48 protein-coding genes (1 of these 48 running past the window's edge) are annotated in these 57671 nt (G+C 37.1%); 3 read left to right on the top strand and 45 right to left on the bottom strand.

What is annotated here, in order from left to right; translation table 11 throughout:
• Window positions 1–436 precede the first annotated feature (436 nt).
• The 7 genes from HHU12_RS00740 to HHU12_RS00770 form a co-directional block, all read right to left on the bottom strand.
• Window positions 437–685 carry a DUF4177 domain-containing protein gene (locus HHU12_RS00740; RefSeq protein ID WP_062615579.1) on the bottom strand — a complete coding sequence of 83 codons (249 nt, stop codon included), beginning with the start codon at window positions 683–685 and terminating at the stop codon, window positions 437–439.
• 10 nt (window positions 686–695) lie between these two features.
• On the bottom strand, window positions 696–1880 hold the full coding sequence (locus HHU12_RS00745; protein ID WP_169654230.1) for a THUMP-like domain-containing protein: 1185 nt from the start codon (window positions 1878–1880) through the stop codon (window positions 696–698).
• A 3-nt stretch (window positions 1881–1883) separates the two neighbouring features.
• The gene (buk, locus tag HHU12_RS00750; RefSeq protein ID WP_169654231.1) at window positions 1884–2963 is read right to left on the bottom strand and encodes a butyrate kinase; all 1080 of its coding nucleotides are present in this window, start codon (window positions 2961–2963) and stop codon (window positions 1884–1886) included.
• Window positions 2964–2966: 3 nt separating this feature from the next.
• Window positions 2967–3875 (bottom strand): bifunctional enoyl-CoA hydratase/phosphate acetyltransferase, encoded by a 909-nt coding sequence (locus HHU12_RS00755; RefSeq protein ID WP_169654232.1) that lies wholly within the window; start codon window positions 3873–3875, stop codon window positions 2967–2969.
• A gap of 167 nt (window positions 3876–4042) precedes the next feature.
• The gene (locus HHU12_RS00760; RefSeq protein WP_169654233.1) at window positions 4043–4411 is read right to left on the bottom strand and encodes a hypothetical protein; all 369 of its coding nucleotides are present in this window, start codon (window positions 4409–4411) and stop codon (window positions 4043–4045) included.
• A 566-nt stretch (window positions 4412–4977) separates the two neighbouring features.
• Entirely contained in the window at window positions 4978–11163 is a 6186-nt protein-coding gene (locus HHU12_RS00765; RefSeq protein WP_169654234.1) for a fibronectin type III domain-containing protein, read from the bottom strand.
• Between the two features lie 361 nt (window positions 11164–11524).
• Window positions 11525–11833 carry a hypothetical protein gene (locus HHU12_RS00770; protein WP_169654235.1) on the bottom strand — a complete coding sequence of 103 codons (309 nt, stop codon included), beginning with the start codon at window positions 11831–11833 and terminating at the stop codon, window positions 11525–11527.
• Between the two features lie 690 nt (window positions 11834–12523).
• Here HHU12_RS00770 and HHU12_RS00775 point away from each other — a divergent pair.
• Both HHU12_RS00775 and HHU12_RS00780 read left to right on the top strand, forming a co-directional pair.
• Entirely contained in the window at window positions 12524–13114 is a 591-nt protein-coding gene (locus HHU12_RS00775; RefSeq protein WP_169654236.1) for a DsbA family protein, read from the top strand.
• Window positions 13101–13670, top strand: coding sequence for a hypothetical protein (locus tag HHU12_RS00780; RefSeq protein ID WP_169654237.1), 570 nt, complete (start codon window positions 13101–13103; stop codon window positions 13668–13670). Before HHU12_RS00775 ends, HHU12_RS00780 begins: the two co-directional genes overlap by 14 nt.
• A gap of 302 nt (window positions 13671–13972) precedes the next feature.
• On the opposite strand, the gene HHU12_RS35775 is transcribed toward HHU12_RS00780, so the two are convergent.
• From HHU12_RS35775 to HHU12_RS00815, 7 genes are all read right to left on the bottom strand, one after another.
• Entirely contained in the window at window positions 13973–15070 is a 1098-nt protein-coding gene (locus HHU12_RS35775) for a redoxin domain-containing protein (RefSeq protein ID WP_169654238.1), read from the bottom strand.
• A gap of 322 nt (window positions 15071–15392) precedes the next feature.
• On the bottom strand, window positions 15393–16070 hold the full coding sequence (locus tag HHU12_RS00790; RefSeq protein WP_169654239.1) for a DUF4369 domain-containing protein: 678 nt from the start codon (window positions 16068–16070) through the stop codon (window positions 15393–15395).
• Window positions 16071–16736: 666 nt separating this feature from the next.
• Complete coding sequence (gene gatB, locus HHU12_RS00795) at window positions 16737–18194, bottom strand: Asp-tRNA(Asn)/Glu-tRNA(Gln) amidotransferase subunit GatB (RefSeq protein WP_169654240.1); 1458 nt, start codon at window positions 18192–18194, stop codon at window positions 16737–16739.
• Window positions 18195–18423: 229 nt separating this feature from the next.
• Window positions 18424–19341, bottom strand: coding sequence for a rhomboid family intramembrane serine protease (locus HHU12_RS00800; RefSeq protein WP_169654241.1), 918 nt, complete (start codon window positions 19339–19341; stop codon window positions 18424–18426).
• A 345-nt stretch (window positions 19342–19686) separates the two neighbouring features.
• Window positions 19687–20565 carry a rhomboid family intramembrane serine protease gene (locus tag HHU12_RS00805; RefSeq protein ID WP_169654242.1) on the bottom strand — a complete coding sequence of 293 codons (879 nt, stop codon included), beginning with the start codon at window positions 20563–20565 and terminating at the stop codon, window positions 19687–19689.
• A gap of 395 nt (window positions 20566–20960) precedes the next feature.
• Window positions 20961–22658: a single-stranded-DNA-specific exonuclease RecJ gene (recJ, locus tag HHU12_RS00810; RefSeq protein ID WP_169654243.1), complete on the bottom strand. Its 1698-nt coding sequence runs from the start codon at window positions 22656–22658 to the stop codon at window positions 20961–20963.
• A 51-nt stretch (window positions 22659–22709) separates the two neighbouring features.
• Entirely contained in the window at window positions 22710–23078 is a 369-nt protein-coding gene (locus HHU12_RS00815; protein ID WP_062615592.1) for a DUF423 domain-containing protein, read from the bottom strand.
• Between the two features lie 830 nt (window positions 23079–23908).
• Between HHU12_RS00815 and HHU12_RS00820 the strand changes: the two genes are divergently transcribed.
• On the top strand, window positions 23909–24388 hold the full coding sequence (locus tag HHU12_RS00820) for a hypothetical protein (RefSeq protein WP_169654244.1): 480 nt from the start codon (window positions 23909–23911) through the stop codon (window positions 24386–24388).
• Window positions 24389–24615: 227 nt separating this feature from the next.
• Here HHU12_RS00820 and HHU12_RS00825 read toward each other — a convergent pair whose 3' ends face one another.
• The 31 genes from HHU12_RS00825 to HHU12_RS00970 all read right to left on the bottom strand — a co-directional run.
• Window positions 24616–26070, bottom strand: coding sequence for a TolC family protein (locus HHU12_RS00825; protein WP_205959738.1), 1455 nt, complete (start codon window positions 26068–26070; stop codon window positions 24616–24618).
• A complete protein-coding gene (locus HHU12_RS00830; RefSeq protein ID WP_169654246.1) occupies window positions 26000–29155 on the bottom strand; it encodes an efflux RND transporter permease subunit in 3156 nt (1051 codons plus the stop codon). Before HHU12_RS00830 ends, HHU12_RS00825 begins: the two co-directional genes overlap by 71 nt.
• Before the next feature lie 16 nt (window positions 29156–29171).
• Entirely contained in the window at window positions 29172–30281 is a 1110-nt protein-coding gene (locus tag HHU12_RS00835; protein ID WP_169654247.1) for an efflux RND transporter periplasmic adaptor subunit, read from the bottom strand.
• A gap of 425 nt (window positions 30282–30706) precedes the next feature.
• Window positions 30707–31690 (bottom strand): hypothetical protein, encoded by a 984-nt coding sequence (locus HHU12_RS00840; protein WP_169654248.1) that lies wholly within the window; start codon window positions 31688–31690, stop codon window positions 30707–30709.
• Window positions 31691–31828: 138 nt separating this feature from the next.
• Window positions 31829–32272 (bottom strand): hypothetical protein, encoded by a 444-nt coding sequence (locus HHU12_RS00845; protein WP_169654249.1) that lies wholly within the window; start codon window positions 32270–32272, stop codon window positions 31829–31831.
• A gap of 232 nt (window positions 32273–32504) precedes the next feature.
• On the bottom strand, window positions 32505–33062 hold the full coding sequence (locus HHU12_RS00850; protein WP_169654250.1) for a hypothetical protein: 558 nt from the start codon (window positions 33060–33062) through the stop codon (window positions 32505–32507).
• A complete protein-coding gene (locus HHU12_RS00855) occupies window positions 33059–33820 on the bottom strand; it encodes an adenylate/guanylate cyclase domain-containing protein (protein WP_169654251.1) in 762 nt (253 codons plus the stop codon). Before HHU12_RS00855 ends, HHU12_RS00850 begins: the two co-directional genes overlap by 4 nt.
• A 502-nt stretch (window positions 33821–34322) precedes the next feature.
• Window positions 34323–34874 carry a Pycsar system effector family protein gene (locus HHU12_RS00860; protein ID WP_169654252.1) on the bottom strand — a complete coding sequence of 184 codons (552 nt, stop codon included), beginning with the start codon at window positions 34872–34874 and terminating at the stop codon, window positions 34323–34325.
• Entirely contained in the window at window positions 34871–35860 is a 990-nt protein-coding gene (locus HHU12_RS00865; protein ID WP_169654253.1) for an adenylate/guanylate cyclase domain-containing protein, read from the bottom strand. Before HHU12_RS00865 ends, HHU12_RS00860 begins: the two co-directional genes overlap by 4 nt.
• Window positions 35861–36278: 418 nt before the next feature.
• Window positions 36279–36935: a helix-turn-helix domain-containing protein gene (locus tag HHU12_RS00870; protein ID WP_169654254.1), complete on the bottom strand. Its 657-nt coding sequence runs from the start codon at window positions 36933–36935 to the stop codon at window positions 36279–36281.
• A gap of 244 nt (window positions 36936–37179) precedes the next feature.
• The gene (locus HHU12_RS00875; RefSeq protein WP_169654255.1) at window positions 37180–38160 is read right to left on the bottom strand and encodes a hypothetical protein; all 981 of its coding nucleotides are present in this window, start codon (window positions 38158–38160) and stop codon (window positions 37180–37182) included.
• Window positions 38161–38584: 424 nt separating this feature from the next.
• Window positions 38585–38800 carry a hypothetical protein gene (locus HHU12_RS00880; RefSeq protein WP_169654256.1) on the bottom strand — a complete coding sequence of 72 codons (216 nt, stop codon included), beginning with the start codon at window positions 38798–38800 and terminating at the stop codon, window positions 38585–38587.
• 64 nt (window positions 38801–38864) lie between these two features.
• Entirely contained in the window at window positions 38865–40151 is a 1287-nt protein-coding gene (locus HHU12_RS00885) for a phenylacetate--CoA ligase family protein (RefSeq protein WP_169654257.1), read from the bottom strand.
• A 6-nt stretch (window positions 40152–40157) separates the two neighbouring features.
• Complete coding sequence (locus HHU12_RS00890; protein ID WP_169654258.1) at window positions 40158–41807, bottom strand: C45 family autoproteolytic acyltransferase/hydolase; 1650 nt, start codon at window positions 41805–41807, stop codon at window positions 40158–40160.
• On the bottom strand, window positions 41808–43340 hold the full coding sequence (locus HHU12_RS00895; RefSeq protein ID WP_169654259.1) for a phytoene desaturase family protein: 1533 nt from the start codon (window positions 43338–43340) through the stop codon (window positions 41808–41810).
• On the bottom strand, window positions 43316–47125 hold the full coding sequence (locus tag HHU12_RS00900; protein WP_169654260.1) for a trifunctional MMPL family transporter/lysophospholipid acyltransferase/class I SAM-dependent methyltransferase: 3810 nt from the start codon (window positions 47123–47125) through the stop codon (window positions 43316–43318). The genes HHU12_RS00895 and HHU12_RS00900 overlap by 25 nt, the downstream gene beginning before the upstream one ends.
• Before the next feature lie 214 nt (window positions 47126–47339).
• On the bottom strand, window positions 47340–47678 hold the full coding sequence (locus tag HHU12_RS34960) for a DUF2062 domain-containing protein (protein ID WP_205959742.1): 339 nt from the start codon (window positions 47676–47678) through the stop codon (window positions 47340–47342).
• Between the two features lie 68 nt (window positions 47679–47746).
• Window positions 47747–48544, bottom strand: a complete 798-nt coding sequence (locus HHU12_RS34965) for a glycosyltransferase family 2 protein (RefSeq protein ID WP_205959739.1) — start codon at window positions 48542–48544, stop codon at window positions 47747–47749.
• Between the two features lies 1 nt (window position 48545).
• A complete protein-coding gene (locus HHU12_RS00910) occupies window positions 48546–48920 on the bottom strand; it encodes a hotdog family protein (protein ID WP_062615609.1) in 375 nt (124 codons plus the stop codon).
• On the bottom strand, window positions 48920–49564 hold the full coding sequence (locus HHU12_RS00915) for a hypothetical protein (RefSeq protein WP_169654261.1): 645 nt from the start codon (window positions 49562–49564) through the stop codon (window positions 48920–48922). The genes HHU12_RS00910 and HHU12_RS00915 overlap by 1 nt, the downstream gene beginning before the upstream one ends.
• On the bottom strand, window positions 49542–50174 hold the full coding sequence (locus HHU12_RS00920; RefSeq protein WP_169654262.1) for a LolA family protein: 633 nt from the start codon (window positions 50172–50174) through the stop codon (window positions 49542–49544). Before HHU12_RS00920 ends, HHU12_RS00915 begins: the two co-directional genes overlap by 23 nt.
• Window positions 50175–50186: 12 nt before the next feature.
• Window positions 50187–50942: a polysaccharide deacetylase family protein gene (locus HHU12_RS00925; protein WP_169654263.1), complete on the bottom strand. Its 756-nt coding sequence runs from the start codon at window positions 50940–50942 to the stop codon at window positions 50187–50189.
• Complete coding sequence (locus HHU12_RS00930; protein WP_169654264.1) at window positions 50935–51921, bottom strand: beta-ketoacyl synthase N-terminal-like domain-containing protein; 987 nt, start codon at window positions 51919–51921, stop codon at window positions 50935–50937. Before HHU12_RS00930 ends, HHU12_RS00925 begins: the two co-directional genes overlap by 8 nt.
• Window positions 51922–51924: 3 nt before the next feature.
• Complete coding sequence (locus tag HHU12_RS00935; RefSeq protein ID WP_169654265.1) at window positions 51925–53124, bottom strand: beta-ketoacyl-[acyl-carrier-protein] synthase family protein; 1200 nt, start codon at window positions 53122–53124, stop codon at window positions 51925–51927.
• A 26-nt stretch (window positions 53125–53150) separates the two neighbouring features.
• Window positions 53151–53414, bottom strand: coding sequence for a phosphopantetheine-binding protein (locus HHU12_RS00940; RefSeq protein WP_169654266.1), 264 nt, complete (start codon window positions 53412–53414; stop codon window positions 53151–53153).
• A gap of 13 nt (window positions 53415–53427) precedes the next feature.
• Window positions 53428–54042, bottom strand: a complete 615-nt coding sequence (locus HHU12_RS00945) for a hypothetical protein (protein WP_062615616.1) — start codon at window positions 54040–54042, stop codon at window positions 53428–53430.
• Window position 54043: 1 nt separating this feature from the next.
• Complete coding sequence (locus HHU12_RS00950) at window positions 54044–55180, bottom strand: beta-ketoacyl synthase N-terminal-like domain-containing protein (RefSeq protein ID WP_169654267.1); 1137 nt, start codon at window positions 55178–55180, stop codon at window positions 54044–54046.
• 6 nt (window positions 55181–55186) lie between these two features.
• Window positions 55187–55633, bottom strand: coding sequence for an acyl-CoA thioesterase (locus HHU12_RS00955; protein WP_169654268.1), 447 nt, complete (start codon window positions 55631–55633; stop codon window positions 55187–55189).
• On the bottom strand, window positions 55623–56069 hold the full coding sequence (locus HHU12_RS00960) for a 3-hydroxyacyl-ACP dehydratase (RefSeq protein WP_169654269.1): 447 nt from the start codon (window positions 56067–56069) through the stop codon (window positions 55623–55625). The genes HHU12_RS00955 and HHU12_RS00960 overlap by 11 nt, the downstream gene beginning before the upstream one ends.
• The gene (locus tag HHU12_RS00965; RefSeq protein WP_169654270.1) at window positions 56048–57424 is read right to left on the bottom strand and encodes a lipid biosynthesis B12-binding/radical SAM protein; all 1377 of its coding nucleotides are present in this window, start codon (window positions 57422–57424) and stop codon (window positions 56048–56050) included. The genes HHU12_RS00960 and HHU12_RS00965 overlap by 22 nt, the downstream gene beginning before the upstream one ends.
• On the bottom strand, window positions 57424–57671 hold the final stretch of the coding sequence (locus tag HHU12_RS00970) for an LpxL/LpxP family acyltransferase (RefSeq protein WP_169654271.1). Its footprint extends 616 nt past the window's final position; the window shows 248 of its 864 coding nt (coding positions 617–864); the start codon falls outside the window, past its right edge; the stop codon is at window positions 57424–57426. The genes HHU12_RS00965 and HHU12_RS00970 overlap by 1 nt, the downstream gene beginning before the upstream one ends.

Consider the following 57671-nt stretch of genomic DNA (forward strand, 5'->3'; position numbering starts at 1 on the left):
TTTACCCTAGTTTTAAAAAGCAATTTACCATCTTAGATAAATACAACACTATAAATCTAAGGTTTTGTCTTGAAACAAAAACGAAGCAAAAAATTCAAGGCTTAGAAGTCAAAAGCTAAATTCCATTCCTTTCGCCTAAATGATTTTAAACTCGCTAAAGCTCAAACAACAAAATCATTTTTAACGGCTCATTCCATGAAATTCTTAACGCTTTTCTCTTCAAGGCCGGAGAAGTAGTAACAAAAAAAGAAAAGCTTAAAATCATCAAAATTGATTCTAAGCTTTTCCAAAAAAAGTTGAATAGAAAATATCTGGATTTATATCACTTTGGTGAATGATACAATTTAATAGCGATGTTGATTTTCTATTTTACATTAATTCCATACTATCATTAATGCTAAAAATCAGATACAGAATGAATAGATGTTGTTTTTGGTTACTTTTCAAAGACAATAACTAAACCTTCAGTGTAGCTGAAACCCCAGCCACCTGTACCAACATTACTTGAGCTTGCAGAAACCAATGGCGTAATGCTTACTAACTTAAAACCTTCAGCAGCATGTGCCTGAATGCATTCGTCTACAGAAGCAGATGTTTCCTCACCGCTTACTTTCACTGAACGCAATCTATCAGAGGTTGTTCTTCTTGACTCTTTTTTTGTTTTTAAATGAACAGTCTTGTACATAATTATAGGTTTATTTATTAATTCGTTCGCACAATAATAACACTTTTTCGTCACTCATTACAGTGGTTGCAAATATGTAATCATTTCCTCCCTCTTTCAATTTAAGTTTTTTCCTCAATTGATCCACAGTTTGAGGGAAATTTCTTACAGTTAAATTTGCTTTCATTCCGGGAAGTAATTTTTGTAAGGCTTTCTTCTGTACTTGAGATTTGGCTTTAATTTCAAATTTACGTCCTGGGAAATCTTCCACTAATTTTTGTGATGTGTAAAGGTGGGAATTCGTCCCCAACTTTTTTAATTCATACTGCTGTGCTATACTCTTAAAACCTCCTCCTTTCATCACTGCAGCATTCGGTTCATATAAAAACTGCTCTAATGCGGTTGCTAGTTCTACTTCCTGATATTCCTCTTCTTCCAGTTGAAATAGGAATTCAGTTTTGGATTGGTTTTTAGGAAAGTCTACACAATGAATCAAAGTATTATCATCATAATTCTTATTTATCAAGAACAGTACCTCCTTGCACTCATTTTCAACTGAAATCACAAAAACATGCGAAACTGCCCCCAATTCTCTCACTCCTTGCTTGATATCGATCATTGGAGACAGTTTCACTAGTATTTTATCTGCTTTTTCAAAAAGCAATTCTTTTAATGCTATAACGTCAGGCTCACAGTCAGAAATACCGACCATTTTATTATTCTGTGCATCTCTTCGAGCGGGGTCAAGGTAAATTGCCGTCAATTTTGAGGCGTGAGTACGCAACCACTCCACACTATCTCCTGCATTCACTTCAATATTATTTTTGTCCAATGCAGTGAAATTGAGCTTCGCAATCTCCGCTAAGTCCTCTTGACGTTCACAGTAATATACTTTTTGAAATACATCCGAAAAAGCCCAGTCATCAATACCCATTCCACCTGTAAGGTCTGCTAAAATTTCACCTTGTAAAATACCGGCTTTAAACTTTGCAGTTTGTTCAGATGAACTTTGCTCTAATGGAATTTTATTGGGGTAGACAATATTTTCATTGGCATACCAAGTCGGCAGCTTTTTCTTTGCTTTTTGTCTTGATGTAATTTGATGCGCTGCAATTTTACCATCTACTCCTTCTAAAGACGCTGCTTTGAAAATCACTTTTGATGGATCTTCATTTTCATGCTCCAGAATAAATTGTTTTGTAGCCTGATTGATCATATATTAGAATATTGTCTCTCCGTATAACTTTGGTGTTGTTGCTCCATTCAAAACTCTCAGCCCATTCATAGCAAGGGCTTTCATCTCATCTTCTCCTGGATAAACATGAACAGAGGCAATATAATCAACTTTATTTTTAATTTTATCAGTCAACCATTTACCGTAGGCCAATCCACCTGTTAATAAAATCCCATCCACTTTATTTTCTAATGGTATTACCATAGAAGCAATTTCTTTTGAGATCTGATAGATCATCGCTTCCATTACTTCTCTTTCTTTGGAAGGTTTTTCGATGGCTAATTCTTCTACCTTTTTAGCATCAATAGTCCCTAAATAGGCAAACATTCCACCTTTACCTACCAGCATTTCCATCATTTGCTGTTGGGTATAAGCACCGCTGAATGCCGCTCTGATAATATCGCCTACAGGCAATGAACCACTTCTTTCAGGTGAGAAAGGACCAGATCCATCCAAAGCCTGATTCACATCGATGACTTGTCCTTTGGCATGTGCTGCTACAGAAATTCCTCCACCAAGGTGAGCAATGATCAGATTAAGATCTTCATAATTTGCTCCTTCTCTTGATGCATGTTCCCTGCCAATTGCCTTTTGGTTTAAAGCATGAAATACAGAAGATTTAGGAAATTTGGGATGCCCAGACATACGTGCTATATCTGATAATTCATCTACTACCACAGGATCTGCAATACATGCTTTTATTTTTAAAGGAGAAGCAATATCAAAGGCAATTTTAGCCGCAAAATTACTTGCATGCTTTTTCGGCGTCTCCTTTAAATCATGCAGCAGATTATCATCCACTAGGTAAACACCGGATGGAATAGGCTTGCTTAAGCCTCCTCTAGCCATAGCGATATCCAAAGATTCTAAAGCAATACCTTCCTCCTTTAAGAAGCCAAGAACTTTTTCTTTGCGGAAATTGAGCTGTGCTTCTTCCTCTTGATAGGCTGATAACTCGTCAGATGAATGTCTTAAAGTTTTCTCAACTATTTCTATGTCCCCTTCAAAAACAGCTACTTTTGTAGATGTAGATCCGGGGTTTATTACTAAGATTCTGTTATTCATAGATTAAAATTCAATTGATGCGGCCGCCAAACGAATACTGTTCAATTTCGTTTCCATTGAATCCGCTCTTGAAGTCAATACGATTGGTGCTTTTGCTCCTAAAATAATGGAAGCCACTTTTGCACTGGCAAAGAACACGAAAGCCTTGTACAATACATTACCTGCTTCAATGTCTGGCACCAATAACAAGTCTGCATCACCTGCCACGGCTCCTTTGATGCCTTTATGCGAAGATGATTCCTGACTAATGGCATTATCAAAAGCCAATGGTCCGTCAATCTCACAGTTTCTGATCTGACCTCTGTTGGCCATGATAGTCAGTAAAGCAGCATCTAATGTAGCTGGCATTTTTTCATTTACCATTTCCACAGCGGCAAGTGCAGCTACTTTCGGTTTTTTGATTCCTATTTTCTGAAGGAAATCAATGGCATTGTTCAAGATCCCGATTTTTGTATCTAGATCAGGCGCAATATTCATGGCCACATCTGTCAATGCCAAAGGTTTGTGATAAGCTGGTAGATCAAATAAAGCAAGGTGAGAAATGACTCTACTTTTCTTTAATCCCCATTCTTTGTTCAATACACCTCTCATCAACTCTGCTGTTGCAAGATGCCCTTTCATTAAGAAATCGGCTTTTCCGTCATGAATCAAAGAAACAGCAATTTTCACCATCTCTTTTACCTCTATAGCATGAAAAACTTGCACTTCGTCTCCGAAGGAAATATCCAGATCCTTACAGACCTTTTTGATATCGTGTTTGTTGCCTACCAATACAGGTTCAATGATATTGGCTTTATAAGCTCTATGTACTGCATCTAGGGCGTTATCATCTGCCGCAGCACACAAAACTAATCTACGTTTGGCCGTTTGAGCATTTAAAATATCAACTAGTTCAGAAATACTCTTAAGCATAATAAATAATGGTTAGTATGTATATATGTATAGTGAATCAAACCTCAAGTCTTAATAATGAGCACTAGGCTAGAAGAGTTACTTTCCTTCTTTCCATGTATTCAGACAGTAGTGAAAAGGGTTTGATAGTATATGGTTCCGTAAATTTACGATTTTTAATGATCTGCCTACAAAGGTATTACTTCTAAAATAGAATATGATTTTTCGAATTCAGAGACCTTCACTTGAACATGCTCTCCTACCTGACAAGGTATTTCTCCTCTGAAACGGGCCGATAATTTCGCTCCTACTTTAGGATATCTCGTTACTCCAGGTCCACATCCGTCTAATGATTTTACAAAAAATATAACGCCTCCTCCTTCAATCATCAACACCTCTCCATAAAAAACACAGGTGCCCGGTGTAACATGCAGGCCGTTGTCGTCTGCCACTACCTGACCATGACTATCTCCTCCTATAATCTGTACTTGCTGTGATTTACATCCAAAAGCAAAGAAGAAGAATACAGTTATTAAAATATAATTCAGTGTTTTCATTTGGTTGAATTTTATGCTGTAAAATAAATCAATTTGTATTGGTAATGTAGATTCCGGAGCGAAGTTAAGCGACTATGTTATAATAACGATAGATTTTACTTTTATTAAGACAAGTACACTGTAAACTAAATTGTCTTCAACTATCTATCGACATTTCTGCAAGCTTTTTATGTTCTACTTCCAAGCTTCCTTCTTCTTCATTTTTCCATTGATGAAAAACGAAGCAAAAAATCTAGGCTTTGAAGTCAAAAGCTAAATTCCATTCCTCTCGCCTAAATGATTTTAAACTCGCTAAAGCTCAAACAAGAAAATCATTTTAAACGGCTCAATACATGAAATTCTTAACGCTTTTCCCTTCAAGGCCGGAAAAGCACTATCAAATTAAAATTGCAGAAAGCCCACTAGCGCGAATGTTAAGCGTAAGCATCATTCGTACTCTGTAGATCATCAAAAATCTCCTGATTTCTAAAACCAAAATATCTGAAAGATTAGGTTACAGTTTACTAAAGTACTTGAAAAAAGAAAGGGGATCAGATTTCTAGAACCTGACCCCCGATCACCACTTACTATCTTTTTATAATTGACTTCCGTATACTCTTGTCTCCATCTGCAAACTGCACTATGTATTGCCCTGCATAGAGATGAGCGATGTTCAATTGAATGTGATTACTATTATATCTTCCTTGGTAGACTTTTCTACCGCTTGTGCTGAATACACTTACTTCAACACCATTCTGCCAATTCTCATCCAAGTCCACTGCAAAGATGCCATTACTTGGATTAGGGTAAACTTTAGCTTCCAATGGAGTGACAAAATTATCCAGTACTGTAGTCGATTCATGTGTATACTCAAATTTTATTTCCTCACTTTCTGAAGTCGACGAGAAAGCCCTGAGATAATAAACGTGAGTTCCTTCAGCAAATGACCTTCTATCTCTGAAAACATTTGTATTTTTTTCAGTTGTACCTAGCAATACTTTTTTATGAGATGAAGAATCATAATAGCAGACATGGAAACCTTCTTCATTTAGAGAATTATCTTTCCATGAAATTCTCAAATAATCATCAAGCATCGTTGCTTCTATTTCCGAAGGTGCTTTTACAATAACACTATCTTCTTCTGATGTATTATCCTCATCATCAGTTGATGGGTCTTCTTCATTATCTTCTTCTTCATCAGTTGATCCTTCATCCTCTGTTGATGGATCTTCTTCTGTATCGTCCTCTTCATCAGTTGATCCTTCATCCTCCGTTGTTGGATCCTCTTCTGTATCGCCCTCTTCATCAGTTGATCCTCCATCCTCTGTTGTTGGATCCTCTTCTGTATCGCCCTCTTCGTCAGTTGATCCTTCGTCCTCTGTTGTTGGATCTTCTTCTGTATCGCCCTCTTCGTCAGTTGATCCTTCGTCCTCTGTTGTTGGATCTTCTTCTGTATCGCCCTCTTCGTCAGTTGATCCTTCGTCCTCTGTTGTTGGATCTTCTTCTGTATCGCCCTCTTCGTCAGTTGTAGGGTCCTCACCTTCCGTTGAAGATTTTGGCATTTCTTTTCCTACATAATTGATTGTCGCATGTGGAGAATATCCCTCTTCATTAAAACCGGCAATACTGTAGATATAATCTTTATACTTATCAAAATCAGTATCTACAACTTGAAATTTATCTGGTGAAAGTGATGCAATCAAACTTGATGTAGTATCATTTTTCAGCTTTCTGTAAACCTCATAGCCTTTCACAACTTCTGATGAATCACTCCATGACAATGAAATTGTATTGTCTAATGAGTCATAAATTAAGTCTAATTGATACGGTTGAGATGGGACTGGGATAACTCTTTCTAAAGTAGTAGCCTGTAGCTCCAAGTTATCACTATACACCTCAAAAATGTAAGACTGTATATAATAAGTATAAGTTGTGTTTTCGGCTAGAAGTGAATCTTTAAACGCTCTTGCATCAGCGTTCACAGAGGCGATCAGTTGCGGTTCTGTATCACTTCCTGATTTTCTAAAGATCTTATAACCGTGCTCATCTGATTTTGTATCATCCCATGTTAGAGATAAGGTATGTTGTGTTGCTGTATCTAAAGCAAAACCGGTTAATCCTACTGGAACTGGAGGTACGGTAGAGATTGACTTACATTCTGAATCGTAATAAAATCCATTTTTCTCTGAAGCTACTTTATAAGTATATTCAGTATTCAGCTGGTACAAAGAATCTGTATAACTTGTAACTGATGAATCCAGAACAGCCAACATCTCAAAATCCATTGTTTTTTCCTGACGGTATACAACATAGTGTTCCTCACGATCCGAAAGATCATTCCATATAATTTGATGTCCTGATTCTACTTTCTCTAAACTCATTATCACAGGTGCATTGATTGGAACTTGAGCGGAAACAGAGGTACTGATTGAACTACCTAAAGAATTATAACTCTTAATTACATATTCATACATTTCCCCTTTCTCCACTTCCAAATCCACAAACGTACTATCATTATATTCTAATGAAGCTGACAATGTGTATTCTTCCTCACCTACTTTTCTTCTCAGCACTTCAAAACCAAGCTCATTTTCAATATTGTCTTTCCATGCTAGAGAAATCGCATTTTCGGAAGCATTGATATTGATTTCTTCCACAGCATCAGGCTTCGAACTATTACTCATGGTGTGGACAAACAGCTGGAATAAACTATTCAATTTCCCTTCTAAAAGACCGTTTATAGCTCTAATTCTAAAGTAATAAGTAAAGCCTTTTGTCAACCCTTCAATCAAGAAAGATTCCTCATCCACATCTGTTACAAAAGAATGCGGGAATGTTTTCCCATAGTCAGTAGAATACTCAATCAAGAAACCTGTTTCCAAAGCAGATGCATCTTCCCAAGTGAATAGTAACGAGGAAGGTGTCACTTCTTCATAAATCACATTTCCAGGAGCTTCCAATCGAGTGAAGATGGACGAAGTAACCGGTGTTGATCGACCACTTCCATTAAATGCAGTAACTCTTATATAATAACTTATAGATCCCAATGTATTATTCGTGAATTCATAGGTAGTTGTATTTCTATCTACCATGGCCAACGGTACAAATCCTTTTTCGGGATTCAATGAATACTCTACATAAAAGCCGTCTTCTGTTTCACTATTATCTTCCCATGAAACCGATAAATACCTGCTTTTATTTTGTAATTCAACTTTTAGGTTTTCAACAGGATTAGGAATATTTTTTAATGTTGCAGAAGCTACGGGCGAATTTTCCGCTACCCCTTCAGCACTAAATGCTTTCACTTTATAATAATAAGTTGCTCCTGAAGGTTTGGCAGATTTATCGATCCAACTGATGTGATTTGAATTCACTTTGGCTACAGATTGATAAGGTCCTTCTATATCTTCTGCTCTTTCTATGATATAACCTGATACATGAGGAATACTTTCCCAGCTAACTTCAATATTTTCATCCGGTAATAATGAAGCATTCAATGCTGTCAATTCTTCAATAGAACTACTACCTGTTGTTGATCCGAACACTTCAAAAGCAAGGTTCGTATCTTCTGCATTAAACTCTGCTGGATCTGTCCAATCTGTATATCCTCTTCCAAATAAATTACCTGGATCTATTAAATAAAACTTTTCTCCTCTTGTCTCTTGCTCACCGGTTCCTTTCCAGAACCAGCTTCCCTCTTTGCTGTAAGACATCACCGCAGCAACCGAGATCCAATATTTACCTGGAGTCAACTCTAATGGTGTGGCTAAGACATGTGTCAATATTCCCTCATCATAATCAGAAACATCAACTACTCCAGAACTGTAAACGATATTTTCAGAAGGTTGTCCATTTTCATCTTCATATATAAAAACTTCCATCTTCGGTACTACCTGACCTGTAGATCTTCCGTAAGCGTTTATTTTTGAGACTACCCAATTCTTTCCTTCAGGAACAGTGATATCATCTGCCAGATAAACGGCTTTATTGAAATCTGTAAAAAACTGTGATCTGTAAATTTCTCCAGTTTGATTGACCTGACTGTGAAGTGCCGGAACTACATTCTCTACTTTCGCTTTGAACTGAATCTTAGAAGAAAGTGTATTATCATATGCAAACAGCGTAATTGCCGAAGTTCCTGTTGCTGTATTTGTAGCAATGTAAAGTGTGTCATTAGAGATAGAAGTCTTGATCACACTAGAGTCTGAAGTAATCACTTCAAATACCAAATCGTTTTGATTCTGAGATTCGAAAACATCATGTAAATCAATTGCTTCCACAACCTCTCCTAAAGAATAAGTACGCTCATCAATATTCATTTTTACTAAAGGTGGTGTAGACTGCACTCCAAAGTAAGCCGAGAAAATACCATTTGAATGAGTCGCCACTACCACCAAACCATCTTCTCTTGTTTTGATCATCGTCACCACACCATCTCCAATTTCTTTCTCCCCCTGCTGCATCCATTCCGTATTTTCGGAGATGCTTGAAAGCGGTGAATAATAAAGACCTACACTTGTACCTACAAAAAGTCCTTCTTCACCATCTTTCGGCTGATGGAACTCTGCCCAGCGTACCGATGGACCTGCTCCTGATCCGTCTTCATTTTCTTCAAGATTGCCAGAAACATGTGTCCAAGTCACACCACCATCTTTCGTTTGGTAAATACTTTTTGTTTGATAGTTGGAATAAACCACCACTATGTGATCCGCATTTTTAGGATTCACAGCCACACATGATACAAAAGCACTCGGCAAACCTTTTCCTGATGAAATATGATCTACTGAAGAAGATTTAGATCTTGCATTATTGATTCTATATATATTACCGTTTCCTGTTCCAACGACTACAATGTTTTGAGGATTTTTTGAAGCTGCTACTGCTGTAATTGTTCCTGAAGTTGAGACATTATCATAAAGTGCCCAACCTGTTGTCGTTCCATTAAAAGTATAACCTGAATTGATACTTGAGAGCGATAAATTATACCACAATTTATTTTTCGCAGGATAATACATCACATTGGCATCATTAGGATCTAGAATATAAGGATGCACAAACAACTGACCTGATGCATTTCTCGGCTGAATACCATCATAATCAACAGGCTTTGTAGGATCATCTCCTTTAAACCTTAAAATCTTACCATATTGTGTACTGGTATATCTGATATGCTCTCCTGGCACAATTGCCACATAACAGCCATCACCACCTGCAAACTCTTCTATCCAATCAGCATCCGTTGCTGAAGCATTCGTATACCATTTTCCATTATCTTGAAAGCCTGCCATTATTCTTGCATCCCCTTCAGTGTCTTCATCAATGGCAATCGCATACGCTTGAGTAGTATAATAGCCGTTATTCAAAAATTGCCAATTGACAACATCAGCCATAATATTTTTAGATTTTGAAACTCCTCCATCATGACTTGTAATCACTATATCTGAATTAGACGGAAGGAAAACCATTGCATGATTATCAGGGTGATGATTGGCGTATTGACTCACGTTATTCACTGGGGCATATCCACCAATCCACGTTGTATTTGCTGTACTAGCAAAACCATCTGTAGATCTGTAAAGGTTTGTACTGCCAATGAAAACCACATTTTCGTCATTGGGTTTTACTTCAATATACTGGTTGTAACTTCCTTGAGAAAGGTTGCCAACATATCCACCATAAGCCGGCAGGTTTGCCGTACGGTCCAGCCAAGTATCGTTGCTCACTGAATATTTAAACAGCATATGACTGTTGGTACCTTTCCCCGGCGTATGTGCAAAAAAGTAAACCACATCAGGGTTAGAAGGCGAGGCCGATAAAACCGTTCTGTTCAATCCAATAGCCGCTACCTGTGAAGGTGTGATATCCGTCCAGTTTTCACCATCGTCAGATATGAAATAACCATGATTTGAAAGCGTAGCAAATAATTTACCTGTAGTATTTTTTTCAATTTCTGTATAAATAGACGATGTGTTTTCAATCACCTTATTCCATGTCATCCCTCCATCTAAAGACCTTGAAATTCCGCCTTGATGTGCTACATAAATCCCTCCATCATCACTAATAACGATGCTAGATGTATATTGGAAATCACCACCTGAAATTGTGGGATCAAAAGTAGTTCCTGACAAAGCGGTCCATGAAACTCCTCCATCTGTCGACTTGTAAATACCATTACCTCTGTAAACGGCTCCTCCACCTGAAGCTGAGTTACCATAAACCTCTCCAGAACCATAATACCATACATTTGAAAAATGAGGTCTTGGATCTTGTGCAATACATGTAATGCTCTGACGGTCCGTCGGATCTGTTACTTTAGTCCAGCTATCACCTCCGTCAATTGACCTCCATAAACCACCAGCCACACCGCCTGCTAGAATAATATTTTCATTGGTTTTGTCTATGGCTAAAGCTCTTGTTCTACCACCTACGTTGAAAGGGCCTCGTTTCAGCCATTTAGGAGCAGGTGTATTGGAAGAAAATAAACTGGCGCGTTTGGCACTTTGGAAATGAATGTTTTGAATGAAAGCTTTTTCCTGATCGAAAATATTAGCTGGAATTTCGTGGGTAATTGGATCCTCCAGCATCAGATGTTCAAACTGCTGACGGGCAACAGGATCATCTTTCAATCTTTTAAACTTATGATAAACGGGTTTTTCTCCTGTAATATTAGAGAGGCTATCCTGTCCGTAAGCTGTGCTGCTCAAAAACAAGAGTGTAGCAATGAGGGTAAGCATTTTCTGGCTGAAAAATGCAATAACAGTAAGTGGTTTCATGAGTGATAATAAGGTATTGTATTAGGTAGCACCACTCTTAATAAAATTAGGTCTAAAGAGTGATTTAATAAATAGTACACAAAGCAGAAGCGTTACAGAATTAGCATTTACATCTGCACGGGTACATAGAAATAGATATTATTGAATTAGAAATAGGTTTAACGGGTAAATAATCATTTTTCTCATTAAATTAGGTTTAATTTAAATTAGTAAATATGTGTCTTAAAAGGTAGCCTGTTAACAATATTACTTCGTAAAACAACATAAAGACTTTATTTCTCCTAACATTGACCAATTGCTAGATCCTAATTTTAATTTTGAGCTTTTACCACAACCCCTTTTTCTAAGGCTAATGGAGGCTTCAGCTCCTTATCACCTCTTCCATTTTCTGACTGCTATTGCTTTCATGAAAGTTTATTTGATTGCCATCACTATCAACTTCTAAAAGAATGGGAAGCAGGCTGGAAACAACAATTGCAGTAACTATTTCTTGAGAGGAATCTTTATAAGCAGTACTAATTTTCAAATCGTTATCATACGCTTTTGTCAGCGTAGTAATCTGACCGACTAAAGATGAATAAGTATTTTTAATAAATTGAATAACTTTAATTTCTCCAACAAAGGCATTGGTAATAATAAAGGGCGATAAAATGAGTTTTTTGTTTTTCATGATTGAGAGCGTTAAATGTTTTTTAAGCAGTTGTACAATTAAAATCGGAAGTTTTGGATTTTCTTTTTTAGCCTACTCTTCGTTAGAATATCATCACGTAGCTTCAGCTATGCTCTTCTATTCTGCCTTGATTAGACTAAAAAATAATAATCCAACTTATACCCATTTTAAATGTGCAACTGCTTGATACTGTAAATTTCATGAAAAGCCACTCTGAATCAGACAGAAGATTACCAACCTTCTGATTTTAGGTAAATTACCTAAGGCAGTATATTCTAAATAATGAACTAGAAAAGAGAACTTAAAGTAGTGCTAGTTAAGTTACAAGCTATTCAGTAACTCTTAATAAGTAGCCTATTCATTTGTGTATGAAAAACACTCAACGGGGCTTATTTATGTTAAGAAAATCAAAACATTGATAATCAAACACCTTTAAACTTAAAAAATACTTAAAACAAAAAACCTAGTGATAAATATTCTTTTTTTTAGGAAAATAAATCAGTAAACCATATGTTTGTGCTTAATAGAGCTGGAAATGTTACTATAGTTTATTCATTTTTTGTGTGATATTTTTTTATTGAAATCACCCGTTAGTTTATTATGAAATTAAATTTTAAGACTACCATCATAATAATTAACACTATTGCCCTGGGTATTTTTTTGAGTAAGTCAAACAAGTTCTTATCGTCTATGACAGACACAGGAAAAGATAGTGTTATCATTCATGCACCAAAAGAATGTTATCTTCCTATTGATGACACTCCGAAAATTGGTTCTGACTCAGCACAAGTAAAAATTACGCTGTTCGTTGACTACGAATGTCCTTACTGTTCCAATCTGATTCACGACGTCTATAATGATTTGTCCAAAACCTATATCAAGACGGGCAAAGTGCAGTTAATTTTTAGAGATTACCCGTTATCCTTTCATGAAAACGCTTTCAAATTATCCTTGTATGCACACTCTGCTTACAAAAAAGGTGAATTTGAGCTTTTCAACAAGGCGGTATGGGAGCTTAAAATGGGTGATTTTGAAGATTTAAAACAATGGAACGATAAGAATTTATCTGTAGATGAACTGAAGCAATTTTCTGATTTAATCCATGAAAATAAAAAGCTTGGGCGCGCTGCGGGTATTACAGGCACTCCTTCTATCGTTATTAACAATCTTCTTTTTGAAAAAGAAAACACTAAGGAAAAACTATTTGAAAGCATTGACAATGCTCTCTCAAATAATTATTCAATACAATCTAAACATAATTTATGTAATGAAAGCATTTAGATCTGGTAACCTAATCAATGGACTGCTTATTATAGCCTCTTCCCTATTTATTTACTCTTGCTCTTTATTGGAAGAAGAAGACAGTGGGCCTTCTATGGTTTTTGACCTTTGCACTGAAATCGACATTAACAGAACAACAAATACGGGAACAGTAGATGCTGTTTGTATGAGTCGCAACTCGGATGATACTCCTGGGCGCTGGTGTGCTTCCAAAGATTTCAAAGGCAGTTACTCAAACAATGACCGATGCCAAGAAGACAGAGAGTATTTTATTGACTATGTAATTAAAAATGGTGGTGATGCACCTTCATCTCTTCCAAACGGACCTGATGTTGGTAATGATTCCGGTTCTGATGGTGGAAGTGGCAGTACTTACGACTGGTCGTATACTTGTAGTCATGGAGGTGGCGGTACCGTACCTATCACTGACAATAAATGCCAAGATAAACAAAAGGCATTTGCACAAGCATATGGTTGTAATGACTACTCTAAATTCTCAAAAGTGTGTAGAGAGTTTTATGGTTGTATAGGTGCAGATACTTCTGGATGTCCTTAATATAAGTACTAAGACAAAAGAGGTCTTTTTCTGATGAAGAATTAAGAATGTAGAAAAAGTGGTTTTTGTTGTGGTTCAGTGGACATTGGTTCATATTCATTTTTGGTTGAATGTCCATGTAGGGATGTTGCATTGCAACGTCCACCGAACCACCGTAAAAACCACTTTACAAAACACAACACAAACCATCACATTCTTCATTCTACATCCTTAATTCTTCATTCAAAAAAAATCCCTGAAAAGACACATACTCTCTTCAGGGATTTTCTATTTCTAAACAAATCGAATGACTTGCTCTTTTCTTATTTTCCTAAAAGTTCTTCCAGCTTTTTCTCTAATGCATCACCTCTAAGATTTTTGGCGATGATCTTACCTTCTTGATCTAAAAGTAAAGTAAATGGAATACCTTCAACACCGTATTGTTTTGCCACTTCACCGTCAGCATCCAATACTTGCGTCCATGAGATATGATCTTGTGCAATAGCTCCTTTCCAAGCTTCAGCGTCTCTGTCAATTGACACGCCATATACTTCAAATCCTTTGTCTTTGTATTTAGTATATGCTTTTAAAACATTTGGATTTTCCATACGGCAAGGTCTGCACCATGACGCCCAGAAATCGATCATTACATACTTTCCTCTGAAAGATTCTAATGCGATGGTTTCTCCTTGAGGACTTGGCAAAGTGATAGGCATTGCTTCCGCACCTACCATTGTAGATTTTAAAGCATTATAGCTTTTTGCAACTTCCATTACCAAGCTATCCTGAGGGAAATTCGTTTCCAATTTCTGGATTGTCTCAGAGATCACATCAAAACTTCCTTCTTTATCTTGAATAAAGTTTAAAGCTACCAAAGTAACATAAGCTCCATCCAATTTTTTAAGCATCGCTTTTACTGCTCCTTTTTGCTCGTCTTGAAGTTTTTTGAATTTCTCTAAAACGGCCGCCTGATTTTCAGAAGTAGCATATTCTTGTTGCAGTTCATTTCCTTTTTCAGTGAATGAATCATACATGTCCTTCAACTCATTCAGCTGATCGTTTTCCTTAGAACCCGTCACTTTAAAGAATTCTCCGTTGTTTTCAACTTTCAAATCCTTCGTTTCAAGTACTAACAATTCTTCTGCTTGATTACCTATATTTAATGTATATAACCCAATTTTAGGAACAGTATATTCTAAAGTAAAAGCACCTTTTGCATTTGTTGTTGCCTCGGCCACATTTTTCTTACCCCCTACACCTTGTATAGTGTAAAGTATAATTTGCGTGCCTTCTTTTTGACCATCAAGAGTACCAGATATTTTTACTTTTGCAGGATATGTCCCGTTATTTTCAGTGGATCCACCGCAGCTTACTACAATAAAAGCAAGTAGTAGGAAAAAAATGTTGTGTAATGTTTTCACAATTATACGTTTACTTATTGCTAAGTACTAGGACAGAAGAAACAGGGGAATTTTAGGTTAATATTTTTTATTCTAATCGAGGAAGATTTGCAGAGCATAGCCTTAGTTACGCGATAAAAATCTAACAAAGAGTAGGATAAAAAAGATAAGATAAAACATCCATTTACTTTTGTTCTGGTACCTTTATTCTTAATACTGTAACAATAATGTATTATTTCCTCCTAAAACCATAACAAAAGACTTAAAAAGATTTAAAAATCATTCTTTTTGCCTTTTAGGACATTACTTTCTTCCAAACAGACCTGAAAACAATGGATGTGGACTAGAGTTCTTCTATGATAAAGTCCTTCGACATCTCAACCACTACGCTATCATCAGGGAAATTATCCTGCACTTTCTCCGTAGCTTCAGATAGCATTTGTGAGGTGTTAGCGAAGACCTCTGGGTTGGCTTTTGCCCTATCCAAAATCCACATTGTACAATAACTGCCATCCATATCTTCTAATAAAGACGGTAAAGCCAAAGCAAAAACAAACAGGTTATTTTCATTTTCCACTTTTTTGATCTCCTGCCCTTCCAATGCTTTTTTCTCACGCGTTCCTTTTAAATTACACAAATCAAATATGATTCTCGATCTGTTCATAAGTTCATTTTCTTCAGAACCCGACACGATTAAAAATTGGAAATCCTTGTCTTTTCCAAAGCCTTCCACAATAAGATCTTTGTCTTCAAGAACAATATCAAAAGGTCTGCTGTCTCCAATAGTTAAAGAATAAATACCGATTTTAGGCACGGCATATTGAAGATCAAAAAATCCATTTGCATCTACTACGGTTTCGGCAACTTGCTGTCCTCCAAAATAATCAGTGAGTGTTACTTTTGTGCCCTCGGTGATGTCTTGCGTTGTGCCGGAGATAGATACGTTGGCAGGATAGTTACTGCAACTTGTGGCAAAAAGAGTAAATAGGAGGATCGAAAGTTTGATAATAGTTTTCATCATTTAGTTTACTTTTAAAAGGCTTCTAATAACCAAGGTGAGGATTTTCTATAAAAACTCAAACTAGTTCAAGTTTTAAGCTGAAAGCGTCAAAGTCAGTAGACTCTTAGTACACTGTAAACGAAGTTATTGTCAACTTTCAATCAATTTTTCTGCAAGCTTTTTATGTTCTACTTCCAAAGCAACCTTCTTCTTCATTTTTGTCTTAAAACAAAAACGAAGCAAAAAAGTCAAGGCTTTGAAGTCAAAAGCTAAATTCCATTTCTCTCGCCTAAATAATTTTAAACTCGCTGTGGTCAAACAGCAAAATCATTTTTAACGGCTCAATACATGAAATTCTTAACGCTTTTCCCTTCAAGGCCAAGGGAGCACTAACAAACTAAAAATGGTAGAAACCCCTCTGGCGCGAATGTTAAGCATAAGCGTCATTCGTGTCCTACAGATCATCAGAAATCTCCTGATTTCTAATTGCGATAATTTAGTTTACAATGTACTTAGTACTGTATAGTTTAAGTTAGTTTAGTACTAAGTAGAAATTCAAAATTAACTATGATTTACTTTTGACTTTGTACTTATGGTTTTTAGAATGCCATTAATTATTTATTAAAAAAAAGCACCTTGTTTTATAGATCAACAAGGTGCTTTCTATACTGCAATATACGCAGTTATTTATTTTTCTAATGCTTCTCTGAGCAATTGATTTGTCTTTTGAGGATCTGCCTTACCTTTGGCCATTTTCATTACTTCACCCATGAAAAGACCTAAAAGGTTTTTCTTTCCTTTCTTGTAAGCCTTTGCTTTATCTGGGAATTTAGCGATCGCTTGCTCCACTAATGGCAACAAGAAGTCATCACCACTGTCTTGAATCAAGTCTAACTCTTTGGCTACTTCTTCCGGATTGCTTCCTTCACGTTCAGCTACTGCTTTCAGTAATTGCTGAGTAGCGGCTGCATGACTGACTTTTTTATCATCTACCAAACCAATAATTTCAGCTACTTGAGCCGGTTGAACTGAAAGGTCAGCATAAGAAGTACCGCTTTCGTTGACCATTGATTTCAATGGACCGTTCATCCAGTTTGCAGCTGATTTGAAGTTCTTTGTAGCACCGCATAAAGCTTCAAAATAAGCGGCTGTTTCTCTTGTTTCCGTCAACTGATAAGCATCTGCTTCTGAAAGCTTGAATTCTGAGATAAATTTCTCTACCAACTCATACGGCAAGCTTGGCATCTCTTGCTTGATTTTCTCTACCCACTCAGGTTTTACAATCATAGGAGGTAAATCAGGACAAGGGAAATATCTATAGTCATTTAATGTTTCTTTGGTTCTCATCCCGTAGGTTTTTCCCGTTTCAACATTAAACGTTCTTGTTTCAGAAATGATCTCCTCTCCTTTCTCAATCATGACAATCTGACGTTGCATTTCATAGTCGATGGCTCTTTGGATATTACGCATAGAGTTCATGTTCTTGATCTCACATTTCTGCCCTAGCTTCGTATCGCCTTTCAAACGAACAGAAACGTTGGCATCACAACGTAATGAACCTTCTTCCATATTACCGTCAGATACTTCTAAGTAACGGACAATTTTACGGATTTCTCCTACAAATGCCGCCGCTGTAGCAGAATCATGAATACAAGGTTCTGTCACGATCTCCATCAATGGCACTCCTGCTCTGTTCAAGTCCACCAAAGTATCTGGAGAACCTTCTAAGTGTGTTGACTTACCTGCATCTTCTTCCATGTGAATACGGTTCAGAATCACCGTACTTTTTTCACCTGCTTTAGTGACTACATCCACGTGTCCACCGATACAGATAGGTGTTTTATCTTGAGTTGTTTGATATCCTTTTGGTAAATCCGGATAGAAATAATTTTTTCTATCGAAGAATTGATATTCTGAAATTTTACAATGACAAGCCAATCCCATTTTAATAGAATACTCTACTACAGATTTATTCACTTTGGGTAATGTACCAGGCAAAGCGAGTGTGATTGCACTGACATTAACATTAGGATCCTGACCGTAGGTCGTAGGGTCTGAAGCAAAAATTTTACTTTTAGTCTGTAATTGTGAATGAACTTCCAATCCTACTACAAGTTCATATTTATCAAAAATTGCCTTATCCATATGCTATGTGTTTATTTCAAAGCGTTGGTAGTCAGTGTAGAGCAGTTTTTAAAAAAGTAAAAGGGAAAATACACCTTGTTCATCTGCTGTTTAGTTCCTACACTTTCAATTGTGCTTGATTGTTACTTTTAAAATTTCACAAACAAAAAAGTCATTCTTTTAAGAAAAAATGACTTTTAAGCTATTTCATTACAATATTAATAAAATAAAGGGAATTACACTACTATTTTTAGTGTTTACGTTGACTTGCCTTGAATAGAATTTCTTTTTCTTCCTGCGTCAAGCCTTCATACCCTCTTTCTGATATCTTGTCAAGAATCTCATCCACACTATCTTGCGAAGGTTGCTTACTTGTAGATGAGGCTGTTGTCTTGCTTGTTGATTTCTTTTTTGAACGGTGTACCACCTTCAACTTTCGATCTGATTTCGTAAAGTTGGCGAAGAAGTTTGTGATCGCATATAATGGTTTTCCTAAGTCTGTTCCTCTTTTCAATAAAGAAACATAAGTGAAGCCCATCAAAGCACCACCTAAGTGAGCAATTTCACCTCCTGCATTACTTCCTGCCGATTGAATCAATGAAAGGAAAATATAAACCGCGGCCAAGTATTTGATTTTTACAGGCCCAACAAACAATAAGTTAATTCTATAATCTGGAGCTATTGTCGCAGCTCCCACTACAATAGCATATACACAGGCAGACGCACCAATCAAGCCGCTTACCATGCCCATTTGAGCATTGTAGTAAGGCACTACATTATACATTAATAAGTAAGCTAAACCACCTGCTACACCTCCAAGGAAATACAATGCAACTAGTTTCTTATCTCCTAAAAACTCAGTGAATATGATTCCAAACCAATACATGATCAGCATATTGAAAAGAATATGGAAGAAATCACTCATGCTGTGCATAAAGAAGTAGGAAATCAGCGTCCATGGTTTCACTACTGCATCATATATATATGGGGGTAAGGCTACGTTGCTAAAGATGTATTGATCATAGATACCTTGCAAACCTGATAGTTTGAAAACGAGCATCAAAAGGCTCATACAAACGTAAACGACAACATTAACAATAATCAGTCGAAGTAGCCCACTTCCAGGTTTGTTCCATGTATACTTTAAATCGGAGATAAAGCCATTCATAAGAAGTAAAATAAAGGTTTAATGGGTGATAATTTAAGGAACCTCCTTTCATCACAAAGGTTTAAGTATTAGGTATTTTAATTTACGGAAAATCCCTAACTTTTAAAAATGTTCTTAATTATTCATCCCTTTTTACATTTTTATATTAGATAGATGAAGTCCTCGTTTAGAAGGCAAATTGTTTGAGTTAAGAGTTAAGAATTAAGAGTTAAGGTGGTTCGTATGATGGTTCTTGATAATGTTGTAATAAATCGTCCCTACAGACGTCATTTTACAGACCACAATCAGATCCATTCATTCTTAATTCTTCATTCTTAACTCTTAACTCTTAACTCTTAACTCAAACTACTGATAGCTCTGATACCTCCATCTTTTCATCAAAATGTAAGCGAACAAAGCTCCTCCTAAGTGGGCCAAGTGTGCTACATTATCTGCTGGATTTTGAGCAATCAATTCATACGTTTCATATAAGATATAAGCACCTACCAAGTATTTCGCTCTGATTGGAATAGGTGGGAATAAAAGCATCAATTTTAAATTAGGGAACAGATAGGCGAAAGTGAATAGAATACCGAAAATAGCACCTGAAGCACCCATCATTGGCATGTTAAGTTTTATATCGTGCAGGTTTTTCACCAAAATAGCTCCTATCTCTTTGTAATTAGCATTATCGGGAGAAGAGAAAAATATATTCTCTGCAAAATCATACAATGTCACCTTATCTTGAGTTGGAAAATATTGTTGGAAGTCATTAGCTAGATAACCAAGACTCATATTTTCATAATTAGGGAAGTTGGTGATGAAATTAAAGAAATTCTGAGGGGTTTGATTCATCATATATTCAGCACCTAAAACCTCTATATTATACACTTCATAGAATTCTACTGCCCCAAATAAAATACCTCCAAAAATTCCCGTCAAGAAATAGAGCGTCAAGAATCGTTTTGAACCTAATACGTTCTCTAACATTGGCCCGAAAATAAATAGGGCGAACATATTGGAAAATAAATGACGGAAACCACTATGCACAAACATGTAAGTGATCGGCTGGAATATCTGAAACTTCTCAGACCAAGGGTGATGGTAGGCTAAAGAATCCGAAATAAATGCATCGATATACGCTGGCGATAAACCGGGCAATATGCTGCCGAGGTACGGCAAAGCAAAGATCACCAAATTCATGATCAGCAGTATTTTAACATAAGGTGTTAAGTTCTGTCCCATATTTATAATTTAGTCTTTAACCTCAAGATATATGTAACTAGACAAAGTGAAACTGATATTTCGCACACCATAGTTAAAACTATGGGTAGGTGATAGTCCAACCTCATCAAGACTGAAGTCTTGAAGATTGGTAACGTAAGCAACACTTTAGTGTTGATGGAGTCAATATCACTTGCCCATGACTTCAGTCGTGGTGCACGCTATTTTATCCCATTTCTTCTGAACTAGTACTTAAGTACTGTGACAAAAGTAAAGGTACATTTTATCTTATCTTTTTTATCCTACTCTTCGTTAGATTTTTATCGCGTAACTAAGGCTATGCTCTGCAAATCTGCCTTGATTAGAATAAAAAATATTAAACTAAAATCATCCCTTTTCTTCTGTCACAGTACTTACTATTCTGAAGGCTTAATTTCTTTAATGTTGAGCTGAAGATTTTTATTTCCCCTGAACTCGTTAATTTCCAATCTAAAAAGAACATCCACTTTACCGCCAACACACGCTTCCATTTTTTCTGCCTGACTAAAAGCGATGGCATCAAACTTTTGTTCTCCTTCCCCTTGACTTATTTTCATCTTGAGGTGCTTGTCTTTCAATACTCTTGGAGTACCGTCTACAATTACACTCTTCGCTTGAAAAACAGGTGGGGGATTATCATGTCCAAACGGCCTCATTTTCTCAATAATACCTGCGGTAGTAAGATCCAGATCGGATAGATTTACATTTAAATCTACTTTTACCTCCGATACAAATTCCTTTCCATTCGTCAGTTTGTCCACTTCTGCCACAAATTTTTGCTTAAAAGCTGACAGATTTTCCTCCTTTAATGACACACCTGCCGCTGAAGTATGACCGCCGAACTTTGTCAGCAAATCCTGACAGCTGGTCAAAACAGTATGAATATCAAAATCACCTATTCCTCTTGCCGAACCTGTCACTTCATCTCTTGAAAGCGTCAGTGCCACCGTTGGTTTACCATATTTTTCAGCACATCTTGAAGCTACAATACCCAAAACGCCTTTGTGCCAATTTTCACTATATAAAACTAAAGCACTCTTATTTTGTTCTGTTTCGGCCATCTCCATCGCTTCCTTGGTATTCTGAGTGTCATATTTTTTTCTCAGATCATTGATGCGACCTAGTTCCTTGGCTTGTTCAAGGGCTTCTTTGGGATCTTTGGATGATAGAACTTCCGCCGATATTTGTGCATGTGCTATTCTTCCCGCTGAATTAATCAATGGCCCGAAATTATATCCTAAATCCTGTAGTTTTAAGTCTGCCGGCGTAAGGTTTAATACGGTAAACAAGGCTTTCAATCCTTCTTTTTCAGTATTTTTGAGATACTTTAAACCTTCATTACATAATACCCTGTTTTCGTCCAGCATTGGCACCACATCACAAGAAGTTCCAAGTACCACCAAATCCAGATGTTGCCATAAAGGCGTGGGGTCAATACCATGTTTCTGACAAAAGCCCTGCAATAGTTTAAATCCAACTCCACATCCTGAAAGCCCTTTGAACGGATAGTTACAATCGCTTCTTTGGGGGTTCAAAACGGCAGTTGCCTCCGGTAATTCTTCTCCTACTTGATGATGGTCACAAACGATAAAATCTATATTTCTATGGATGGACTCTGCTATTTCATCGTGATTCAAACTCCCACAGTCCAACGAGATAATCAATTGACAATTGGTAGCAGCTGCATATTCTACTCCTCTTAATGAAACACCATATCCTTCAGTGTATTTATCAGGAACATAGAAATCTATATTAGGATAAAAATCCTGAAAGAAATGCATAAATAAAGCTACAGCACTTGTGCCGTCTACATCATAATCTCCATAAAAAAGAATACGTTCTCCCTTCTCAATGGCCAATGTAAGACGGGCTACAGCCACATCCATATCTTTCATTAAAAATGGATCGTGCAGTTTTTCTAATGTAGGACGGAAATAGTCGCGTGCACTATAAATAGTATGCACTCCTCTTTGTGCCAGCAAACTTGCTATCACTTTGGGCACATTGGGTTGCTTTAATAAAGCTTTGACGTATTCTTCTTTAGGTTCAGGGATTAATGTCCACTGTTTATTCATGTTCTGTTATTTTGTGGGTAGACAAATAGATCAACCCCAACGACGCGTACGTTATTTTTTTATGCCAAAGGCCAATGCCACCCAAGCAGCAATAAAACCTACACCACCAATAGGAGTAATCGCTCCTAACCATGTGATTCCGGTTACTGACAATATATATAAACTTCCAGAGAAAATAAGGATACCCAATACCATAAATACGGCAGACCATTTCAACCAGCTTCCTTCTATCTTATTGGCTAATGCTCCTAAAAGCAACAAGCCTAATCCATGATAAAAATGATATTTCACCGCTGTTTCAAAGGTTTCTGTCCTTCCAAACTGTTCTAATGTGGGTTTCAATCCATGTGCACCAAAGGCACCAATCGCAACGGCCAAAGCACAAATTATGGCTCCTGTTTGAATGATTTTTTTCTCCATTTTTGTTTGTTGGTTTATATAAGTACTAGGACAAAAGTAAACGGACATTTTATTTTATCTTGTTTATCCTACTCTTCGTTAGATTTTTATCGCGTAACTAAGGCTATGCTCTGCAAATCTGCCTTGATTAGAATAAAAAATAACAAGCTAAAATTATCCCTTTTCTTCTGTCCTAGTACTTAGTATGCAAGATAGGGATAATGAATGAAGAATACCATCTGTAGGGACGTTGCATTGCAACGTCAGCTGAACCACAACAAGGACCATATGCCGTATGCTCGTAGACGTAGACCCATAATTGAAATTATAGGCTTATGGGAAGGCATCTCCCACTTTTTATATCGCAAGTGTTAAGCCGAAAGGCGACACTTGTGATGATATATTGGCGAAGTCTCCTGACTTCGAAATGAATGAAATTATGGTGTTTATATTCGAAGTCAGGAGACTTCGCCAATACTCAGTTCCAAGTGACGCTAGCGCTTAACACTTGAAACATGGTGTGTATTTTCAATTGAAGCATTTCATTGATTGCAACGTCCTCACGAACCACAACAAGAACCATTTTTCTTAATTCTACATTCTTAACTCTTCATTACAATCACTGTTAAAAGATCCCAAAACAAAGTATACACCTTGTCATCAATTCTCCTTCATTTATCTAGGGTATAAACTAATTGAAAAAGCAACGTAATCTTCAATCTAAAATGTCATTCAAAATAAAATCAATACTACTATTATTATTTTTCACAATTTCATTTTCTTCTTATTCTCAACAAATAAAAAAAGATATTTCACGAATAGGTATTTTAAATACACCTTGTTCCTTTAAAATGCTTCCACTTTTTAATATTAATTTTTTCTATGACTATCAGTTTACTGATAAATGGGGAATTCAAGGGGATTTAAGCTTGGAAACGGGAACAGAGCCTTATAATGATGGTACAGCGGCCGGCTTCTTTACGATCATTTCGGTAGCTCCAAAATATTATATTCAGGATGATAGAATATCAAGAAGAGGACATTTAAAACAGCTTTATGTTAGTACAGCCCTTTTCGGGCAATTGGATACAGGTAAAAGGCTAGATGGAGGATCCGTATTGAATTATGATCTTCATAAAGTGGCTCCTTTTCAGATTTATATTTCTCCTCAAATCACCTACAGGCATATTGGCAAGAAGGGATTTATCTATCAATTTTTATTGGGATATCCTATTGGAGTTCATACTCCAGATCATTCTCCTTATGATTACGATTTATATCAGAAGGAAAGTTTTGAATTGAAGTTTAGTTTGGGGTATATGATTTTCTAAAAAATAAAATAGAGCAGATCCCGAACCACTAGCGCAAGTGTTAAGCCGGCAGGCGACACTTGTGCTTATAATTGCAATAAGTCTGAAGACTTATAGCTGAACTTGCACCACTATAAATCTTCAGACTTATTCCAGATATAGGTCCAAATCACGCTTTCAGCTTAAAACTTGAACCAGTTTTGGGAAACAACTCTTCCTTCATACCTCTTAATTCTTCCCTCAAAAACCTAGCTCCATCCGCCACCTAAGGCGTTATACAAGCGGATCAGTTCTGTAATTTTCACCAATTTATTATTGACTAAAATGATTTCTGCATTCAGAAGATTCTGACGGGCAGTGATTACTTCCAAGTAATTGGCAGAACCTGATACCAAAAGGTCTTGTGAATATTCTACAGCTAGACGGTAAGCTTCACATTCTGCTTCTTGATTGATGATCACCTCCTCTTGTTTGTCAATAATCAAAACAGAATTGGAGACTTCCTGCCCTGCCAAAAGGATTTGCTTCTGGAAATTCAGTAAAGCAATTTTTTCTTCGCTTTGCGTGATCTCGTATTGTGTTTTAATCTGACGTTGGTTCCAGATCGGTTGTGTTGCCGAACCTAAAACATTAAACAAGAAAGAAGACGGGTTGAACCAATCTTGCACTTGAATACTTTGAAGTCCTGCTGAAGCGGAAATTCTTAGAGAAGGGTAGAAATTTGCTTTCGCGATATTTACCCTTTCAAAAGTACTGATCAAGTTGTACTCCGCTGCTTTTACATCAGGTCTGTTTTCTAATAACTGTATAGGCAGACCTACATCTAACTTAAAGTCAAAACGGTCATTGAATACAGAATCCCTTTCAATGGCGTGGTTGTTTTCTCCCATTAAGAAAGAAATGGCATTTTCTGAGATTTCAATGTTCTTCTCCGCTTCCACCAACAACACTTTTGAATTGTAAAGCAAGGCTTCTGATTGCTTTACAGCTACCAAAGTCAATTCACCTGCTTTGTACAATGCTTCCGTCACCTCTAAGCTTTCCTCTCTTGATTTGATCGTTTTCAACAAAATTTCTCTTTGTTTATCAAAACCAATCAAGCGGTAATAATTATAGGCCACTTGGCTGACCAAATCAGAAACAATGGCTTTCTTTACTTCTTCTTGCGTCAGTAAATTCATTCTTGAAGCTTCCGTTGTGGCTTTTAATTTACCCCAAATATCCGCTTCCCAAGACATATCCACTCCCACATTGTATTGCTGTTGATTACCAAAAGCATTACCTATTGGAGTATTGGCAGAGTTTTGGGTGTAACCCGCCGAAATATTACCATTGACGGTTGGTTGGTTTACACTCTTACCTTGCTTGAAAAGTGACTTGGCGATCTCCACATTTTCCAATGCTATTCTTACATCGTAATTGTTGTTGATGGCTCTGTCTATATAATCTGTTAACAAGCTGTCTTTAAAGAAATCAGACCAGATGATCTGCCCAAAATTCTGATCATGGGCCACATTTTCGTTGGTGATTCTGTAAAGGCTTTCGTCGTCTATCTCTACAGTTCTTGTGTAATCTTTACGGATCAGACAAGAAGACATAAGCATACTTAGGAGTACACTTAATAGGGTTAGTTTAGTATACTGCATGTTCTTGTTCTTCTTTTTCAGGTTTTTGAGGAGTACGCTTCTTAAATAGTTTTTCATGAATGCCCTGGAACACCACGAACAATACTGGAATGAAAATCAGTCCTAATAAAGTACCCACTAACATCCCTGCCACAGCACCTGTACCAATAGATTTATTACCCGCTGCTCCTACTCCACTAGCCATTACCAATGGCATCAGACCTAAAATAAAGGCAAATGATGTCATTAAGATTGGACGGATACGCTCTCTTGCCCCTTCAATTGCCGCATCATAGAGGGAGTAACCTTCGTTTCTTCTCTGCAAGGCAAACTCAATAATCAGAATGGCATTTTTGGCTAACAAACCTACCAACATAATCATGGCTACTTGGAAGTAAATATTGTTTTCTAAACCTCTCCAATTCGTAAAACTATAAGCACCCAATACCCCAAAAGGTATAGAGAACAATACGGCAAATGGAAGAACATAACTTTCATACTGCGCTGCTAAGAAAAGGTACGTAAACAATATACTCAGCATAAAGATAAAGACTGATTGTCCTGAAGAACTGATCTCCTCTCTTGTCAAGCCAGAGTAAGCGATTTCGTAATTCAATGGCAATGTTTCCTGAGCAATTCTGTTGATTTCAGCAATGGCCTCACCTGAACTGTGTCCTGCTACTACACCACCGTTTACCGTCACTGCATTGTATAAGTTGAATCTTTTGATGGACTGAGGACCATATGATCTTGTCAGTTTCACAAATTCTGAAATCTGAACCATAGTCCCTTCGCTGTTTCTGACAAACATATTATCCAAACTTCCTTCATTCTTACGGTCATCCGGTTTGGTCTGCATATTCACACGAAGTTGTTTACCGAATCGTGTAAAGTCCGCTACATAATAACCGCCGATAAACCCTTGCATGGATTTGAAAATATCACCCACCAATACTTTTGACTCTTTGGCCTTGGCTACATCAATTTCCATTTCTAACTGAGGGAATTCCACATTAAATGAGTTGGAAGCAAAGGCAATTACTTCTGATTTTTGAATTTCTGAAGTGAATTTTTTCGCCACTTCATCCAATCCTGACAACTGACCAGAAGCTTTGTCTAAGATCTGGAATTCAAAACCATCTGAACTACCAAAACCTGGAATACTTGGAGGTACAAAGAAGATCGTTTTGGCCGTTTTGATATGTGCCGTTCTTCTTTTCAACTCTGCAATAATACCTTCTTTAGTTGTTTCAGGAGTTGTTCTCTCTTTATAATCTTTCAAAAGCACAAAACCTAAAGCGTATGAACTACCTGCTCCTGAGAAGAAGTTGGAACCCGAACGCATGGATACAGAGTGTACCCCTTCCGTTCCTTTAATAGCGGCCAACATTTCTTCGGTCATAGCAAATGTTCTGTCCATTGAAGAACCAATTGGCAATTCCATATTGATAAAAATTACACCTCTATCTTCTGAAGGAACAAAACCTGATGGCGTATTGGCATCGAAATAATAAATGCCTCCAAAACTGAAAACCAATGCCACCAATGTAAGCCACTTGTGCTTTAAGAACACCTGTAAAGTTCTTGTATATTTCTTTACACCTATATTAAATGCAAGGTTAAATGCTTCATAGAATTTATCTAAAAATGTTCTTTTCTCCTCCCCTTCATGTGATTTTAAGAAAAGTACACACAGGGCCGGACTAAGTGTGAGGGCATTAACAGCTGAGATTAAAATCGAAATAATCAATGTCACACCAAACTGCTCATAGAATACCCCTGATGGGCCTTTGATAAAAGTAATCGGGACAAATACCGCCGCCATTACCAATGTTACAGAGATGATGGCACCAGAAATTTCACTCATGGCTTTACTTGTCGCCTTGTGTGCATCTTTCTCTCCATTATCCATTTTGGCATGGACGGCCTCCGCTACTACAATGGCGTCATCCACCACAATACCAATGGCGAGTACCAATGCAAAAAGCGTCAATAAGTTTAAGGAATACCCTAAAACACCCAAGAAGAAGAATGTACCAATAATGGCTACGGGTACAGCAATGGCTGGAATTAATGTAGATTTAAAATCCTGTAAGAAAATCCAAACTACAAGGAATACCAAGATAAAGGCTTCAATCAATGTTATTTTCACTTTATCCATAGAAGCCGTCAAGAACTTGTTGGTGTCATAGTTGATCACGTACTTGATACCATCAGGGAAGGTCTTCTCTAAGCGCTGTAACTCTATGTGCAAGTTTTCGATCACTTCCTGCGCATTGGAACCTGGTGTTTGGAAAATACCAAAACTCACACTTGGGTGACCTAATGTGATGGACCTTGTATCATAAGAAAAAGCATCTAACTCTACATCCGCCACATCTTTCAAACGTAAATAACGGCCATTTCCTTCCGAACGGATAATAATATCTTTGTACTCTTCCGGTGTTTTATAACGGCCTTTATATTTGATTACAAACTCAAAAGGAGAACCGGAGTTTTGTCCCAAGGCACCTGCTGCCGCTTCCAAACTTTGCTCATTGATGGCATTTTGAATATCAGTGGTCGTCACTGAATACGTAGACATTTTCGCTGGATCAAGCCATATTCTCATCGAATAATCTCTGGCTCCAAACGGAGAAACTGAGGCCACCCCTTTTACCCTTTGCAACTCAGGTTTCAGCTGAATATTAAAGTAGTTGGACACGAAAGTCTCGTCATAATCTTTATTTTCTGAATAGATGGCCGCATACATCAAAGAAGAGTTTTCTTTCTTTTCTGTGATCACACCACTACGAATCACCTCTGCCGGTAATTTGGCATTGGCTCTTGCCACCCTGTTTTGAACGTTTACCGCCGCCACATCGGGGTCAATGCCCTGCTCAAAGAAAACGGTAATAGAAGCCGCACCGTCATTGGATGCACTCGACGTCATATACGTCATGCCTTCCACACCATTGATCTGTTCTTCAATCGGCACAATCACACTTTCAAGAATGGTCTGTGCACTGGCACCCGGGTAACTGGCTGTTACAGCAACAGTAGGCGGAGCGATATTGGGGTATTGAGATACCGGTAAGTCCATATAACCTAATATCCCCAACAATGTAATCACCACAGAGATTACTGTTGACAATACAGGTCTGTCAATAAATTTTTGTAACATGAAATTGGAGTTAATCTTATTTGAATGTGGCTTGGTAAGTTTCTAGTACTTCATCAACAGTTGTTGGTTTGGAAACGATCTTCTGGCCCGAACGCACCACGTTCACACCTTCAGCAAGAATCTTATCTCCTTTTTTGATGCCTTCATCAATCACCAATAATTTGTCTGTTTTAATCCTTGAAGTCACTTTCTTAGTGTACAAAGAGTCCGTATCAGAAACTCTATACACAATCGTCTGTCCTTGTTGTTCAAATGTAGATTGATAAGGAATCACCAAGGCATTGTTGACCATGTTGCTCACAATCACACGGGCACTACTACCATCTCTCAAAACACCTTCCTGATTAGGGAACTTCGCTCTAAAAGATACCGAACCCGTTTCCTGGTTGATACTACCAGAAATCGTTACAATATGCCCTTCATTGGCATACATTGAACCATCTGCTAATTGCAATTGTACAGCAGGCAGGTTTTTAATTTTCTCTTCCATGTCTTTCCCCTTCACATCTTTGGTGAAAGAAAGGAAATCTCTCTCGTTCATGGAGAAATAAGCAAACACATTCTGAATGTCAGACACCTCTGTCAATGAAGCCGTATTGGGGCCTACCAATGTTCCCTGACGGAAATTAATAGAACCGACCACTCCATTCACCGGGCTTGTGATTGTAGCATAACTAATGTTGGCATAGATCGTATTCAAGTTACTTTTCATCTCCGCCAATCTTGCCTCAGCGGTTTTCAGTTGAATTTCCGAGATTACTTTCTTTTCTACTAACGGGCGCAAACGGTCCACTTCCACTTCTGCCACTGCCACCTGAGCCTTTGCAGTTTCCACCTGCTCACTCAAAGAAGCCGTTTCGATATGAAAGAGTTTTTGCCCTTTTCTTACTTTCTGACCTTCGTCTACATAAACTGCGTCAATATAACCACTGATTTTAGCACGCACTTCACTACTGACTTCCCCCTTTACACTTGCAGGGTACGATTTTTCGTAAGATACATCTCTTACCTCAGCCTCAACGACTTTATAAGGATGAATGGGTTTGTTGTTTGTAGTCTGTTCATCTTTATTACACGATAGTACAAGAAGTGATAATAAAAGAATTAAGCTTTTGTTACTGGACATTATGATCCTGTCTGTTAGGGTTGATAATTAAGTTGTTGCAATTTCCTTCTTTTATATTAATTGTTTAAACGAAAGTTGAATCATTAGTATTTATTAAGAGTTTAGAGGTGGGAAAGTGGGGTGGTTTGGGGTGTTTACTTCTTTTTCAGGAACATATATATAGTTATTGCTTTTTCTTTTGATTTTTTTGCTAAAAAAAATACACATAGTTTGAAAATTAATAGTTCTTCAAACCATGTGTAATTTATTTATCGTCTCCGTTTTTCTTTTCTAATTCTAATCTGAAAAATAATTCAAATTCAGTAAAGAAATTTTGTAATATATCAGCTTCTTATTGAGAAGAAAATAGTAATATGCTCGATAAAGAATGTGACGTGACTAGCTTTTGCGAGTATAATCAACATATACATAGTTATGCTTTGTGTTTATTTTATTCTTCGTACATTTGCTAAATATTTTTTACACATTCTTCTGTCACTACTATCATAAAGTGCATTATTAATTGCAAATGTTCCTCCAAATCCTATTCCCATTGCCCCGATAATTTCTTTTGCATATTCTGCGGTTAAAGCAACTGGATTATTGATTAGTAAATAACCTGCAAAAGGAATTGATGCTACTCCCACACCAAATAATAAAATCTCTTTTGTTAATCCTGAGTAGGTATCATTAAACCCTTCTATTAAATCTCTTTCGGAAAGCCCATTACTTATTGAATCTTCAACTAAATCAATTTGTCGATTAAATGCTTTAATTCTTTCCCTGTTTTTATTTCTAAATTTTATCAAATCTTTAATCGAAATATCAGAGATGTTAGCTGGAATTAAGAAATTCATAAGGTTCATTAAAAACTTATTTCTACTACTTTCAATAGGATTATGTATTCTTTCGTAATTTGTGTAATTGTCATATTCGATGTTATCTGTAATTATTGAACCGTTACGTTCGTGAGATATTTCTTTTGCTAAATATGTCATAAACAAAAAAGCCAATTCTTTCGGCAACATTAGTCCTTCTTCATTTTTTCCACCTATTCCTTTATCTTCACAATATTCAGCCCACTCGTTAGAGAATTTTTCAGAGAATATTTGATAATTCCAATTTTCACGATTTCGCCAATCTCTTTGTAAATTGACTCTTCTAAAAAGATGACTTCTTTGATATGGTTTATCTATAAATTTATCTGCCTCTTCAATTGCTTTTAATGAAGCTCTATATCCCTGATTGTATTCAGGAGAATACATCGAAACTAAATCTGTTTCGTCTTGAAGTCTCCTATATTCATCTGAAACTAAGTGTTGTCTTTGATAAGGAACAATACTCTCAAAATTCTCTAAATATAGAATTGCAAATTTTAGCCACTCTGTATTGGGTGGTTCAAGATTTGGATAATAAAGGTACTTTTTCATTTTTTTATTTATCACATATAACGGTGATTCACAAAGCAATTTACTGTCAAACTGCTACTCAGATCGAGTGGGCTATAAACCTTAATATACCCACTTAACATTATTTCAACATGTTAGCAACTGAACTTTGTTCTGAGTTTAAAATTTCCAAATGTCATATGTATTGATAATAGATTGAATTATATAGTTTATCTCGTCTTCGAAATCTAAATCATCAAAATTGGTGAATTCATTAAAAGAGTAGTTAAAGTTTTCATAGTTATTTCCTGATATTATTTGTAATGTTAAAGTTTCATTTTCTTTGGTTGTTACAAAGTCAAAAATGTGATCAATTCCATCTGCAATAATATTAATTTTCATACTGCAATTTCCTTTATCATTTATACCTACTAATTCTTCAATTATATTAGTATTCTTTGTTGAGCCATATTGGTATTTAATCATTGCTCCTTTTGGAAATCCCTCAATATCATATATTTGTTTTATCAGATTACCAAAAAGGCTATAGTTAATTTTAAGAAAATTATTTCTTCTTGAGCGAAAATCCTGTTGTGCTTTAAGTATGTCTTTAAATTTTTTCATAATATAAGTTTTAATTATTATCTCCAATCTTTATTTAATAATTTCCTATGAATTTAATCCTTTCATTTTCCATTACTTAATCTTTTGTAGAATGGTCTTTCTAACTTGTTTTTAACGGTTAATATATACAAAGAGGCGACTGCGGACTCCAATCCTATCAAACCGTTGAGAAGTTCAAGTGGGCTCCAACCGCTGAAATTACTACTATATCGCCTATTTTGTATATACACTGCTAGCTACCGTACTTTATTCTTAATATTACGTAAACTATTGCTGGTATTAATGAAATGCAACAATATCGTAATGATAAATTATAGTGTTTAAATTTTTTCTGACAAATCTTTGAATTAATAAATACTTGTGAATCAATGTGGCTATCTAGCTCTTGGTCAGATAATGAAATTTGCTCTGATTCAAAATCTTTAAATTTTCTATTTGCAATTGTTTCAAAAAATAAAAGTGAGTTTGTTTTCAAATCTAATTCTTGAAATACAGAAGAGTCTATTTGTGCTTTTAATGTTTTGTAAATATTCACAAAAGAAAGAATAACAAAAATAAGAAAACAATATAAACTAATACCTTCAATAAACCTCATGGAAGAAGCCCATGTAATGTTCGTGAAATCAAACCTATATCCTATGGTTTTCAGGATTGCAATATTAATACTACTTGTAAAAACAAGAGTTAAAATTATACCTTGTATTGCTAATAAATAAGAAACCTTAGTGTCAGCATTTGCTACCCAATAATTTACTCTTTCGAGATTTTTGTATCTATCTTCAGTTTTCATCTTGAGCAAGGATTTTTTTGTTTTTGTTCTGCTAACCAATCATTCATATCCATGCGGATGATAGAACCATGATAGAAATTTTCTTCTGTATTATGCGTCAACATATCTTGGTAATATTTATCCAAGGAGTTCTTATATCCAGATAAATCATCATAAACAGCTTTAGAGACTACAATTTCATTTATCCACCCTTTATTGGCTTTAGAGCATAATTTGCTAGCATTATTTACTACACCTCCCATATATATTACATCATTCAAGCCACTACCCTTAAATCCAGCTTTAACCATTAAGGCATCACCTTTGTCCACGCCAATTCCAGCTTTTATAGGGTCTATATTCTTTCTACAGAGTTTATAATTTAACGTATTGACAATAGAATTTGCTGCATATGCTGCTCCAAAAATTTTTTTCACATCTTCTTTCTTTTCAGCAAGAAATATTGCCCAAACACTATCTCCAACAATGTTAATTTCTTTGCACTCTTTAGATGATTGGAATAGCGCAACTATTTCAGATATATATGCTCTATAAATTTTAGCAAGTGTTCTTTTTTGAAATTTATCAGGTAGTTTTGATGAATCCCGAATGTCAATAAAAATCGAATAACATTTGAAATAATATCCGTTACTATATGTTAAATTATCACTATCTGGAACATAATCAACCTGTTCAAAAGTTTCAGATGAATCAAGTATTTCTTGAATTCTATCAAAACTATTTTCGTAATCGTATGCAATATTTGATGTAACTTTCATTCTATATTATATGTTTATGTGTACGGCCTGCATAGCAACTAACATTTGATAAATAAAATTATATCACATTATCTCAATAATGTGGTAGTGACGTTTATCCCGTATTAAAAAATCCCTCACAACACCACACCAAGTCTTTAGCTAAATTTCCTTATAAGTTCACTTGTTGTTTTTGTTTTCTGTAAAAGATGTCTGAATTTAAAAAAATAATAAATAACAAAAAACAAAACAACTTAAAATTTGTATTTCGTTTTCAATTCGTAAGCAAATGCAATTTTATTTTGAAAAAGCGTTAAAGTGATCAATGTAAAAGTTTTCAACGAAAAAAGACATTTCAAGTAATCGTAAAGTCCTTCCTAATTTCCATTCTGCTGAGTGTATGGAAAATTCCACCGCCTTTGTTCAACTAGGGCTTAATTTTTGGGTCTGAAGACCAAACTAAGCCCTAATTATTGTATGCCGTTTTTATTTTATTCATTTCGTTTTGTAGCGTGGTTTATTTTCAATTACTCAGATAAGTATATATGCAAAATATACCTGCCAATGGTAAAGTAATATAGGATGAGATTGTAATCCATACCGATATTGTAAAGTGTGAGTACTTTCTGCTTGCTATTATTGAGTTCTGCTTAATCTGTTCGGCAATATCTTTCTCTAAAGCAGTGTATTGATCTGATTTGCCATCTCCAGTGATTTCTTCTATAATTTCTAGATTGCTCTTCCCTTTCAAGTATTCAAAGAATAATACGTTAGGGATTTTTCCAGAGTCATAAAACCCACCTTTGATTATTTTAACTCTTGGAGCGAAAGATATCAGGCAATTCACGGTTGAGAAAACGAGACAAATAATAACAAAGAAGAAGTAACCTTCTAAAAAGTCTGAGGACTTGATGTATTCTAAGTTGAGCAATTTAATAGAACCGAAAATAGAAGCTCCATTAAACGCAATGAGCATAGCATTTTTTGCTTCTGCAAACTTTAACCAGTCATTCACATTATTGAAGACTTTGAATAATTGTTCTTCTCGAATCTTTATTTCTTTTTGATCAATCATATTGACCAAGTTAAATCCTCACCATAAACTTTCCCTTTAACATTTGGAATGTCATGTTTTTGTTCTTGCCACCAATCACCTTTTATGTCGTTTGCATTAGGTTTTGCTTTTTTATAGCCTTTGTAAACTACCTCACTTAATAGAATAGGGGGGTAACTATATTTTCTAGTTTTCTTTTCAAACTTTATGTTTTTTCCTCCACCAGTAAATAAACGACCATCATCATACTGAGCAATGGAGTTTGCAAATTCTTCAACCGTTAATTCTACTGTTTCAGTTGTACTGAGATAAAATGGAGCATTAGGGTCATAATTGCTGGTGGTTCCAAAGATGCTAGGCATTGGAAACATTGGTTTAATCGCACGTGGATTAATTGGATGCCGTGTTACCTTAAAGTAATCTTCTTCAAAAGATTTGTTTGCCACATCTGTCAACCTTGAAGCCAGATTTGCTGGGTAGCCAACCCAAACCAATCCTTTGTTTTCACCATTTTCACTGCCGTTTCGCTGAATACCAACTTTGATTACTCTTAATTCACCAAAATCAATACCGATACCACACTTGAAATCCACGTTGAATTTTTTATTGATGATTTTTTCAGCGACATGATTGATTGAGGTAGCACAATTTACTGCATTGGTAAAACAGTCTTTTACAGGGAAAACAACCATAACTCTATCTCCTATGATATTTCGAGTATGCCCTTTGTGATGGCGTGCTAGTTTTAGAACTGCTTTGGTGAATGCGGTGTAAATACGCCCCATAGTTTGGGTGTGGTGCTTTTCGGTTAAGGCGACAGAATTTCTGATGTCAACAAACAAAACACACGTTTCAATCTTCTTTCCTTTTTTATCAACACCGCTCTCATAAGTTAAATCTGAATCCTTTAGGCTAGGGACAACAGATGTATCATTATGTACAAAGTTTGTATTTGTTACATCAACGACTTCTTTTTCTATTTCATCTATGATTGGCTTTACAGGCATATTCTGTTTTTAATGGCATAAAACATTTGATAAACAACATTATTGAAATAATGTGACAGTAGCGTTTATACATAAATTAATGAAACCTCTCACACCACCACACCAAGTCTGTAGCTAAATTTCAAAAATAAGTTCGCCTGCTGTTTTAGTTTATTGTAAGAGATGCATGAATTTAAAAAAATATTAAATAACAAAAAACAAAACGATTTAAAAAATTGTATTTCATTTTCAATTCGTGAGCAAATGCAATTTTATTTTGAAAGAGCAGAAAATAAGAGGCTTGAGCTTGGTTTTGAAAAGTAGGGGCATAAAAAAATCCCTGATTGAGATAAGAGGGATGAGGGAAGAGAGAAGAAATTTGAGGGATGAAGGATGAAATGAGAAGTAAGAGGGATAAAGGAAGAGGGATGAGAAGGGATTAGACGCACTTCTTCTGTTCCAACGTGTTGATTGGGTTTTTCCAGAGGGTAAATGGTGTTGTTTCTTTGATCAGTTCACGCATCCAATAGTATTTTGGACCGGGTTGGAGTTCTTGTGCTCTAAGGAGGCGGAAGTGTTCCATCCAAAGGTCGTAGTATTGCCAATCGTCTTGATGATGGTAATACTTTTTGCCGAGGCGATAGGCGTACCATTTTTTGAGGTAGACAAAGTCGTAGTTCTTGCCTTTTAGCTTGAGATCATAATACTGATCAGAAAGCCAATAGATGTATTTTCTTTCGGCGTAGAGTTCGTACTTATTTTTTCGGTAGGGATGCGGTATAAAAGGGTTCTTCTTTTTGGAACCTACCCACTTTTTTCGGGCGAGGTACAACTTATGTGCGTACTCCGCATTGTATTTTTTGGTAACGGGATGTGTATTACGTTTAAGTTCGCGGTAGATGGTGGAAGGAGAGACTTCTAAACCTTCTGCAATCTCTGCAACGGTAAACCGCTTGTCTTCGATCAAGCTTTGGATGATTTTTCTGTGATGGAGTTGAATGAAAGGATCAAAATAGCGTGCACCACGACTAAAGTCATGGGCAAGTGATATTGACTCCACCAACACTAAAGTGTTGCCTACGTTACCAACCTTCAAGACTTCTGTCTTGATAAGGTTGCAGTATCACCTACCCACAGTTTTAACTGTGGTGTACGTACACTGAGTTACTTGTGGCTTAAGAACCACCATAAAAACCACTTACAAACTAGATTCCCCACTATTTATGGTATTTAGAAATCAGGAGATTTCTGATGATCTGTAGGACACGAATGACGCTTGCGCTTAACATTCGCGCCAAGGGGAGATATCTTCCCAAAAGCCCATAATTTCAATTGTGGGTCTAAGGTGTAAGTAAATCATTTCTTATTTCCGCACCACCCCATTCCACTAGGACTGATCCTTTTCTTTCTATCTTCGGTAATTTTGTTTCCGGCAATGCTCCGATGCTCTTTTTGGATACACTTTTAAACTCCATATACACTCTTAGGTGGGTGTTAAATTTTGGAACACAAGAGATAAAAGCGGTGTTATCTATATTATCGTTGATTCTGAAATGGATAAAGCTGATTTCGTTTTTATTCAATTCGGGTAGCCAATAGGAAATAAAATCATTGGCTTCTCTTTCCGTTAGGCCAATGTAACTGAGTTTGGATTCTAAAAATGGTATGTATTCTTTCCGCTTGACATAGAAGCCTGATTTATAATCGTAATGTTCTTTACTAAAATTATAGGTTCCGTCCCAGAATAAATATTCATGCGCTCTTCCATCCTTTGTATCTATTAATTTTCCATCAGGAGAGGCTTTCACCGTCCAACCGTTATCGTATTTTGGATAGGTATTCAGTAATTCACCTTTAAAATCTAACGTTAACTGTACGGTCTGTTCTTTTTCTGGATACAGATAAATGATAGGTTTTGCGACAAGCACTGTTACTGGGATTTTTTCCACTATCACAGAAAAATTACTCTGGGATAAAGTATCGAGCTTGATAATATGATTGGAAGATAAACGACTGCTATGAAATTCAAGGTATTTATACCTCTTCAACAGTTTTTTCTTAAATGTAAATTGGAAATTATTGTTTTCTTTCGTCTTGAAGACTTTCTTTTGGATAGGATCTTTTTCTAAAGATTGCAAGAGATAAACTTTGAATTTATTCAACTCAAGAGTGTCTATTTTTATTGGCACATCATAATTTATATACGTTTCTTTTAAATAAAAAGCCTTACCCGAAAGCGTCATCACCTCTTGTGCTTGAACTTTACCTGAAAATGCAATGATAAAGTAGAACAGTTGTAATAGTATTAGTTTTGATTTCATATCTGTTTGCTTGTTTGTAGTTTTTCATAGAGAGGCTTGAATTTAAATAAATTATGAATAACAAAAAACAAAACGAATTGAATAATTTAATCAAAGGGTCATAAAATGAGATGTCTTCCCAAAAGCCCATAATTTCAATTATGGGGCTACGTCTGTGAACATACGGCACATGGTCCTTGTGGTGGTTCAGCGGACGTTGCAATGCAACATCCCTACAGGCCTCTTGCAATCAATGAAACTTCTAAATTGAAAAGATATCGTGATGTAGAGCCATAATGCCTTGTGGTTTAAGAACCACCATGAAAACCACTTACAAACTAGATTTTCTACTATTTATGGTATTTAGAAATCAGGAGATTTCTAGTGATCTGTAGGACACGAATGACGCTTGCGCTTAACATTCGCGCCAGGGGGATTTCAACCTTCAAGACTTCAGTCTTGACCAGGTTGCGGTATCACCTACCCACAGTTTTAACTGTGGTGTATGAAACACAGTGTTGCTTTTGGTTCGGCGGACGTTGCAATGCAACATCCCTACAACGGCATCCATAAATATGAATAAACCTAATAATTTAATCAAAGGATCATAAAATGAGATGTCTTCCCATAAGCCCATAATTTCAATTATGGGTCTACGCATACGAGCATACGGCACATGGTCCTTGTGGTGGTTCAGCGGACGTTGCAATGCAACGTCCCTACATTTATCTTAAATCAAAAAAACGAACGGGCTTTCTTGAGTTATTTCTAAACATCAATCCTTGTATCTCTTTTGGTGTTTTTACTGAGATTTTTGGTGTTACCCTTAGATTGCTTTGAAAGGCTTCTTTGATATCACTGATAAAGGCTTTGGTGTTGATTTGTGCGCCGATAAGGACATGCAGGTCGTCCATTTCTATTTCATTTTTGGAGACTTCGATCACAAAGTTTTCTACACCTTTGATTTGATGGAGTGTGTCTTCGATTTTTGGAGGGTAGAGGGTGGTGCCTTTAAATTTTACTTGATGGTTTTTACGGCCCAAGATTGGGCTTAGACGGAAGGTTGTTCTTCCACAACTGCACTTTTCGGTGTGTTTGATGGCGATGTCTCCGGTTTTGAAACGGAGTAAGGGCATGCCTGTGATACCTAATGTGGTGATGGTGACTTCTCCTTTTTTTCCATCTTCTACCACTTTATTGTTTTCATCCAGTAATTCTACTATGAGTAGTTCGGGGTGATGATGCCCGCCTCTTTTGGCTTCACATTCTGTAAAGGCGGTGCCCATTTCTGTAGAGGCGTAAGTGGAGAAGAGTTCTACATCCCATAAAGAGGCGATTTTGGCTCCTAATGCGTTGAGTGTGAAATCCTGATTGCGGACCGGTTCACCGATGCACAGCAAGCGTTTTACACTTGAGTTTTTATAATCTATATTGTTTTTTTCCGCAAACTCTACCAAATGAGGGATAAATGAAGGGACGACAATAAGGGTCGTGGGTTTGATTTTTTGAATCATGTTCCACTGCATTTGCGGTACGCCGGGGCCTACTCTCATAAAGCCTGCATTCAGTTTTCTGGCACCGAGGTAATAGGCAATGCCGGCCATAAAACCTTTGTCCACGGTGGTCATCAATTGTATGATGTCTTTGTTATTGATACCAATTCCTTCAAAAGAAGTGGCTTCATTGTAGGCTAATCGCTCCAGGTCGTTTTCAGAATACATAAACGTAATGGGATCGCCTAATGTGCCTGAAGTGGTAAAATACTCTGCGATTTCGTGTGTTGGGATACATAAAAAATCCTCCTCTTTTCCATTCAGATCTTCCTTTTGAGTGACCGGCAGTTGCTGTAAGTCCTCTAAAGTCTGAATGGCATTGGGGGTCAGTTGATGCTCATCAAAAACCTTTTTATAAAAAGGAGATTGGGCATAAACATAGTGTACCAACTTCTGTAATTCAATCTCTTGATAAGCTTTTATCTCCTCAACAGATTTTGTATCTAAATTTTGAAACATCACTTCTTACTTTGTCTGCCCTTGCAGTTCGGATAGTTTCTTCTCAATGTTCACTTTTTCGTGATGAGAAGCCACTTCTTTCGTCAAGGCATTTTGATAATAATTTATAGCTTGCTGTGTTTGATTTCTTTTCGCATAATAATCTCCTATAATCTCATGGCTGTAATAAGAAGAAGGGTTTAAGGCGATAAAATCATCAATTTCAGCTTGTGTCAAACGCTCTTCTTCCGCTAGGTTTATGTATTTTTTGACTAGCTTTTTGAAAGTCAAATAACCTTTAAACTGTGCTGTCTGTACGAAAGGATCTTCTGCTATATTTAAGGAATCAATGGCTAAACTTTTTGTAGAGGATATGGGGGCATTTTTGAAAACGGAATCAAGGTTATAATGGATATATTCCCCCAGTTGGAAATGGGAAGTGGACAGCCACATTTCTTTGGTTTCCGGTTTGAAAATAATGGAATGATGTGCGATCAGCTGATTGATGGCTTTTTCATTACCCAGCCCAATATCCGTATTCTTTAGTCCTCTTTTATCTCTTAAAATAAAAGCGGCCTCTTCCACACCTAGCACTGTAGTGTCATTGATCATCTCTTTCAATCGTTCCATTCTATAATAGCTCGCATAAGCGTTATCATAGGCGGTGGCCGATTTCATGGATGCTGTTTTATAATGGTTGGTGGTCAAGAGCTGATTGTTTTGATCATAAAGAGAATCCACCGCTGAAGGTGATTTTTCTATACTCAATGCTTTTCTATCTGCAGCGGAAGTCACTAATATGGCTTCTGATACAAACCCTTGTCTTCTTAATGCAATCTGATAGGCTTCCTCAGTAGTCTTGGCGTATTGCAGTATTTCCCTTGCGATTAATGAAATAGGTGTTGCGGCCGAAGTGGGCAATTCAGATTCGGCGGCGTTGATGGTGACGGTCAGGCCTGTTTCGTTCATACCGGAAACGACACCTACAAATCCGCCCCAAGTCACTGATGCAAATTTGTAGCCTTCTTTAGGGTTAACGAAGTGAATCATCTTTTCCTTCGCAAATTCATCCCCTACATAAAAATCAAAGTTTCTGCCGACCAACAGTTTTCCATCGTCGGTTTTATCATCCTTTACGGCAAAAGAAGTACAACCTACCAAAGCTAATTCCTGTAAGGCGTGCCCAATATCATGTGCTCCATGATAGTTCAGCAAACGTTGGTAAGCGGGGCCGATATAATTGAACTCCTCATTTGAACCCTGCGACATGCCATAGATTTCCTGACAGTATTCTTCTGAAATACTTGCGTCTAAGTTTCTATTGAAAAAGGCAATCAGCACACGCAAAAACGACAGGTAATTTTTACTTGGAATCAATTCATTAATCTGACTTACAAATGCTTTTTCCTGACGGTACAGCAGTCCTTGTGCCAATATTCCTGTAGAATAACCTATTTCATAGGGTTCTCCTTCAGAATACATTTCCCAAAGGTTTTTATTTTTTTTCTTCAGAAAGTTCTTCCCCAGTGTAAAATGATTTTCGGTGACTGTATCCACTTTTATGGCTTCAAAGTCAGCATAATCTTTTAGTGCAGGAGGTGAAATAAACAGCCATGAAAGGCACCAAATAATGCCTATGGCGAGTAAAGTCAGAAGGATAAAATGCTTTTTCTTCATTTAGTTTGAGGTAGTTTGCGCGTTTACTTTTTCCAGTATTTTTTCTATGTCGACAATCGAACTACAGGTAATAAATGCACTGATTGTCACCCCTAAAATACCGTGTAATGTTAAGTTTTGACCCGTCAGCAGCAGGTTATCCACTTTGGTTTGAGGAGGAATAAACGTTCTAAGCGGATTTCTGTAATCTTTTTCAATGCCGTATAAAGATCCTTCAACAGCACCAATATAATCTCTGAAAGAAAGCGGTGTGGAAGTGGTGTAACTCTGAATACATCCTTCCATTTCGGGCAATCTGTCGTATAATTTTTTGAATAAAACTGCCGCTTTTTCTTCCTTAAACTTCACATACTCCTCATCTCTTTCAGTTCTATGATGCGGTATAGTATGGAAAGTATCCTTCCACTGTTCCACTTCACTGAAATTCATATAGGTCATCAAAGAGAAGCTGTCGCAATACTCAGGATTTTTAGCGTCTTTATTGAAGAATAACGCAAAGCCGTTTCCAAAATCATCTTCAGGATAATTAATACTATCCCAAGGGGAATCAGATTCAAAATGATAAATATTGCTGTTGATATTCTTAAAGGTCTTCTCTTTCAACACACCATAAAGGATAAAGATTGACGGTGTATTCGGCAGTGAATTGATGCGTTTGATATATGATTTTCTTAAGAAGCTCTTATCAATCATATTGACCGTCACTGCAGGCGGAATATTGGAAATAAACTTCTTGCCATACACCTTTTCCTCTCCACCATTGATCATGACAGATTTCACAAGCTTGTCTTCAATATTAAAACCTGTCACTTCAGCGTAGTTTCTCATCACCACGCCTTTTGCTTTAAGGTTTTTCGATAGAAGTCTTTCAATCTGTGCTCCTCCGCCAGTACATTTGTAACTGCTTTCAATGTAGGAATTGAGTACCAATGCGTGAACATAAAGAGGGGCTGATTCTTTTCTACCAGCATACAGAAGGTTGTTTCCGGCAAGTACGCTTTGCAGTTTCTTGTTGGAAGTAATGGACTCCAGATAATCAATTAATCCAATCTGCAACGTCTCAAAATACTGATCGTCTACCTTGTCCGGCTTCAGACTGTACATGGGGAATTTGGATACTATATCTCTGAGTGTATCACAAAAATGTACAATTGCTTCTCTTTCTTCGGGAAAATAGGCAGATAACTTTTCTATAAAATTGTCATACCCTTGTGCATAAGGATATACATTCTCATCCTCACCGAACGAGATCAAATCAAAAGCATCTTCATCTAATTTCTGAAGCTTCAAATCGTCCATGATATTGAAGTACTTGAAAAAAGAGTTCAAGTTCTGCCCCTCATCCAGTCCACCGATATAATGAACACCGGTATCAAAGATTTTCTTGTCTCTTACAAAAGTTTGCAAGTTACCGCCATACTGTCTGTTTTTCTCCAAAATACAAACACTATACCCCTCATCCGCGAGAATATAGCCACACTGCAAACCTCCCAGGCCACTGCCTATGATTACGATATCAAACTCTCTTTCCATGTTGCTTTTGTTTCTTTTTCTCGGATTAAATAAAGGCTGTTCGATGTAATTTTAGACATTGGAATTACATCCAGTTCGTATCCGAGTTCATCAATAATGCTAGAAAATTCCTGCTTGGAAATGTATTCCAGTTCGTTCTCTACCTTATTGAATTTTATAATTTCTGTAGACCAAACTTCTGCCAGCTTAGTTTTTTTCTGTTTCTGTTCTTCGTCCTTGTCTCCGTCTCTGACAATCAAAAAGCCATTGGGCTTCAACAGCGACAAGCACCTTTTCACTACTTTTATTTGCTCTTCTTTTGGAAGGTAATGCAATACATCACTGATGATAAACACATCGGATGCTGGGAAAGGGTGTGTTTTGATATTACCACTTTCAAAATGAATATTCTCCTGATAATGCACCCCACTGTTGGCTATTCTGATTTTTTCCTCATCATAGTCAATACCTAATAACTGACGTTTTTCAGACATATACGCCAACATCTGTGTGGTATAGCCCAATCCGCAGCCAAGGTCTGTAATCACTCCTTCTTTCGGCAATAAGGACTCAAAAAGTCTGAAATTATCTTCCAGCATCAATTTAATTCTGACATACCATTCCGTTACAGGCCCTTTGTAAAGGTAATTGGACAGTACTCTTTTTCTGAAGTAATCCACCGTTTCCAGTTCTTCGCAAAGCTGTAAGTATTCTTTCTTAAAGTACTTTGAAATGGCTTTGGTTCTAGCTTGGTAAGTATCGCCCCACGAAGGATCTTCGTATTTTATTTTCTGCAAGAAAGAAACGCGTATATCACCTCTTTCATAATAAAACTCCGATTTGTTGATGGCTCTGTGTGTACCATGAATCATCATCGGTACAATATCCAATTGAAGCTGTTCAGCCAATAAAAAGGCTCCTTTATGAAAACGTTTCAACGCTCCTGTTTTTGATCGAGTACCTTCCGGGAAAACGATAATTGAATAACCATCTTCCACCATTGACTTCAGCCTTGTCAGTTGCTCCTCTCCTATCCCTTCATCTGCCAATAAATAATCCGCTTTTCTTACTACTCTACCAAAAATAGGAGAATTATACACCCAACTATTGGTCACTAAAACAGCCTTGCGCTTAGCGGCCAACACCAAGAAAATATCCAAAAAGGACTGATGGTTGGCAATGATCACTGATGGACCTTCTAAGTCTTCTTTCGGGAAGTTTTTAAATATCTTTCCTTCAAACATAGGCGAATTCAAAAAGCCTCTGAAGAAGTAACAAAGAATGGTGTGAAAGAGTAATTTACGTTGTCGCATCTTCGCTTTCAAGCCAGGGAAGAACAACAGTAAACTAAGGAGTGTGATCAGCTGTGCGACTGAAACAAAAATCGAATAGCCAATAATGTTTTTCAGTAATTGTAAAAAACGAACAGGCGGTTTTCCTTTATCCGTTCGTACGCTGATAAATGCTTTGAACAGCAACGGCTGAAAAATAAAGGTCATCATCAGTACTGAAACAATACCAATAATGGTCAGCAAACCAATGGAACGCAGGGAAGGATGCTGTGCAAAAAACATGGCACCAATCCCTAATAATGTTGTGATGGAAGACAACAAGATAGAACTTTTATAAACCGGTAAATGTTCCTTTGTATTGTCTATGGTGTTTTCCTGTAAACCTTTGGTGATAAATATGCTGTAATCAATGCCGATTCCGAAAATGAAAGTGGAAATAATCACATTGAAAATATTGAAACGGATATCAAACATCCCCATAATTCCCAGGGTCATCACCCAACTCATGATGATCGGCAGGTAACAGATCAGCGTCAGTTCTATTCTACCAAAAGTGATCAGCAATAATAGTAATACAACAATCGAAGACATGGAAACGAGCACATCAAACTCTGAGTGCAGCATATCAATAATCTGACTCAGAAAACTCTGCTTTTCTACTACATCTACATAACTCAAGGCTTGTATTTGCGGTATCAATTTCTTTTTGTCTCCATCGGTTTTCACCAATGAAGTTACGCCGTGGTAATCCTCTGCTTCAATCACAAAATCATCGACCAAAGTAGAGAAAACTTTGATTTGCTCTTCTACTGGAAATACTTTGTATTCTTTCTCCAATGACGCCCAAAAAGGATCAAAAGTATTGGCTCTAAAACCATAAGGCTTTCCACTTTCTGCAAAACCTTCCTTCAATTTTTCGATTCTTTCTGCCGTCCAAAACTGTTTCCAGCGTATAATTCTTTCTATTTGAATTTTAGAAGGAATAAGCAGTGTACTTGTCAGCATTTCATCAAACTCGAAACCCTCTTTTTTCAAGCTGTCAAGCGATGATTGTAATATAAAGTTTTGGTAAATGGCATCATCCAGTGATTTCCCTTCCGAAGCCAAAAGAATATTGCTGACCATGGCAGGATTGATGCGGTTGATTCTTTCTTCTGCCAGCTGTACTTCCGGTGAGTTGTAATTGAAGCGATCTAAATGTGCATCAAATTTTACATCTCCGGCATAGAAGAAACAAACGAATACAAACCCTAAAAGTAAAGCCACCAACCCTTTATTATTCTCAAAATGATAGTTGGCTATTTTATCTAAAAAGTGCTTTTTCTGTGGAGCAGTACTTGTCACTTTTGGTTTTAGTTTATCTAATATTACTGGAAGGACAATCAAGGCTACCAAAGCCGAAATGATAATACTGATGGCTACAAATATCCCTAAATCATTCATGGCTTTGGCCTTCAAAAAGTTCAAGCACATAAAGGAAATAGATGTCGTCCCTGCACTGAGCAGTAATGGCGTGGCAAGATCACCGACCACTTTTTCTGCCGATTGATTCACTCTATAATGCGTAAGTACGTGCAAGGAGAAATCAATACTGATGCCTATAATAATGGCTCCCATACCAATGGCAATCAAAGAGATGGAAGACTTGAAGAAATATAAGGCGATCAAAGCTGTTCCGAAACCGAAAAGAAGAGGAATCAGCAATAAGAGGAAGATAAATTTATCTTTAAAGTAATAACTGATCAATGCGATAATCAACACCAAAGCTACCGTAATCGTAACATTGACATCTTGTTTGATCTGATTGGCATTGGAGAGTGTGGAGATCGGATTACCATAAAACTCATAGTTCAGTTGAGGGTATTCCTCTTTGATTTCACTGATTGATTGCTCTATGGCTTCCTTAAATTCATTGTTCTTTTTGGAATCACTTCCCTGATGCGTCAAGGAAATAAACATCAAGGCTGTTGTTTGATCTTTACTAACAAAGTGATCTTTATATAATACAACGCCATTATCAAACTGAAAATGCTCTAGTCGCTTCAATGCCGACGGCACAAGCATATATGGATCTTTGGGAATGTACTGTTTGAAAAGCATTCCCGAAGGGGTAATCAGGTTCTTATAAAGGTTTTTGAATAAGGGATCTGTGCCTGCTTCCAGCTCTTCTTCCAAGCGCTCATAATCTTGAGCGGTCAGATAGATGGGAAGGTGCTCAAAAGTGGTTTGGTAATAAGTTGTAAAAAGGGAGGAGTTGACTTTTGCCATCTTTTTCTCCACAAAAGGAGCGACTTCACCTTCTTCCAGTTTTTCCGCTAATGCATCTATCCCTTTGATTAATACATCTGGATTTTTCTCGTCATTCTCCAAAGAAACCAACACAATCACTTTTTCCATGAACTTACTGTTCCCTAGAATAAAGCTTGATTTCTCTAATGCTTCGTTGGTGGGAAGCATTTCCATGATATCTTCTTTGAACCCAATTTTGTAAACTGTATACGAAACAGTTCCCAAGAAGAGGGCCGTTAGAAGGTAAAGGGCACTTATTCGGTACTTAAAAAAGTGCAGTATCTTTAAAAAAAATTGGCTCATTATGTTAATTTATAATCGTCAACTTCTGTGTTTTATTAGAGTTAAGAGTTTAGAATTAAGAGTTAAAGTGGTTCTTGTTGTGGTTCGCGAGGACGTTCCCACAATCGATATCCTTTTTTTCTTCATTCTTAATTCTTCATTCTTCCCCCGCCTTATAGGCTATCAGCTTAAAAGCTCCAAAACTAATACATCCTAAAACGAATGCAAGAAGAAACGCAAAGACGGTCGCTCCCACACTGTATAACATCAGATGTTGTTGTATCACATCGAAGTTAATTTCATCTAGTTGGGGAATGATAATTTTTTCATTAAACAGGATTTCCCCGGTTTTAAAACTTGCATACAACCAAAGCGGAATAAATGGCGGAATGCTGATATTGGCCGCTACAATCACGATGGGTTTGTTCAGTTTGAAAAAATGTGCCAGCCCAATCGCTGTTACTAACTGATAGCCCCAAATAGGTACTATTCCCATAAAAACCCCAAAGAAGACGGCTAATGCTTTTTTATATGGCGGTTCTTCTACATCAAAAAAGAGGTCCTTTATGTGCTCTTTAATGTTTTTTTTTTGAGACTTCTGAAAAAGTCTCTAGGCTTGATGTATAGTAAACAGATGGTGACCAATATGGTATTTAGGATGCTGATCCTTGTAAAATCAGTAAAAGGTCTGAAGTGCGTTATGCGTTCTTCTGTTGGAGGATAATACACATTTATCGGCACTGTTTCAATCGCCACACCTTTCCATGCTGACCTTACCAAAATCTCAATTTCAAACTCATAACGCCACGAAATCAATTGAATATCATTGACTTGTTTTAGAGGATACAAACGGTAACCCGATTGTGTATCAGGTGCTTTGATTCCCGTTTCAAATGTAAACCAGAAGTTGGAAAATTTATGGCCGAAACTACTTTTCCCAGGTACTGAATTTTGAAGCATATCCCTTGCTCCAATAATGATGGCATTAGTGTTTGTCTCTAGTTTTTCAATAAACTGAGGAAGGTCAGACGCTTTATGCTGTCCATCAGAATCAATGGTGATCGCATATTCAAAACTTTGTTTTTCTGCTTCCAAAAATCCCGCTCTTAATGCTTTTCCCTTTCCGCGGTTCTGCTCAAATACAATGCTTTGGATGTTCGGAAGCTGACTTAAGATTTCTGAAGTATTGTCCGTGCAGCCGTCATTGATCACAATCACATTAGTGGTATATTCCAATACACTATCAATCACCCCTTTTAATTCCCTATCATTATTGTAAGTAGGAATTAAAACACAGCATTTCAGACGATCAAAATCTGCCTGCAAACGTGGGGAAGCAATATGTTCTTCAACTCCATTCATTTTATTCAAAGTCTGTGAAGGTTCCTCTAAATTTAAAATAGGCTTTCTCCTGATCTTTCAATTCAGCTTTCACCTCCATTGTATCATTTTCCTGTTTTAAAACTGTTACGTCTGCCACCACTTCACTTTGGAGCTGTGGATCCAGAATCGACAAGAATTTGATGGTTTTTATGGCAGATACAGCAACTTCCTTTTGATATTCCTGCTCGCACAATTCCTTTATGATATCCAGCATACACACCCCCGGCGTGACAGGCTGTCCTGGAAAATGACCTTGGAAAATTTCATGCTCTTTATTCAAACTGATCTGAGCCGAAAATTTATTTTCCTCTTTTGTCAATTCCTTCACTTGAAAGAAGTCTGTTTGCTGTAACATTATAATATTTCTTTTTTCTCTAATTTCACTTTTAATTTCAGGTGGGAAGCATCAATCTCTACCGACTCCAAATGCTTGTCTTTGTAATCAAACAGGATGGTTTTTCCTATGTTCCCAAACATTTCCAGAAGATACACTTCCTTTCTCCTTTTCTTCCCATCAAACAAGAAGTAGTATTTTTTCCTTCCTTTTTTCACTTTCAAAAGGATGTCATCTTCACGTTCCCAACATTTTTTGACCACCATATTCTGATTGTCAAAATCCACATCATAAAACACTTCCGAAAAGTCCTTCCAAAGATGATTCAACACCATTTTTTTATCGAGTGGTGGAATCACAAAATTGGTTGTATAGTCTTTTGGAGTAATGGTCATATCCAATAACTTCATTCCAATCTCGGTCACCAATACTACCTGCTTTTCGGTTTCATTCAGTGACTTCACCACAAGCAAACCCGTATAGTATTTATCGTAGAAATAGATCTTCGATTTGAACAAACGGGTGACAGGCTGTTCCAATGTTTCATTCAAAAGTTCTTCATCACAATTTTCCAATTTTGAAAAAGAGGACTTGTGATAATAAGTACAAGAAGATAAAACACTGATCAGCAGGAACAGCAGGCTATTTCTCCACAAAGTTGTCATCGCTTATCGTTTCATTGTATTTATGATCCACAAAATCAAACTGAGTGTAATCCTCCCCCTGTTCTTTGATTACCACTTTGAACACCGAATAATCTTTTAGGCTGATATACAAATGAAGTTCGGCCATATACTGACTCCAATTACTGTCTTTGGGCTTCAACTGCATCTTCACTGTGTTATCACCTTTGAAATATTTCACCTCAAAATTCTCATCATCACCAATATTTCCATTCACCATATTGAGCATCATTTTGTTCACTACAGAGAAAATAGGATTGGAAGAAGCGTCAAAAGTATTGGTCTTCTCTTCATCAATCATAGAGATAATATCCCCGTTGATAATGATGGCATAAGTAATCGGTGAGAGGTATTCCCATCTTAAACGGTTAGGGCTTTTATACAAAAAAGCACCCTTACTGATGAGATCTTGATTCATCAATGAAAGATGTTTGGTTTGCACAAAGTCACTGCTTATGCTTTGGATGGTCTTTGCATTTTCTTTCAGGTCCATAATGGCCTGATCTGTATTTTCAATGGGTTCATATTGCTGTGCCCAACAAACCGATTGAATAAGCAAAAATGTAAAACCTATATAATATTTCAATTTCATTTAATGCTCCATTTAGTTGAAAAGCTCACTAACAGTTACCGCTTGTAAGTTTTTCCTTTGAATTATTTTTATTATTTCTTCAAGGTGATCTACTGTAATCTGCATGGTATCGTGCAATAAAATCACATCACCACCTGACACTTTCTCTACCTTGCTAATCAACTCTTTTTTTGTCTTTGCAATCGTATCCAAAGAACGAATGCTCCAGCCGACTGAGTGTAATCCCAATGCTTTCACCGCTTTGGCAATATGCGGATTAGTAACGCCATAAGGCGGACGGAACAGTTTATTTTCCTGCTTTGTCATCCCCTCAATCAAAGCATTTGTTTTTTGAAGTTCCTCCTTCACTTTTGAGGTAGAATAGAGATCAAAAAAATAACTATGCGACCAAGTATGATTGCCAATTTCATGCCCTTGTGCCACTATTTTTTCGATCGTCTCAAAATCTTCTTCAATTTTATGTCCAATACAAAAGAAAGTTGCCTTTACGTTGTACTGTCCTAAGATCTCTAGAATCTTTTCTGTTGTCTCTTTATTAGGTCCATCATCAAACGTCAACGCCACTTTCTGTACTCCTTCTTTCTTGATCCATGATTTCAAAAAGAAGTTGTTTTCTATTTTAATAACACCCATTACAATTACAAAAAGGGCTGTGATCAATATCAAAAACGATAAAAAGAAAAAGAGCACATGTACCTTACTCCCCAAATAAAGCGTAAGAAAAATTAGTGATACGCTGACGAGCAATGTTTTATGGAATTTAGACATTCCTTAAAAGAATTAGCCCTTGTGTTCCATCAAAAAATGTGGTGTGTACTAGTACTGTATTCACTACTTTACCTTTGCCCAAAAGTGATTGTCTTAAGGTTTCGTCCTTCATCATTTTAGCGGCTAAACCCACACCAAATGATGAAGCCGTATGATATTCACCCGACCATTTTTTGAAGTTCAACACCTCAAGTCTTGCTTCCGCGTATAAGAGTTTCAATGCCTCATTTCCAGCATCACCTGTCAAAACTAGATCAATATCTTCTTTATTTATTTCATTTTCCTGAAGGAAGTTATCAATAGTACTATTCAAGCTTTCATCACTCTGCAATACTGCTTTTACATCTACTATTTCGGCATAAGTACTTTCCGATTTTTGATCAGAAATGATAAATACACCTGCACCTTCTCCCCACTGTCCACCGTAATTATTCTCTTTATAAAGTTGCTGTACTGTAGGCGTCAATTCATCGATACCTCCCACTAGCCAATTGGTATTTTTACGCTCTTTGGTAAAAAGGAAACCATCCAGCAATGCATTTTCAAATGAGGTACCTTCCTGACTGTAAGTAGTATTATAGCCATTGTTTTTCAGTACCAAACCAATCTGCCCGGCAATTGTATTGTGAGTAGAAACGATAAAAGACGAAGGGTTCACCATCGACTCCTCAGAAGTGACCATGCTGTTCAAGAACTTCTCTGTACTGACCAAGCAACCTAATCCCGTTCCTACAATCACTCCACTCAATTCCTCTGACTTCACACCCGCGTCCTCCATGGCAATCAATGTAGACAAAACACCCATTCTGATCACTTTGGACATACGGCGGTATACCTTTGGAGAAAGGTATTCTTTGATAGGTGGCAACGTGGCTTCCCATCTTCCGTCTTCTGTGGCTGTTGGTACTTGAAGTGAAAATTCCGTTTTGAAAGTTTCCTGAGTAGAAATCAAACCGACACCATTAATGTACGTTTTCATAGGCTAATTTTTCTGAAATAAAATGGATGAACAGTTTCCTCCAAAACCAAAAGAATTGGATAATATGGTCTTTACACCTTCTACTTTTTGCAGGGCAGTTACCGGTACAATTTCTAACTCCTGCATTGGTGTTTTGAAATTCAAATTCGGAAAAATCAGCTGATGCTCTAAAGTCAAACAACTGATTACTCCTTCTATACTTGCGGCCGCTGCCAAGGTATGTCCTGTGAAAGGCTTTGTAGAACTAAACGGTGGAAGTGCTTCTTGAAACAACCTCTTCATGGCTACTCCTTCAGAAAGATCATTATTTTCTGTTCCTGTACCATGTACATTGATGTAATCCACTTCCGTTTCTTTCACCCCTGCCACTTGCAGTGCATCACGCATGGCGTAAAAGGCACCATTTCCTTCAGGAGAAGAAGCCGTTTGATGGAAAGCATCATTGGCATTGGCATAACCGACCACTTCACAATACGTTTTCTTTCCTTCTTGCTCTACTAAGCGCTCCGATTCCAAGACTAAAAAACCTGCCCCTTCACCAAGGTTAAGACCCGTTCTGCTGTCATCAAAAGCTCTCGTTTTTTCGGAGTCTAAAATTCTCAATGAATCAAACCCGTTCAGCGTAAACTTTGTCAACGCATCGGCGCCGCCAACAATCACACGATCCAGTTTTCCGTGTTTGATCATTCTTGCACCCAGCATGATCGCATTGGCAGAAGAAGAACAAGCCGTACTGATCGTTGATACAAAACCGTTGACTTCAAAGTACTGTGCCAAGAAGCGGGTACTATTGCCACAGGGATGTTTTTTGACAATGCTTGTATCAATAGTATTCCCCTCAAAATAATCCTTGGCCACTGTTTCTGTTAAATCCATTCCCGCCACACTTGAGGCAGAGATCAGTCCTGTCTTTATGGTTTTTGTAGGTTGTATGCCACTATCCGCCACTGCTTCTTTCGCCGCTTTCAGAGCGAGTAAAAGCGTTCTGGAATAATCCGTTTCTTTATTCAAACCCAAATCCTCTTTCAGAACATCATTGGTCATCTTTACCTCCCCTACAGGAAGTCTTTCCGCATGAATACTCTGAAGGCGATGCATCTTATCAATGCCCGTTCTGCCTTCTTTTAAAGATTCAAAGATTGAATGCACATCATTTCCTATGGCTGCTATTGCTCCAATACCCGTTACAAAAACCTTAGACATATACTTAATGGAATTACAGATAAATACTACTCTTTGACTGCAAGCTGTGCTGCAATAAAGTTGGCCATTGTGTCAATTGAACCAAATACTTCTTTTCCTGCTTTAGGATTTTCTAATTTGATTCCGTACTCTTTTTCTAATAAAAGCACCAATTCCAAAGCATCAATAGAATCAAGACCTAAACCGTCACCAAATAAAGGCTCTTCGTTATCAATATCTTCTACTTCTTCTAAGTTCAACTGCTCGATAATTTGAACTTTAAGCTGCTCTTTTAATTCTTCTAAATTCATTTTTCCAATATTTTTAAAAAATAGACTCCAGTTGTTTTAATGCAAAAGGAGTATCATTTTCACTTCCCTTTTCTACTAAAACTAACTTCACATTAAGTTGTGATTCAAAACAATCCACCCATCCGAAAATGCACGCTTTGGTTGACGTAGATTGAAACGTCTGCACTACATTCTCATATAAAAATGGGAGGTCCATTGTGTCTTGAATAAAAAATTGTTGCTCCCCGTTCCATTTGTGTTTAATGCAAACTTCACCCATCACAATGTTGGGCAAGGTATACACAAAAATACTCGGACTTGGGAAATAGGCCGATGCCTCTTTTATGGTATCATGATGCTGTTGGTCGGTGTCTAGTGATGCACTTTTATTGACAAATACTAGCCCTACTTCATCATCATTATATTTCTCTATTAAATTGTTATTTCTAACCAAAAACTCTGTTGCCAGTACGCCTGCTTTAGACATCAGGTCCATTTTGAAAAACTTGCTGTAACTCAACTCCAATGACTTGTACACCTTTTTCAAAAACTGCTTCAGGTCTTCTGCTTCAAAGTGAGCGTCCTCTCCTCTATAAGTAATTTTATTGTTGGAAAGGTGAATGCTGTCTGTTATAAATAAATCTTTCATCCTATTCCTGTTTTAATAAAATTGCGGCGTTGCACCCTCCAAATCCAGAAGCTGTTTTTAAGGCTAAAGTAACAGGCTGTTCCACTGTTTCCGTCAGTACATTGAGCGGTAAAGTGGTGCCGAGGTTCTGAAAACCTTTTGTGGCTATCAACTTATTATTTTTCAGCGAATGCATGGTAATAATAGACTCTACCAATCCTGCCCCTCCTAGTGTATGACCGAAATATCCCTTCAAACTATTCAATGGTTTTTCTTCTAAAGAAAGTCTGTTGAATGCCTGTGCTTCCATTTCGTCATTATAAGGTGTGGCAGTGCCATGGGCTGAAATAAAATCAATTTCACAGGCTTCTATTCCATGTTTTTTCAAGGTATTCCTTACTGCTCTGAAAACGCCTTCACCTGTTCTTGAGGGTGCTGAAATATGATTTGCATCGTTGTTCATTGCCCCTTCCAGCACTTGAATGTCGCTTTGGATAGTCGTACTCAAAACCACCGTTCCAATCGCTTCTCCAAGTGATACTCCTTCACGATCTCTATCAAAAGGCTGACATGGCTGAGGTGCTACGGCGTTGAATGCTGTGAATCCTGACAAAGTGAAATTATCTATAATATCACCGCCACAAACCACTATATGTTCGTAAGTTTTTCCTTGTAGTAAACGTGCGGCAATGTTCTGTGCGGCTACTCCAGAAATACAAGCGGTTGAGATCGTTTGAACGGTATTGGCACATTCAAAATAGTCGCCTACTTTCTGTGCTAACCCTCCAATAAACAATCTTTCTTTACCGAATTGCTCCTGTTTGTCTTGGTTTAATAAATCAATATTTCCCTTTGTGGTAGACAACAGTAATAGTGTTTTTTTATCGCTCAAAGTGATATTAGCAGTCTGCAGCACATCTTGAATGGAAGCGATAAACAACTGCTCCAAACGTGTGTATTCCTCCAAACTTTCAAGCACAGTATGTTCTTTTGCCACACGCTCCATATCAATCAGTGAAAGATAATTTTCCTGATCTGCATGTACGTTGTGCAATTCCACTCCTGACTTTCCTTGGGATAATGCTTCAAAATTCTCTTCCGGCGTATTGCCTAGCGAAGAGATCAAAGCATCTGCCACTACATATACCTTCTTCTGCATTTCACACTATTTAATTAAACCCTTTTCACGTTTCCATTCCTCAAAAAACTCAGGGAACGTCAACTGCAACTCATGGTCTTCTGTAATGAAAACCTGTATTGATTTTCCAGTAGCCACCAGCACATTGTCTGAGCTTCTGAATAATCTGAATTTATAAATAAGCTTGGCCGCCCTCGTTTCTACAAAAGTAGTTTCCACAATGATTTTATCACCGTAGCGAAGTGGCTGTTTATAATCGCATTTTACACTTACAACAGGAACCATAAAGCCCTTTTCGTACATCTGCATATAGCTGATGCCGTGTTCTAGGCCAAACGCTTCACGGCCTTCTTCCATGTACTTGATGTAGTGACCATGCCATACGATACGCATTGTATCCACCTCACTGAAACGTACTGGAAATACCGTTTTGTTGACCAATTCCGTTGCTTCTGCTGTTGAATTACGCTTCATCTTGCTCAATAAAAATTTTCAACTCTGCTGAAGCAATCACTTCTTCGTTGATCGTAATCACTCCTTCCACAATAGAAGCACCAAACACTTCATTTTTCACGGTTACTGTAGTAGTAATCGTTTCTCCTACCAAGGGATGTTTCTGTAATTGAAACCCTTTGATACCACCAATAAACCCAAGCGGTACATCCTTCTCCGCTTGAGCACATCTGTATCCCACGCCTGCAGCGGCAGTCTGAGCAATATTCTCTACTAGTGCTGCCGTTTGAAGTTTCCCTTTTCTCACAAAAAGCATATCTTCCTTCACTTCTTTTGAAGTTACTGTCACCTTTTCGTCGGCCTCCAAAAGATTATCGACCATAATAAACGGTGCACGTTGAGGAATATATTGTTCTATTGTTTCTGCTGTAGCTATCATTGTGTTATCAGTTCCCATAGTGGGCCTTTTTTATTTCTTTCTCTTAAAAATTTCATATTTTCAGAGATCTCATCCATTTCTGTCGGGAACACCCACTTTCTGCCTGTTGCCTTTGCTAATTCCTGAATATTGGATAAATCCACCTTATCAGAAATGTAATATTTAGGCGTAAGCAAAGAAGTATCTTTTGTGATCACCCCTTCTTCCAGTGCAATATTATACAGTGGTGTATTCGGGAAAATCCTCATGCCGACAAATGGGAAAAAGACCGTCCTCGGAAATCTTTTAGAGTTTTCTAATGTCTCTCTTATTGTTTCGTCCGTTTCTCCAACTCCTCCTAAAATCAAAAAGTGAGCAAAGTGAATGCCCACCTCATCACACAATTCTGAAACGCGAACGATTTCATCTACATTGAATTTCTTACCGTACCTTTTCAGCTGTGCATCTGACAGTGAATCCGTACCAAATTCAATATGCGTCAACCCAGATTTCTTAAACAGTTCCAGATCTTCTTTGGTAATATTGAAAGGAGAAAAATAGGCCATCCATTTTATCTTGATGCCATTTTCAATGATTTTCTCCGCCAATACTCTATTGTATTCTGCATTGAGATTAAAGACTGAATCTGTAAAAAATACATGATCGCCTTGGTTCTCTTTTTGTATTTTCTTTAATGAATCAATGATTAAATCCTGATCCAGCATTCTTACTTTCCTACCTTCAATACTAGGATAACTGCAGTACACGCATTTGTACGGACAGCCTCTTTTGGTTTGAATATTAATCAAACCACTTTCTTTCCAATAGTATTTCAGTAGATGTGGATCAAATGCAAAACGGAGGGCACATGAATAATCTTTCTTATCATTGAAAACCACTTCACCGTCTTTTTCATAGACCAATGATTGAATGTTCTCAACAGAAGTATTATTATCCAGTGCTTGAATCAGTTGTGTCAGACTTTCTTCACCTTCACCCACTACGCCATAGTCTGCACCTAATTCTTTATAAAGTTCTTTGTAGAAAATCGAATAACCCGATCCTCCCAAAATAATTTTAGCCTCTGAAACACTTTTCACTGAGTCAATCAGCGATTTGTAATGCTGAATAAAACTGGCTTGATGATAAGAGTCAGAGTCATCGATATTTCGTAAAGAAACGCCTACATAATCAGGACTGATTTCTTTTACTTTTGCTTTAAGTTCTTCTAATGACACAAGGTTGCAATCAATTAATGAAACCCTGTGCGTGGGTAATTTTTCTCTTAAATATGTGGCTAGATAAGATATTCCAATCGGGTAAACAGGATAAGGAACCTTAAATTGGTTGGCTGATAAAAGTACTACTTGTTTGTTTGCTATTCCGATAGACATTATTTCTTCCAAAAATCGTAAAAATTAAACCATTGTTCTGGATAATCCTGTACTTTCTGTTCGACCAGTTTTATATATTGCTCCGCCAGTTCTTTACTTTTCATTCCTTCATAGGCAACTGACGAATTCAACTTATAATGCATTCCTTTGTCTTTCATGGCAAATGCAAAGCAAACAGGTACTTTCAATCGGCTTGCCATATCAAATACACTCTTAGGAAATAATGCTTTTTCACCGAGAAAATCCA

It is taken from the genome of Flammeovirga aprica JL-4, assembly GCF_012844305.1.
In the GTDB taxonomy this organism is placed as follows: Bacteria; Bacteroidota; Bacteroidia; order Cytophagales; family Flammeovirgaceae; genus Flammeovirga; species Flammeovirga aprica.

Excerpts from the sequence above, each read along its gene's own strand:
- HHU12_RS00740 (WP_062615579.1), bottom strand. The coding sequence starts at position 685 with ATGTACAAGACTGTTCATTTAAAAACAAAAAAAGAGTCAAGAAGAACA.
- HHU12_RS00745 (WP_169654230.1), bottom strand. The coding sequence starts at position 1,880 with ATGATCAATCAGGCTACAAAACAATTTATTCTGGAGCATGAAAATGAA.
- buk (WP_169654231.1), bottom strand. The coding sequence starts at position 2,963 with ATGAATAACAGAATCTTAGTAATAAACCCCGGATCTACATCTACAAAA.
- HHU12_RS00755 (WP_169654232.1), bottom strand. The coding sequence starts at position 3,875 with ATGCTTAAGAGTATTTCTGAACTAGTTGATATTTTAAATGCTCAAACG.
- HHU12_RS00760 (WP_169654233.1), bottom strand. The coding sequence starts at position 4,411 with ATGAAAACACTGAATTATATTTTAATAACTGTATTCTTCTTCTTTGCT.
- HHU12_RS00765 (WP_169654234.1), bottom strand. The coding sequence starts at position 11,163 with ATGAAACCACTTACTGTTATTGCATTTTTCAGCCAGAAAATGCTTACC.
- HHU12_RS00770 (WP_169654235.1), bottom strand. The coding sequence starts at position 11,833 with ATGAAAAACAAAAAACTCATTTTATCGCCCTTTATTATTACCAATGCC.
- HHU12_RS00775 (WP_169654236.1), top strand. The coding sequence starts at position 12,524 with ATGACAGACACAGGAAAAGATAGTGTTATCATTCATGCACCAAAAGAA.
- HHU12_RS00780 (WP_169654237.1), top strand. The coding sequence starts at position 13,101 with ATGAAAGCATTTAGATCTGGTAACCTAATCAATGGACTGCTTATTATA.
- HHU12_RS00790 (WP_169654239.1), bottom strand. The coding sequence starts at position 16,070 with ATGATGAAAACTATTATCAAACTTTCGATCCTCCTATTTACTCTTTTT.
- gatB (WP_169654240.1), bottom strand. The coding sequence starts at position 18,194 with ATGGATAAGGCAATTTTTGATAAATATGAACTTGTAGTAGGATTGGAA.
- HHU12_RS00800 (WP_169654241.1), bottom strand. The coding sequence starts at position 19,341 with ATGAATGGCTTTATCTCCGATTTAAAGTATACATGGAACAAACCTGGA.
- HHU12_RS00805 (WP_169654242.1), bottom strand. The coding sequence starts at position 20,565 with ATGGGACAGAACTTAACACCTTATGTTAAAATACTGCTGATCATGAAT.
- recJ (WP_169654243.1), bottom strand. The coding sequence starts at position 22,658 with ATGAATAAACAGTGGACATTAATCCCTGAACCTAAAGAAGAATACGTC.
- HHU12_RS00815 (WP_062615592.1), bottom strand. The coding sequence starts at position 23,078 with ATGGAGAAAAAAATCATTCAAACAGGAGCCATAATTTGTGCTTTGGCC.
- HHU12_RS00820 (WP_169654244.1), top strand. The coding sequence starts at position 23,909 with ATGCTTCCACTTTTTAATATTAATTTTTTCTATGACTATCAGTTTACT.
- HHU12_RS00825 (WP_205959738.1), bottom strand. The coding sequence starts at position 26,070 with ATGAAAAACTATTTAAGAAGCGTACTCCTCAAAAACCTGAAAAAGAAG.
- HHU12_RS00830 (WP_169654246.1), bottom strand. The coding sequence starts at position 29,155 with ATGTTACAAAAATTTATTGACAGACCTGTATTGTCAACAGTAATCTCT.
- HHU12_RS00835 (WP_169654247.1), bottom strand. The coding sequence starts at position 30,281 with ATGTCCAGTAACAAAAGCTTAATTCTTTTATTATCACTTCTTGTACTA.
- HHU12_RS00840 (WP_169654248.1), bottom strand. The coding sequence starts at position 31,690 with ATGAAAAAGTACCTTTATTATCCAAATCTTGAACCACCCAATACAGAG.
- HHU12_RS00845 (WP_169654249.1), bottom strand. The coding sequence starts at position 32,272 with ATGAAAAAATTTAAAGACATACTTAAAGCACAACAGGATTTTCGCTCA.
- HHU12_RS00850 (WP_169654250.1), bottom strand. The coding sequence starts at position 33,062 with ATGAAAACTGAAGATAGATACAAAAATCTCGAAAGAGTAAATTATTGG.
- HHU12_RS00855 (WP_169654251.1), bottom strand. The coding sequence starts at position 33,820 with ATGAAAGTTACATCAAATATTGCATACGATTACGAAAATAGTTTTGAT.
- HHU12_RS00860 (WP_169654252.1), bottom strand. The coding sequence starts at position 34,874 with ATGATTGATCAAAAAGAAATAAAGATTCGAGAAGAACAATTATTCAAA.
- HHU12_RS00865 (WP_169654253.1), bottom strand. The coding sequence starts at position 35,860 with ATGCCTGTAAAGCCAATCATAGATGAAATAGAAAAAGAAGTCGTTGAT.
- HHU12_RS00875 (WP_169654255.1), bottom strand. The coding sequence starts at position 38,160 with ATGAAATCAAAACTAATACTATTACAACTGTTCTACTTTATCATTGCA.
- HHU12_RS00880 (WP_169654256.1), bottom strand. The coding sequence starts at position 38,800 with ATGCGTAGACCCATAATTGAAATTATGGGCTTATGGGAAGACATCTCA.
- HHU12_RS00885 (WP_169654257.1), bottom strand. The coding sequence starts at position 40,151 with ATGTTTCAAAATTTAGATACAAAATCTGTTGAGGAGATAAAAGCTTAT.
- HHU12_RS00890 (WP_169654258.1), bottom strand. The coding sequence starts at position 41,807 with ATGAAGAAAAAGCATTTTATCCTTCTGACTTTACTCGCCATAGGCATT.
- HHU12_RS00895 (WP_169654259.1), bottom strand. The coding sequence starts at position 43,340 with ATGGAAAGAGAGTTTGATATCGTAATCATAGGCAGTGGCCTGGGAGGT.
- HHU12_RS34960 (WP_205959742.1), bottom strand. The coding sequence starts at position 47,678 with ATGGGAATAGTACCTATTTGGGGCTATCAGTTAGTAACAGCGATTGGG.
- HHU12_RS34965 (WP_205959739.1), bottom strand. The coding sequence starts at position 48,544 with ATGAATGGAGTTGAAGAACATATTGCTTCCCCACGTTTGCAGGCAGAT.
- HHU12_RS00910 (WP_062615609.1), bottom strand. The coding sequence starts at position 48,920 with ATGTTACAGCAAACAGACTTCTTTCAAGTGAAGGAATTGACAAAAGAG.
- HHU12_RS00915 (WP_169654261.1), bottom strand. The coding sequence starts at position 49,564 with ATGACAACTTTGTGGAGAAATAGCCTGCTGTTCCTGCTGATCAGTGTT.
- HHU12_RS00920 (WP_169654262.1), bottom strand. The coding sequence starts at position 50,174 with ATGAAATTGAAATATTATATAGGTTTTACATTTTTGCTTATTCAATCG.
- HHU12_RS00925 (WP_169654263.1), bottom strand. The coding sequence starts at position 50,942 with ATGTCTAAATTCCATAAAACATTGCTCGTCAGCGTATCACTAATTTTT.
- HHU12_RS00930 (WP_169654264.1), bottom strand. The coding sequence starts at position 51,921 with ATGAAAACGTACATTAATGGTGTCGGTTTGATTTCTACTCAGGAAACT.
- HHU12_RS00935 (WP_169654265.1), bottom strand. The coding sequence starts at position 53,124 with ATGTCTAAGGTTTTTGTAACGGGTATTGGAGCAATAGCAGCCATAGGA.
- HHU12_RS00940 (WP_169654266.1), bottom strand. The coding sequence starts at position 53,414 with ATGAATTTAGAAGAATTAAAAGAGCAGCTTAAAGTTCAAATTATCGAG.
- HHU12_RS00945 (WP_062615616.1), bottom strand. The coding sequence starts at position 54,042 with ATGAAAGATTTATTTATAACAGACAGCATTCACCTTTCCAACAATAAA.
- HHU12_RS00950 (WP_169654267.1), bottom strand. The coding sequence starts at position 55,180 with ATGCAGAAGAAGGTATATGTAGTGGCAGATGCTTTGATCTCTTCGCTA.
- HHU12_RS00955 (WP_169654268.1), bottom strand. The coding sequence starts at position 55,633 with ATGAAGCGTAATTCAACAGCAGAAGCAACGGAATTGGTCAACAAAACG.
- HHU12_RS00960 (WP_169654269.1), bottom strand. The coding sequence starts at position 56,069 with ATGGGAACTGATAACACAATGATAGCTACAGCAGAAACAATAGAACAA.
- HHU12_RS00965 (WP_169654270.1), bottom strand. The coding sequence starts at position 57,424 with ATGTCTATCGGAATAGCAAACAAACAAGTAGTACTTTTATCAGCCAAC.